A 55,058-nucleotide genomic window follows, 5' to 3' on the forward strand; every position below is an offset into this window, starting at 1 on the left:
TGCATGACGGCCCGCCCTACGCCAACGGCAACATCCATATCGGCCACGCGCTGAACAAGATCCTCAAGGACGTCATCACCCGCTCGTTCCAGATGCGCGGCTACGACTCGAACTATGTGCCCGGCTGGGACTGCCACGGCCTGCCGATCGAGTGGAAGATCGAGGAGCAGTACCGCGCCAAGGGCAAGAACAAGGACGAGGTGCCGGTCAACGAATTCCGCAAGGAATGCCGTGAGTTCGCCGCGGGTTGGATCACTGTGCAGGGGGCCGAGTTCCAGCGCCTCGGCGTCATCGGCGACTTCAAGAACCCCTATACGACGATGGCTTTCCATGCCGAGTCGCGGATCGCCGGCGAGCTTTTGAAATTCGCCATGTCGGGCCAGCTCTATCGCGGCTCCAAGCCGGTGATGTGGAGCGTGGTCGAGCGAACGGCGCTGGCCGAGGCCGAAATCGAGTACCACGACTATGAGAGCGACACGATCTGGGTGAAGTTTCCGGTCGCTAGCCTGGTTCGCCCCATCGACGATGGCGAGACCAAGCTGACCGAGGGCGCGCTCGATCTGCTGCAGGCTCATGTCGTCATCTGGACGACGACGCCGTGGACGATCCCCGGCAACCGTGCCGTCAACTATTCGCCGCGCATCAACTATGGCCTCTATGAGGTCACGGCAGCCGAGAACGCATTCGGCCCGCAGCCGGGTGAAAAACTGATCTTTGCCGACGCGCTGGCCGAAGACTCCTCGGCCAAGGCCAAGGTCACCTTGAATCGTCTCCGCAGCGTTTCGGCGCAAGAGCTTGGAAGCCTTACGCTTTCGCATCCGCTCAAGGGTTTTTGCGGCGGCTACGACTTTGCCGTTCCGATGCTCGCCGGCGACCACGTCACCGACGATGCCGGCACCGGCTTCGTCCACACCGCGCCCGGTCATGGCCGCGAGGACTTTGACGCCTGGATGGATGCGGCGGTGGATCTGCGCGCACGCGGCATCGATCCCGCCATCCCGTTCACCGTCGACGATGGCGGCTTCTTCACCAAGGACGCGCCGGGGTTCGGCCCCGACCGCGAGGGTGGACCGGCACGCGTCATCGATGACAATGGCAAGAAGGGCAACGCCAACCAGGCCGTCATCGACGAGCTGATCAAGCGCAACGCGCTGTTCGCGCGTGGCCGGCTGAAACACTCCTATCCGCATTCATGGCGGTCTAAAAAACCGATCATCTTCCGCAACACGCCGCAATGGTTCGTCTACATGGACAAGGACCTCGGCGATGGCTCGACGTTGCGCAGCCGGGCGCTCAAGGCCATCGACGACACCCGCTTCGTGCCCGCCGCAGGCCAGAACCGCATCCGCGCCATGATCGAGGAGCGCCCGGACTGGGTGCTGTCGCGCCAGCGCGCCTGGGGCGTGCCGATCGCCGTGTTCGCCGATGCCGACGGCAATGTGCTGAAGGACGAGGCGGTCAACCAGCGCATCATGGACGCCTTCGAGCAGGAAGGCGCCGACGCCTGGTTCGCGGCTGATGCCAAGGAGCGTTTCCTTGGCAATCACGACACTTCGAAGTGGAAGCAGGTGATGGATATCCTCGACGTCTGGTTCGATTCGGGCTCGACGCATGCCTTCACGCTGGAGGATCGTCCTGACCTGAAATGGCCGGCCGACGTCTATCTCGAAGGCTCCGACCAGCATCGCGGCTGGTTCCATTCGTCGCTGCTGGAGAGCTGCGGCACCAGGGGCAGGGCGCCTTACGACACCGTCGTCACCCATGGTTTCACCATGGACGAGGATGGCCGCAAGATGTCGAAGTCGCTGGGCAACACCGTGGTGCCGCAGGACGTCATCAAGCAGTCGGGCGCCGATATCCTGCGTCTGTGGGTGGTGACGACCGACTACTGGGAGGACCAGCGGCTCGGCAAGAACGTGCTGCAGACCAACATCGACGCCTACCGCAAACTGCGCAACACCATCCGCTGGATGCTGGGTACGCTTGCCCATGACGATGGCGAAGAGGTGCCGATGGAGAAAATGCCGGAGCTGGAGCGGCTGATGCTGCACCGGCTGGCCGAGCTCGATGAGGTCGTGCGTTCGGGCTACGACGCCTTTGAATTCAAGCGCATCACCCGCATGCTGCTCGATTTCATGGTGGTCGAGCTGTCGGCGTTCTATTTCGACATCCGCAAGGATGCGCTCTACTGCGACGCGCCGTCGAGCCTGAAGCGCAAGGCTTCGGTGCAGGTGGTGCGCCATCTCTTCGATTGCCTGGTGAAATGGCTGGCGCCGATGCTGCCTTTCACCACGGAGGAGGCCTGGCTTGACCGTCATCCCGACGCCGTCTCGGTGCATCTCGACCAGTTCCCGCAAATCCCGGCGGACTGGAAGAACGAGGCGCTGGCGGAAAAGTGGCGCCAGGTGCGGCAAGTGCGGCGCGTCGTCACCGGCGCGCTGGAGATCGCGCGCGCCCAGAAGGTGATCGGATCGTCGCTGGAAGCGGTGCCGGTCGTCACAATCAACGACGCAGCGCTCGAAGCGGCGATTTCAGATGTCGACATGGCCGAGATGGCGATCACCAGCGATCTGGTCATCGCTCATGGCGAGGCACCGGCTGGTGCCTTCGCGATCGACGACGTCAAGGGTGTCGCCGTGGTGGTCGAGAAGGCCGAGGATCGTGGCCTGTTAAAATGTGCACGCTCCTGGCGCTACACCGCCGATGTCGGCCAGGATCCGGAATTCCCGGATGTTTCGGCTAGGGATGCGGCGGTGCTGCATGAATTGAAGACGCTTGGCCGACTTTAACGGTTAGTCGGCTGGATCGGTGCACAAATGCCACGCCGGGCGGGCGAAAACCGCCCGCGCGTTGCCCTTAACGAGTGGTTGAGGTAAACACGCGAAACTCCGGAAGACAAATTGTCGCCGGATTTCCGTCGCAAGTGCTTGGACGATGGGGACCGGCCACAAGGCCGGCGGCAATCGAGAGGCTGTCTAGAGTGGGACTTTTTGGCATGACCGAGAGATATAACGCGCGCTTGGCGCTGCTGGCGCCGCTTGTCGCGTCGGGCCTCGCTTTGTCCGGCTGCATGGGCTCTCCGACCTACGGCACCGACAAGACCGCCGGCGAACAGCTGGCCGGCGATATTTCAGGTGCCTTTTCATTCGCGCCGAAGCGCAAGGAACAGATCGACTACAAGCCGCGTCCGACGCTTGTGAAGCCGGCGCCAGGCCAGAAGGAAGCGCTGCCGGCCCCGCAGGACAGCATCGAGACGGCGAGCGCCGAATGGCCCGAATCGCCCGAGCAGCGCCGCGCCCGCCTGCGCGCCGACGCCACCGCCCATCAGAACGACCCGGCTTACCAGTCGGAGATCGTCGACGACGTGCAGACCGATCCGGCCTCGGTGAAGAGGGCAATGGCAGAGTCAGGGTCGAGCCACCCGCCGGCATGGACACCGGCCGATTCCGACAAGGGCCGTGCCGCCGAGATCCAGCGCCGCCTTGCCGACAGCAAGCAGGGCGATCCGAACACCCGCAAATATCTGAGCGAGCCTCCAGTGCAGTATCGTGTTGCGGCCGGCACCGCACCGCAGAACGAGCTTGGCGAGGACGAGTACAAGAAGGAGCGCCGCCTCAAGAAAGAGGCGGAAGGCAAGAAGGGCAGCGGCTGGTTCGACTGGATGCCGTCCCTGTAAAAACCGCCTCTTTGTTGTTTCTTGCGAAGGGCGCCCGGTTCAACCGCGCCGTTCCAGGAAAAATCCTTTGAGCAACAGGGCCGCCTCGGTCTCGCCCATGCCTGGATAGATGTCGGGCGTGTGGTGGCAGGTTGGCGATGCGAAGAAGCGCACGCCATTGACCACCGCGCCTCCCTTGTCGTCGGCGGCACCGAAATAGAGCCGGCGCAGCCGGGCGAAAGAAATGGCGCCGGCGCACATGGCGCAAGGTTCCAGCGTCACATAGAGATCATGGCCGGTCAGCCGCTCGGCCGACAGTTTGCGGCAAGCTTCGCGGATGACCAGCATCTCGGCATGCGCCGTCGGGTCGGCAAGTTCGCGTGTGCGGTTGCCGGCGCTGGCGACAACACCAGCGCCATTGGCGATGACGGCGCCGACCGGCACTTCGCCTCGCAAGGCGGCAGCCTCGGCCTCCTTCAGCGCCAGCGCCATGAAATCGGGCCGCTTCACGCGATTTCCACTCCGATTATCTCCTCGCCACCTGACGGTGATCCTGTTATTGAGCGCAGGACCTCGAAAATCGGGACTCGGTTTTCGAAAATGATCATGCGCCACATCAAAAGTGCTACAGCGTTCGTTGCGCGCCCGAAAGGATGCGCCACGCTGTAGCAGCGCAAACGGATAAAGGCCACATGGACGACAACGACAAGAAATTCCGACCCAGGAAGGGTCCGGCCAAGAGTGGGCCGAAAGCCGCGGGACCGCGCAGCGGTGATGGCGCCGCCGGCAAGGGCGGCAAGCCGTCCTTTGGCGCCAAGAAGCCTTACGCACCGCGTGGCGATCGGCCGATGGCCGCCGATGGCGAGCGGCCGAAGCGCGATTTCAAGGGCGGCGACAAGCCTTTCAGCAAAGGCACGCGACCCGAAGGCAAGCCCTTTGAAAAGCGCGAGGGGCCGCGCAAGCCCTATGCGCCACGTGGCGACCGGCCAATGGCGGCCGAAGGCGAGCGCAAGCCGTATGAAAAGCGCGAAGGCCCGCGCAAGCCCTACGCACCGCGCGGCGACCGCCCGGTAGCGGCCGAAGGCGAGCGCAAGCCCTATGAAACAGGTGAGGGGCCACGCAAGCCCTATGCGCCGCGCGGCGACCGCCCGGTGGCGGCCGAAGGCGAGCGCAAGCCCTATGAAAAACGTGAGGGGCCACGCAAACCTTATGCACCGCGTGGCGACCGGCCGGTTGCGGCAGCAGAGGGCGGCGAAAAGCGCTTCGACCGTCCCAAGCGTGATTTTAGCGACCGCGCGCCGCGCGACGCCGGCGATCGACCGAAGCGTGACTTCGCTGACCGCCCCAAGCGCGATTTCAGCGACCGCCCCAAGCGCGACTTTGGCGATCGGCCGCAAGGCGCATCGGGCGGCAGCTTCAAGCCACGCCCGCGTCCCGCCGACGCTGCCGAAGAGGCAGGCGAACGCATCGCCAAGCGGCTGGCGCGCGCCGGCCTGGCCTCGCGCCGCGATGCCGAGGAACTGATCGCCGCCGGTCGCGTCAAGGTCAATGGCCGCGCCCTGACCTCGCCGGCCTTCAACGTGATGCCTGATGACATCATCCATCTCGACGGCATGGAAATCCCGCCGATCGAGCGCACGCGGCTGTTCCTGTTCCACAAGCCGGCCGGCGTCGTCACCACCAACCGCGATCCCGAGGGCCGCAAGACCGTCTTCGACGTGCTGCCGGCTGAATTGCCGCGGCTGATGACCATCGGCCGGCTCGACATCAACACCGAAGGCCTGCTGCTGCTCACCAATGATGGCGGCCTGTCGCGCGTGCTCGAACTGCCGGCCACCGGCTGGCTGCGCCGCTACCGGGTGCGCGTCCACGGCAAGGTCGAGGAAAGCGCGCTTGCGGGCCTGCGTGAAGGCATTGCCGTCGACGGCGTGTTCTACGGTGCCATCGAAGCGACGCTCGACCGTGAGCAAGGCACCAATGCCTGGCTGACGATCGGTCTGCGCGAGGGCAAGAACCGCGAAGTCAGGAACATCCTGGGTTCGCTCGGCCTCGACGTTACGCGGCTGATCCGCATCTCCTACGGGCCGTTCCAGCTCGATGACCTCGCCGAGGGCCATGTGCTGGAGATCAAGGGGCGCGTGCTGCGTGACCAACTCGGCGAGCGCCTGGTCGAGGAATCCGGCGCCAATTTCGACGCCGATGTCACCAAGCCGTTTTCCAACAAGCCGGTGCGGCGCACCGAAGTTCGCGAGCCGGAGCCGGAGCGGCCGAAATTCACCCGCGACGGTGAGCGCCGCCCGATCGGGGAGGGCGGTCTGATCAAGAACCGCAAACGCCGCGAAGGCAGCCGCGACGAGGCTCTGGGCAAACTGTCGACAAGTCCCGACAGAAGCGCGGAGAAGAGTTTTGGCGAACGCGGCCCGCGTCCCGAACGCAGCTTCGGCGACAAGCCGCGCGGCAATTTTGGCGACAAACCGCGCGGTGGCTTCGGTGACAAGCCACGCGGCGGTTTCGGCGACAAGCCTCGGGGTGGTGGCAAAAAGTCCGAGCGCGAGCAGCGGCCGATCGAGCCGCCCGGCCAGCGCAAGGCCAATGTCTGGATGGCACCGGGCGCGCGGCCGATCGGCAAGGGCAGGGCCGACGCAGACGCAGCCAAGGCCGCTGAAGCAAAGGCGCGAAAGGCATCGTTCAAGCCGACCTATGGCAAACCGGCCGGTGCCAAGCCGTTCGGCAAGCCGAGAGGCGAACGTCCGGGCGGGGCCGGCGGCGGTGAGCGTCCGCGCAATGGTCCCCGAGGCCCCAAAGCGAGATGAGAATCGTCGGTGGTGAGTTTCGCGGGCGTCCGCTGGCGACGCCCCGTTCGAGCGCCATCCGTCCGACGACCGATCGCACCCGCGAGGCGGTCTTCAACGTGCTGGCGCATCGCTTTGCCGCGCAGTTGGACGGTGCGCGCGTGCTCGACCTGTTCGCCGGCACCGGCGCGCTGGGGCTCGAAGCCCTGTCGCGCGGTGCCTCCTACGGGGTCTTCATCGAGGAATCGGCCGAAGGCCGTGGCCTGATCCGCGACAATGTCGAGGCCTTTGGGCTGACCGGCCGCACCAAGATCTTCCGTCGCGACGCCACGGGCCTCGGCGAGGCCGGCACGCTGGCGCCGTTCGGCCTCGTCTTCGCCGACCCGCCCTATGGCAAGGGTCTTGGCGAGCGCGCCTTGCAGTCGGCGAAAGCCGGCGGCTGGCTTCGCCCCGGCGCGCTGTGCGTGGTCGAAGAGGCGGCAGTGGCGCCGTTCGAGCCTGGTCCCGGCTTTTCGGTGCTGGACGAGCGCAACTATGGCGAGACCGTTATCCGCTTTGTCGAGGCGGTCTGATAGCCTGCATCCTTGGCCGGGCCTCATGGGCCGGCCTCTTTGCCGCCGCCTTTGCCGGCAACATGACCAACAATTCACTTTGCTTGTCGCCAGCACCTTGCCTATCGTCCGCCAAGAAACCGGAGCCATCGATGACATTTCAGGCTGAATGGCTGCGCGGAACGCTGTTGGCGACCTCTTTGGCTTTTGCGATAACCGGTCCGGTGCTGGCCGAGAGCCCCGTCTTGCCCAACACGGTTCCGGCCGAGTTCAAGGTCACGGATTTCCTGCTCGACAACGGCATGGAGGTGGTCGTCATTCCCGACCACCGTGCGCCGATCGTCACCCACATGGTCTGGTACAAGATCGGCAGCGCCGACGAGCCGCCCGGCAAATCCGGCATTGCGCATTTCTTCGAACATCTGATGTTCAAGGCGACGACCAACCATGCGGCCGGCGAGTTCGACCGCGCCATCTCCGATATCGGCGGCTCCAACAACGCCTTCACCTCTTACGACTACACCGCCTTCCACGAAACGGTGGCGCCGTCGGCGCTCGAGCTGATGATGAGCTTCGAGGCCGATCGCATGCGCAATCTCATTCTCACCGACGATGTGATCAAGACCGAGCGCGATGTCATCCTCGAGGAGCGCCGCTCGCGCATCGACAACAGCCCCGAGGCCGTGCTGGACGAGGAGGTCGATGCGACGCTGTGGCAGAACCAGCCCTATCGCATCCCGGTCATCGGCTGGATGCAGGAGATGCAGCAGCTGAACCGCGCCGACGCTGTTGCCTTCTATGACAAATATTACCGGCCCAACAACGCGGTGCTGATCGTCGCCGGCGATGTCGAACCGGACACGGTGCGGGCGCTGGCCGAAAAGACCTATGGCAAGGTGGCACGCGGCCCCGATCTGCCGCCGCGCATCCGTCCGGTCGAGCCGGAGCAGAACACCAAGCGCACGGTGACGCTCGCCGATGCCCGCGTCAGCGTGCCGAGCTTTTCCACCCAATGGGTGGTGCCGTCCTATCACACCGGCAAGCCGGGCGAGGCGGAAGCGCTCGACCTCTTGGCGGAGATCCTTGGCGGCGGCAATCGCAGCCGGCTCTACCAGGCGCTCGTCGTCCAGCAAGGTATCGCATCCAGCGCCGGCGCCTTTTTCCAGGGCACCATGCTCGACGACACCAACTTCACCGTCTATGGCGCGCCGCGCGGGGATGCCAAGATTTCCGACGTCGAAGCGGCGGTCGATGCCGAAGTGGTGCGCATCGTCAAGGACGGCGTCACGCCATCGGAGCTGGAGAAGGCCAAGGACCGCTATGTCAGGTCGATGATTTTTGCCCGCGACAAGCAGGATTCCATGGCCAACATTTACGGCTCGACGCTGGCCACCGGCGGCAATGTGCAGGACGTCCAGCAATGGACGGACCGCATCCGCAAGGTCACGACAGATGAGGTCAAGGCCGTCGCCGCGCGCTACCTGGTGCTCGCCCGGTCGACCACCGGCTATCTCTTGCCGCAGCAACAGGCGGGGAATTGATTTGATGAGCACGAACGCGGTACGCGCACCCCTCACCACCCTCTTCCTCTCCGTCCTCTTCCTCATCCTGCCGGCACTCACCGCGCGGGCCATGGAGATCCAGTCCGTCACCTCGCCGAAGGGCATCACCGCCTGGCTGGTCGAGGACTATTCCGTGCCGGTCGTCGCCATCCGCTTCGTCTTCGGCGGCGGCTCGACGCAGGATCCGGTCGGCAAGGAAGGGCTGGCCAATCTGATGACCGGCCTGTTCGACGAAGGCGCCGGCCCGCTTGACAGTGAAGACTTCCAGATCAAGCTCGACGATGCCGGCGCCGAGATGAGCTTCGACGAGAGCCGCGACGGCATCTACGGCTCGATGCGCATGCTGGCCGAGCAGCGCGACCAGGCCTTCGACCTGTTGCGGCTGGCGGTCAACGAGCCGCGTTTCGACCAGCTGCCGATCGACCGCATTCGCTCCCAGATCCTGTCCGGCATCATCGCCGGCGAGAATGATCCCGACACGGTGGCGCAGAACAAATGGGCGCGCGCCCTCTATGGCGATCATCCCTATTCCCGCTCCGACCAGGGCACCAAGGAAAGCATCGCCGCCATCACGCCCGATGATCTCAAAGCCTTGCACAAAGCGGTGTTCGCCCGCGGCGGCCTGCATGTTGCCGTCGTCGGCGCCATCGACGCGGAGACGCTGAAGAAGAAGCTCGACATGGTGTTCGGCGACCTGCCGCAAAACCAGGCGCTGAGGCCGGTGGCCGATATCGACCCGAAGCTGGCGCAGCATATCGAGGTCGACTACGACCTGCCGCAGACCTCCCTGCAGCTCGCTTTTCCCGGCGTGAAGCGCAAAGCGGCGGATTTCTTCCCCGCCGTGCTGATGAACGAGATCCTCGGCGGCGGCACCTTCACCTCGCGCCTGTTCCAGGAGGTGCGCGAGAAGCGCGGGCTGGCCTACAGCGTCAACTCCTCGCTCATCAACCAGGACCACGCCAGCGCGCTGATCGTCAGCACCGGCACCCGCTCCGACCGCGCGGCCGAGACGCTGGGCATCATCCGCGATGTGGTCAAGCGACTGGCCGAACAAGGCCCGACCGAGGCGGAACTGGCGGCGACCAAGAAATACATGATCGGCGCCTACGCCATCAACAATCTGGACTCCTCCAGCGCCATCGCCTCGACGCTGGTCGAACTGCAGCTCGACGATCTCGGCATCGACTACATGCAGCGCCGCGCCGGCTACATCAACGCGGTGACGCTCGACCAGGTCAAGGCGGCGGCGAAAAAGCTGCTGACGACCGAGCCGACCATCATGGTCATCGGCCCGAAATTGGCCGGAGCCGGCAAGGGATGAGCCCGACCTTCGGCATCGCCTTCGGCGGCGGCGGCGCGCGCGGGCTGGCGCATATCCATGTCATCGAGGCGCTGGACGAGCTGGGCATCAAGCCGGTGGCGATTGCCGGCTCGTCGATCGGCGCCATCATGGGCGCCGGTATGGCCGCCGGCATGACCGGCAAGGAGATCCACGACTACGCCCGCTCGATTCTTGGCCGCCGCGCCGAGGTGGCGAGCCGCATGTGGCGGGCGCGGCCGGGCACCATCGCCGAAGCCATGCAGGTCCGCGTCAGCCAGTTCAACGTCGAGCGCATCCTGAAAGCCTTTCTGCCCGAGGCCATTCCCGAAACCTTCGCCGAGCTGAAAATCCCGCTCAAGGTGACGGCGACCGACTATTTCGGCCACAAGCTCGCTGTCTTCGATGACGGCGAACTGCACTCGGCGCTGGCGGCGTCGGCGGCAATCCCCGCCGTGTTCCGCCCGGTGATGCGCGACGGCAGGCTGCTGATCGATGGCGGCATCTACAACCCGGTGCCGTTCGACCTGATCGAAAACGATGCCGACATCATTATCGGCGTCGACGTGGTCGGCGCGCCGGAAGAAGCCGACCGCAAGCAGCCGACCTCCGTCGACCTGATGTTCGGCGCCACGCAGCTGATGATGCAGTCGATCATCGCCAACAAGCTGAAGCAATGCCGCCCCGACATCCTGGTCCGCCCGGCAGTCTCGAGATACCGCGTCCTCGACTTCCTGAAGATCGACGCCTTGATGAACGAGACGGTGGATATCAAGGACGAGCTGAAGCGGCAGGTGGAGAGGGTGCTGGAGGCGAGGAGCGCCGCCGCCGTTAAAGGGAGGCGAGGAAAGCAGGTCGGGTGAGGATGCATCTTCCCGACGCGATCTGAAAGGCTCCAACCGATTTACGATTTCGCCACCGGCACATACTCCAGCGCCACAACACCGTTGCTGAACGGCGTCGCCGAAATCAGTTCGAGCGACACCGCCGCGCCGCCTGGGAACAGTGGCTTGCCCTGGCCGACGGTGCCGGGGTAGCTGAGCAGCCTGACGCGGTCGACCAGGCCATGGCGCAGCAATTCCTGCGCAACGCTCAGGCTGCCATGCACATAGATGTTGCCGCCGCTGCCTTGCTTCAGCGTCCTGACCGCATCCGGCAGCGGTCCCTTCAGCAATTCGGCCGGCTTCCAGTCGAGCGCCTTCAGGCTGGTCGAAGCGACATATTTCGGCAGCGCGTTGAACCGGTCGGCAAAATCTCCGGTTTCCGTTGGCCAGGAGCCGGCAAAGATCTCATAGGTCGTGCGCCCCAAAAGCATGGCGCCGCTGTCGGCAAGCTCCTCCTCCTTGAACCTGTTCATCTCGTCGTTCCAGATCACCCTGGGCAGCTTCTCGACCTCGGCAATGCCATCGACGCTGATGAATTCGGTGACGATAAGTTTTCGCATGGCGCGCTCCTTCTTTGGTCAAAGGACGGAATGCGCAGGCCTTTTGCGACACGTTTCATGAAAAATAGCACGGCGCCTTGTCGTTTTCGGTCAACGCCATAGACACGCATTGACCTCACTGGCCTGACGGCGCCACGCAATTGATGTGCAGTCGATCATCGCCAACAAGCTGAAACAATGCCGCCCTGACATCCTGGTTCGCCCGGCAGTGTCGAAATATCGCGTGCTTGATTCCTGAAGATCGACGCCTTGATGAACGAGACGTCTGACATCAATGGCGGGCTGAAGCGGCAGATGGAGAGTGCTGGAGGCGCGGCATGCGGTTTGACTCCAAGTGCAGCTGGAGGGTTGCATTCCTCCACAGTAACACTATCTAGTGCACTAGATACTAGTTCGCCAGTGAAGTCGGCTTGTCTCTTTGGGCTATGGTATGGCACCTCAAAAAAGCGCGTCACGTTTGGTTCGAATGCAAATCTCGTTCGCCCTGTACGGGGCGGCGGGCCGGATGGCACGCATGCACAAGCCGTTCCTCGATCCACTGGGCCTGACCTTTCCACAGTACCTTGTGATGCTGGAGCTCTATGCGTCCGCGCCCCGGTCCGTAGGTGATCTTGGAAACGCTTTGGGCATGGACACCGGCACGATCACCCCATTGCTCAAGCGGCTCGATACCTGCGGGATGGTGACGCGAATGCGAGATCCCGAGGACGAACGCCGGGTCCTTGTCGATCTCACACCTGCCGCTCACAGCATCAAAGACGAGGTCTGGAGCATCTCCGGCAAGATCAAGAGTGCCTGTCAAATGTCCGAGGACGAGATCATAGCGCTGCGAGACACTCTTCATGACTTCGCTCACCCTGCTAAAATTTGAAAACCAAAGGATGTAAAATGAAAATCGGAATCATTGGGGCCGGCAACATCGGCTCGCTGGTTGCAAAGAAGCTGGACGCCGCTGGCCACCAGGTGAAACTGGCGAACTCGCGTGGCCCCGAAAGTCTTGCGGACACAGTTGCCGGCACCGGCATCCAGGCCGTTGGGAGAGAGGCGGCAGTACTGGATGCCGATGTGGTCATCCTGTCAGTGCCCTTTGCCAAGAACCCAGACCTGGCAACGATTCTTGCCGGCGCCCCTGCTGGCGCAATCGTGGTGGACACCTCCAACTACTATCCAACCCGTGACAGCAAAATCTTCGAGGTTGATAGCGGCAAGCCGGAGACCGTTTGGGCCAGCGAGCAGGTGGGGCGCCCCCTTGTTAAGGCTTGGAACGCACTGCTAACGCAGACATTGGCAGAGGCCGGTTTGGAGGCCGGTGCTCCAGGTCGCATTGCCATCCCGATTTCGGGTGACGACGCCGCGGCCAAAGCACTTGTATCCGATCTCATCAGCGTCACTGGCTTCGATGCGGTGGATGCGGGTACTCTTGAGGAGTCCTGGCGACTGCAGCCGGGCACTCCCGCCTATTGCACTGAGTTGACCGCCCACGAACTCAAGACTGCGCTCACCGCCGCTGACAGGAAACGCGCTCCTTCGAACCGCGACGCCATCATGGCATCGTTCTCCAAGCCGGATGCAGAGTTCACCCGAGCTGGCGCAGTCGCAACCAATCGATCTCTCTCTGCCTGATTTAGATTGCGGCCGCCCGCGATAAGCGGGCGGCACGCAGCCTTCGCCAACTTACTGGGGCGCCTCTTTCACTAGGGCCATCGCCATGGACCCTCGCTCTCCACATGCCCTGAAAATTTCTGGAAGGGTTGATGCCTCACGAAACCGTGGCCCAGGGCGTCTTGTCGTCAACGACAATTTCGCCGTTATTCTTTCGATTTGCTAGCTGGAATATGCATCGATCGTCCTCATTGATGTTGCGCTTGCTTTTTCTTCATCGAGCGGAGGCCGAATTTGCTCCATTCGCCGCCAAATTCTGGCGCTCGGCCTGCGGCCGCGTTTTTCGTCTGAGCTGACCATCAGGCGCTGCAGACGTCGAAGTTTCGATCAGCCGGCTCAACCGCAGCCTTGAGCAGCATCTTGGCCGCGTCGCGCGTTGCAAGAGGTTCAACGCCCCCCCTCATGGCTTGTGCGTTCACGAGCGAGCCCTGGATGAGCGCTAGGATCTGGACGACCACGCTCTCTTGATTTTTCAACTTCAAGGGCTGGATGAGCGACACGACAAACTCATGTAAGTTATGGAAATATGCTGCGAGCGTTGCCTGCACCTCTGGCGTTTCCGCGTCCGGTCCGAACTCGGCCAGCCCTCGAACGAAAGGACAGCCGCGGAAAGTAGGCTCCTGAAAGGACGCGTTCAGTGTGTCGAAAATAGCCAGCACGCGATCCAGCGGCACCGGTCCGGCTTGTTCTGTCGCAGTCGCCAGCATGTCGAACCACAGCGCGCTTTTGTGGCGCAGATAGGTAGCGGCAAGATTGGCCTTCGAGGGGAAGTGCTTATAGAACGTCATCTTTGCGACGCCGCTCTCGGCGATGATGCGATCTATTCCCACCGTATGGATGCTGTTTCGGTAAAATAGTTCAGACGCTGTTTTCAGAATTCGCTCTCGCGGAGCCAAGGCGTGCAGCGACCGCGATTCCAGGTCGAGGTACTCACTCACATCCAAAGTTTTCATTCTCGCCTGCCGGGTGCGCGTTCGGTGTAGAAACAGAATAGTCTGTCTATTTTCTTTTGCAACGGACATACAGGTCTGTATATTCCTGCTTGCCCCGTTAGGTGGGCAAGCGAGAGGATCGAGAAAATGTGCAGCAAGGTTGTAGTTGTTACCGGCGCGAGCAGCGGTTTTGGAAAGCTCACCGCCTTGGAGCTCGCCAGGCGCGGGCACGTAGTGGTCGCGACCATGCGCGACATCGAAGGCAAAAACAGCCAGACGGGCAGTGAGCTAATCAACGCTGCAAAAGCCGAAGGGCATGAGCTCCAGGTCATTGAGATGGATGTGACGGACGAAGCGTCGGTCAACGCTGCGATCGATCGGGTCGTCGAGCAACACGGCAGGATTGATGCGCTCATCAACAACGCGGGCACGATGTTCGTCGGCGTGACCGAAGCCTACACGGTGGCAGACATCGAGCAGCAATTTGCGGTGAACTTTTTTGGGGCCGTAAGGGCCGACCGCGCCGTCCTACCCCATATGCGTGCTGCGGGCAGCGGCGTGCTGATCCATGTCACCTCGTTGATGGGGCGTGTCATCTTTCCGTTCTTTGGTGTCTATTCCGCGAGCAAGTTCGCGCTTGAAGCGCTTGCCGAGGCATATCGATATGAACTGTCCAGCTTCGGCGTAGACTCGGTGATCGTGGAACCCGGGCCATTTCCGAGCAATCTGCTTCCATCTAGCCCAGCGCCCTCGGACGAGCAGGTCTTGGCGACATATGGCGCAGTTGCGTTGGTCCCAGGCCAAATCAAAAACAACTCCGATCAGGGACTTGATCCTGCGAATCCACCCCGCCCTCAGTTGGTGGCTGACGCCATCGCACGGCTAGTCGAGGCTACGGAACGGCGCCCATTGCGCACCGTCGTCATGCCAGAGGGCATGGACTTCGGGGTGGAGGGACTGAATCAGGCCGTCGCTCCTATTCAAAACAACCTGCTTACTGCGCTCGGTATGTCAAACATGATCTGATAGCGGAACCGCCATCACGTCGCCGCCTATGACCTCAACGTCAGCTTCCGGCGCACGGGCGCCGAAAGCCGTCGGTCTGATTGCGGGCCTTCGATGCCTCGTCTCTAAGGGTCGCTCGCTGAGGAATAACCGCCTTCACCCTGAAGCTAAAAGCCAGCCCCCTCAGTCCTTCGCGCGCTCCACATAAGCCCCGTCCGCCGTCATCACGACCACGCGGGTGCCTGGCGCGATGTGGGGTGGCACCAGGGTGCGCACGCCGTTGGACAGCACGGCCGGCTTGTAGGAGGACGAGGCCGTCTGGCCCTTGGTGGTCGGCTCGGTTTCCACCACTTCGAAGGTGGCGCGCTGCGGCAGCACCAGGGAGATGGCGATGCCGTTGAACTGCGACACCTGCACGGCCATGCCTTCCAGCAGGTAAGGCGCCATGTCGCCGACCACGGCTTCCGACACCGCGACCTGGTCGTAGCTTTCCGGGTTCATGAAATGAAAGCCTTCGCCGTCGCGATAGAGGAAGGTGTGCTCGCGCTCTTCCACATAGGCGCGCTCAACCTGTTCGGTGGTGCGGTAGCGCTCCGAAACCTTTACCCCGTCGCCGATGCGGCGCATATCTAGCTGCGTCACCGGCGTGCCCTTGCCTGGGTGGATGTTTTCGGCAAAGAGGATCACATAAAGCTTGCCGTCCTTTTCGACGACGTTGCCTTTGCGGAGCGAACTGGCGATGACTTTCACCACGGTTTTATATCCTGCAAGAAGAGTTGACTGGCGTTTGCCGGCTTGTGCGGCGCTGGATGGGGGCCTACCGCATCTTGGCCGCCGCCGCCAGCCCCCTTCCAGCATGTTCCGAGCCGCATGACCGAAGCTTCGCCCTGGTGGACGCCGCATGTCCACGCCGACCGCCGCCCGCGGCTGATGCTGCGCAACGGCATCGCCGCCAGCCTGCGCGATTGGTTCGCCGCCCATGATTTCGTCGAGGTGCAGACGGCAGCGCTGCAGGTCTCGCCCGGCAACGAGGCGCATCTGACGGCCTTCGCCACGGAAGCGGTCGGGCCGGACGGTGCAAGGGCGCCGCTCTATCTCCACACCTCTCCGGAATTCGCCTGCAAGAAGCTGCTCGCCGCCGGTGAAGTCAGGATTTTCAGCTTCGGTCCGGTCTACCGCAACCGTGAGCGCGGGCCTTTGCACCATCCCGAATTCACCATGCTCGAATGGTACCGGGTGGGCGAGGCCTATGAGAGCCTGATGCAGGATTGCGCGGCCTTCCTGGCGCTGGCCGCGACAAGGGCAGGGGCTACTCTTTTCTCGTTTCGGGGCCGCGACTGCGATCCGTTTGCCGAGCCGGAACGGCTGACGGTGGCGGAGGCCTTCACTCGCTACGCCGGCATCGATCTGCTGGCAACGGTCGCCGCCGACGGCAGCACCGATCGCGACGCGCTGTATGCGGCGTTGACCCGGGCCGGCCTGCGCACTGCGCCCGACGATAGTTGGGCAGATTTGTTCAGCCGTGTGATGGTGGAAAAGATCGAGCCGTTGCTCGGGCAGGGGCAGGCGACCATCCTGTGCGAATATCCACTGGCCGAGGCGGCATTGGCGCGGCCGAGCCCGAGCGACCCGCGCGTCGCCGAGCGCTTCGAACTCTATTGCTGCGGCGTCGAACTCGCCAACGGGTTTGGCGAACTGACGGACGCCGACGAGCAGCGCCGGCGTTTCATCCTCGAGATGGATGAGAAAGAGCGCATCTATGGCGAGCGCTATCCGCTGGACGAGGATTTCCTCGCCGCCCTGGCCATCATGCCGCCTGCCAGCGGCATCGCGCTCGGGTTCGACCGGCTGGTGATGCTGGCCACCGGCGCGCAAAAGATCGAGGACGTGATCTGGACGCCTGTTGCCTAGGCGCGGAAAGATCTGGCCTATTCGATTCCAGGGATCAAGACTGGACCGTGACCCCGAACCAAGAGACCACATGATCGGTACGGGATTTCAAGGTCAATCGGGAAGATCCACAGTGGCTGCTTCTGAAACGGTCGAAATCGCCATAGTCGGCGCCGGAGTTGTCGGGCTGGCGACGGCACTTCGCCTTGTCGCGGACGGCCGCGAAGTCCTGCTCATCGATCCGAACGAGCCGGGCTCCGGCGCGTCGTTCGGCAATGCCGGGACGATCGCCGAATATGCCTGCATGCCGGTCGGCACTCCTGCGGTGCTGCGGGCGTTGCCAAAGCTGCTGCTTGATCCCGACAGCCCGTTTTCGCTGCGCTGGCCGGCACTGCTGCAGCTGGCGCCATGGCTCGTTCGGTTCATGCGGCAATCGCTGCCGGCGGCCACCCGGGCCAATGCACTGGCGCTCGCCGGACTGCTGACCGACGCCCTCCCGGCCTGGGAGGAAATGGCTGGGGAGGCCGATCTGGACGATCTGCTGCGCCGCAATGGCTGTCTTTACCTCTATCGCCGCGAGAGCGATTTTGCCGCTGGCGCCGGCGGCCGGGCAATGCGCGCTGGGTTTGACATCCACCAAGAGGTGCTGACTCCGGAAGAGGTGGCGGCACTTGAGCCGGGCCTGCCGGCGACAGCAGCGCATGGCGTGTATTTTCCCGATTCGATCAATGTCACCGATCCGGCAATGGTGATGCGGGGGTTGCTGGGCGCGGTGAGCGCCCGTGGTGCATCGGTGAAGCAGGCTGAGATCACCGGGCTGCAGGTCGAGGCTGGCGGTGTCCAGCTCAGCGGCCCCGGCGTTCGGATCAAGGCTGGCACGGTGGTGATCGCCGCCGGTGCACGGTCACGCGCACTGGCCGCGCAGGCCGGCGACAGGATTCCGCTCGAGACCGAGCGCGGCTATCATCTGGAATTCCAGACCGACGCGCCGCTGCTCAACCGGCCTGTCTGTCCCGTCGATCTTGGTTTCTACCTGACGCCGATGGCCGGCCGCTTGCGGGTCGCCGGCACCGTCGAACTCGGCGGCCTGGTCGCGCCGCCAAATCCGCGCCGGCTGGCGCTGCTTGACCGTGGCGCCAGGCAAATTTTTCCCGGGCTCGGCTCGCCTGCCTCGCAATGGCTCGGCTTCCGGCCGTCCCTGCCGGATTCCAGGCCGGTAATCGGCGCTTCGCGCGGCAGCTCCCGCGTAATTCATGCTTTCGGGCACGGCCATCTCGGCCTGACGCTGGCTCCGATCACCGCGCGGCTGGTCGCCGACTTGATCGGCGGACGCGGCGATCCGGCGCGGCTCGCACCTTTCGCGGCGGGCCGTTTCGGCCGTTGATCGACCGATGTCATCGATCTGAGCTAGTGCGCGAAAACCTGCTCCAGAGAGCGAAAGCCCTTGAATTCCAGGGCATTGCCCGAGGGGTCGCGGATGAACAGCGTCGCCTGTTCGCCGGGCTCGCCCTTGAAACGGACCATCGGCCGTTCCAGCCAGTCGATGTCGTCGCGCGCCTCCAGCCGGGTCGCCAGTCGCTGCCAGTCGTCCATCAAAAGCACGGCGCCGAAATGCGGGATCGGCACGACAATGCCGTCGACCTTGCCGTCGCTGGGGGCCTGTGCGGCCTGCGGACGCAGATGCGCCGACATCTGGTGGCCGTAAAGGTCGAAATCGACCCAGGTCGCTGAGGAACGGCCGATGGCGCAGCCCAGCACCTCGCCATAGAAAACGCGAGTTTCATCGAGATCACGGACCGGAAAGGCGAGATGGAAAGGCGTCATCGAAATGCTCCGTGCAGGCTGCGGACCGATTTTGCGTCACAGAGTTCGCGATTTGAACCGCCCACCCTGCATTTTGATTGAAGCCTATGCCATTGCACAAGCCGGACCGGAACAATAGATGGGTGGGCAACGGCCGCACACCGGCCGCACCAGCAGGATTTCAGGCATGACCGATATATCAGACGCAGCAAAATTGATCGACCGCGTCGCGGCTCTGGTCGAGGCTGCAAAAAAGGCCGGCGCCGATGCCGCCGACGCGGTGGCCGTGCGCGGCCGCTCGACTGGGGTGTCGGTGCGTCTCGGCAAGGTCGAGGCTACCGAAGCCTCCGAGAGCGAGGATGTCGCGCTGCGCGTTTTCGTCGGCGGCCGCGTGGCGAGTGTCTCGGCGACCGCGGCGTCCGACCCGAAAACACTGGCCGAGCGCGCTGTGGCGATGGCGAAAGTGTCGCCGCAGGATCCTTATCAGGGGCTGGCCGACCCGGCATTGCTGGCCAAACAGACGCGCGATCTCGATCTGTTCGACGCCACCGAAGTGTCGGCAGACCAGTTGAAGGAAGCCGCAATGGCGGCGGAAGCGGCAGCGCTTGCCGTCAAGGGCGTGACCAATTCGGCCGGCGCCAGCGCCGGTGCGGGGCTGGGTGGTCTGGTGCTGGCCACCTCGCACGGCTTCCTCGGCCACTATGTCGGCTCGCGGTTCTCGCGCTCGGCCAGCGTCATCGCCGGCGAGGGCACCGGCATGGAGCGCGACTATGAATTCTCCTCGCGCCAGCATTTTGCCGATCTCGACGCGCCCGAGGACATCGGCCGCAAGGCCGGCGAACGCGCCGTGCGCCGCATCGGCGCGCGCAAGGCGGCGACCGGGCCGGTCGACGTGGTATTCGACCCGCGCGTCGCGCGCGGCATAGCCGGCCATCTGGCCGGCGCCATCAACGGTGCCTCGGTGGCGCGCAAGACGTCCTTCCTGCGCGACATGATGGGCAAGCAGGTGGCCGCCTCCGCCATCACCGTCACCGACGAGCCGCTCAGGCTGCGTGGCCAGGCCTCGCGTCCGTTCGACGGCGAAGGCGTCGAGGGCGAAAAGTTGTTGATGGTCGAAAAGGGCGTGCTCAACCACTGGTTCCTGTCGACATCGGCCGCAAGAGAACTGGGCCTCGTCACCAACGGCCGCGGCGCGCGCGGCGGCTCTTCCGTGACGCCATCCTCCACCAATCTCGCCATCGAACCGGGCGAGCGGTCGCCGGAAGAGCTGATCAAATCGCTCAAGACCGGCTTCTACGTCACCGAAGTGTTCGGCCAGGGCGTCGACATGATCACCGGCGAATACAGCCGTGGCGCTTCGGGTTTCTGGATCGAGAATGGCGAGCTGGCCTATCCGGTCGCCGAGGTCACAATCGCCTCGAACCTGAAGACGATGTTCCTCAACATGGTGCCGGCCGATGACCTCGACCGTAATTTCGGCACCGCCGCCCCAACGCTCCTGATCGAAGGCATGACCCTTGCCGGAGCATGACCTGACCACTGCCGGGGCCATCTCCGGCGCCTCTGGGGACTTGCCGCTGCTGCGCGATGCCGCCCGCGAGGCGGGGGTCATCGCCATGCGCTACTTCGGCAACAGCCCACAAGTCTGGATGAAGGGCGGCACATCGCCGGTCAGCGAGGCCGACCATGCCGCCGACGCCTATCTGCGCGAAACATTGCTGGCGGCGCGGCCGGATTATGGTTGGCTGTCGGAAGAAACAGTTGACGATCCGGTCCGGCTTTCGGCACGCCGCACCTTCGTCGTCGACCCGATCGACGGCACGCGCGGTTTCCTGGAAGGCCAGCGTACCTGGTGTGTCAGCGTCGCCGTCGTCGAGCATGGCCGCACGTTGGCCGGCGTGCTGGAATGCCCGGCGATGGAGGAGACCTATTGGGCGCTGCCCGGTCAGGGCGCCTTCCGCAACGGCAAGCGCATTGCGGTTCGCCAGCTGGCAGACACGGCCGAGATTTCCGGGCTGAAGCAGTTGACCGACCTGATGCCGGCCGAATGGCAGGCGCGCCTGAAGCGGGCGCCCTACAGCCCTTCGCTCGCCTATCGGCTGGCCATGATTGCCAATGGCGCGCTGGATGCCACTTTCGTCAAGCCGAACGCGCATGACTGGGACATCGCCGCGGCCGATCTCATCTTGCGCGAGGCCGGCGGCCAGTTGCTCGACCAGCATGGCCGTGCTCCGCTCTATGCCGGCGAGGTGACTCGTCACGGCGCCCTTGCTGCCGGCAGCGGTGAATTGCTGGCCGTGCTCGCCGGCGTCATCGCCGGTCTGGACGCGTGAAAGCGTTTTCCCGGGCGAGATGAATTCATCTCGCCCTAAAGGTTCCAAAGTCGGCGGCTTTGGTCTAGACCTGTCACAAACTCACGATATGTGAAGGACCGACATGGCCGCGGAAGACGGAAAGAAACAGCTTTTGCATCTGGTGTTCGGTGGCGAACTGAAGAAGCTTGGCGGCACCGAATTCCGCGATCTCGACGGGCTCGACATCGTCGGCATCTATCCCGACTATCAATCCGCGCACACGGCGTGGAAAGCCAAGGCGCAAGCCAGCGTGGACAACGCCCACATGCGTTACTTCGTCGTTCATCTGCACCGGCTGCTGGACCCCGACAACAAGGCTGCCGGTTGACTTCGATGGAGCATGACCTGGCGAAAGGGCCAGCAAGCGATGCCGCGCCCACGGGCAGGGGACGCAGCCGCACGACCAAGGCCTTCTGGCGCAAGATTCGCCAACCGCTAGCGCAGTCGCGATTCGTCAAGAACGCCATTGCCAGCCTGTTCGCCCAGTTCGTGCGGTTCGTGCGCCTCACCAATCGCGTCGTCGAGGGCTCGGCGCGGTTTTCGGGCGGCGCCTATACCGAGTTCGAGCCTGGCATCATAGCCCTGTGGCACGGCCAGCATCTGCTGACGCCGGCCTATTATCCCAAGCGCAAGCCGCTGGTCGCCATGGTTTCGCGCAGCGCCGATGCCGAGCTCAACGCGCTGATGCTGGAAAAATTCGGCATCGAGGCAGTGCGCGGCTCCGGCGGGCGGGAAAATGCCAGGCACCTCGACAAGGGTGGGGCAAAAGCGCTTATCGCCCTGAAAAAGTCGCTCGCCGTCGGCAAGAACGTCGCCATGATCGCAGATATTCCGCACGGCACGCCGCGAGACGCAGGGCTTGGCATCGTTCTCCTGGCCCGCCTCTCGGGCCGGCCGCTTGTGCCCGTCGCCATCACCACCAGCCGCCGCAAGGTGCTGGAGAAGAGCTGGGACAAGACCACCATCAACCTGCCGTTCGGCCGTTCGTCGATCGTCATCGGCCAGCCGATCTTCGTGGCGGCCGGCGCCGATGACGCCGAAATGGAACGCAAGCGCCAGGAAGTGACGACCGCGCTCAATGCCGCGACTGCCGAGGCCTACCGTCTCGTGGATGCTCCGCGATGAGCGGCCGCTGGGCACGGGCCATGCTGTCGGCTTACCGGTTCGCGGGTGCGGCAGCCTATCCGCTGGTCGGGCCCTATGTTGCCTGGCGCACCTCGCGCGGCAAGGAAGACCGCTACCGCCGCCGCGAGCGCTATGGCGTCGCCGGCCGCGCGCGCCCCGACGGGCCGGTGATCTGGATACATGCCGCGAGCGTCGGTGAGACCATAGCCGTCGTGCCGCTGGTCGAAAGCATTCTCGACTACGGCGTCAACATCGTGCTGACGACCGGCACGGTCACCTCGGCGCAGGTCGCCGACGAGCGGCTCGGTGATCGGATCATCCATCAATACGTACCGCTCGATCTCAAGCCGGCGGTCAGCCGGTTCCTCGATCACTGGCAGCCGGACCTGGCGATCATCGCCGAATCCGAGATCTGGCCGATGACCATCCTCGAGCTTGGCGCGCGCCGCGTGCCGCAGGTGCTGGTCAATGGCAGGCTGTCCGACCGCTCGTTCAAGTCGTGGAAGAAACGGGCCAACATCGCCGAGGCGTTGTTCGAGAACCTGGCTCACGTCGTGGCGCAGTCGGATGTCGATGGCGAGCGGTTTCTGGCGCTCGGCGCGCGGCCGGTCACCGTGTCGGGCAATCTCAAGGTCGATACCTCGCCGCCGCCCGTCGACGAACGGGCGCTGGCGAAGCTGCGGCGGCAGATAGGCACGCGCCCGACCTGGGCGGCGATCTCGACCCATGACGGCGAGGAAGTGGTCGCGGCTGAAGTCCACGCGACGCTGCACAAGCGCCACCATGGCCTTCTGACGATCGTCGTTCCGCGTCATCCCGATCGCGGCGAGGCCCTTGCGGCGCAGATTTCCGGCTTGGGCCTGAAGGTCGCGCGGCGCAGCAAGGGCGACAGGATCGCCGCCGACACGGATATATTGCTCGGCGACACGATCGGCGAGATGGGGCTCTATCTCCGGCTGACAGAAATCGCCTTCGTCGGCCGCTCGCTGACCTCCGAGGGTGGCCAGAACCCGCTGGAGCCGGCCATGCTCGACACGGCGGTTCTCGCCGGGCGCAATGTTCAGAATTTTCGCGAGGCCTACCAGCGTCTCCTCGACAGCGGCGGCGCCAAGCTGGTGCGCGATCGCGACATGCTGGCCGGCGCCGTCAATTTCCTCCTGACCAACGAAGTGGCGCGCCACGAGATGATGGCGGCGGGTGTAGCGACCGTCGACGAGATGCGCGGCGCGCTGGCGCGCACGCTGAAATCGCTTGAGCCCTACATCCAGCCGCTGGTCGTCAAGTCGCGCCTGAAGGGCGCGAACGGGCGCTAGCGTGGCCTCCGAAGCACCACCATTCTGGTGGGAAGAGCCGGACTGGCGGGTCTTGGCGCTGTCGCCGCTATCGGCCATCTATGCCGCCGCCGCCGGCCGCGGCATGCGGCGGGCCAAGCGCGAGAAGATCGAAGCACCCGTTCTGTGCATCGGCAATTTCACGGTTGGCGGCACCGGCAAGACACCGGTGGCCATCGCGCTCGCCAAACAGGCCAAGCGCATGCGTCTCAAACCAGGCTTCCTGTCGCGCGGCCATGGCGGCTCCTTCGCCGAGCCGCATGTCGTCGATATCCATCACGACAGCGCCCGGCATGTCGGTGACGAACCGCTGCTGCTCGCCGAACACGCGCCGGTGGCGGTGACGCCGAACCGCGCCGCCGGCGCTCGGCTGCTGCTGGAACGGCATGGCTGCGATTTCCTGATCATGGATGATGGCTTCCAGAGCGCCCGCATCCACATCGATTATGCGCTGGTCGTCGTCGATGCGCGCTATGGGATCGGCAATGGCCGCGTCATTCCGGGCGGGCCGCTCAGGGCCAAAATCGTCGACCAGCTGGTCTTCACCAGCGGGCTGTTGAAAATGGGCGAGGGCACTGCCGCCGACGCCGTGGTCCGCCAGGCGGCACGCGCCGGCCGGCCAATCTTCGAGGCCCATATAGAGCCAAGCAGCAAGGCAGGGCTTGCCGGCAAGCGGTTCCTCGCCTTCGCCGGTATCGGCCATCCCGAGAAATTCTTCGACACGGTGCGCGAAGCCGGCGGCGAACTGGCATTGACGCGGCCGTTTCCGGACCATCATTTCTATGCCGAGGACGAACTTGCCGAGCTGGCGGCGACCGCACGCGCCGAAGGGCTGGTGCTCATCACCACCGCCAAGGACGCCGCCCGGCTACGCCACGGCGCCTCACAGGACTTTCTCGACCGGCTCGAGGTGCTGGAGATCGACACGGTCTTCGAACTCGACCACGTTCCCGAGCGCATCATCGACGAGACGCTCGATGCCTGGCGCCAGCGCAAGCTGAAAGGCTAAAGCAATTCTAGGAAAAGTGTGAAACGGTTTTCCCGGAAAAAGCGCATAGCGCTTTCCCTTGGGAATTGCGTCAAAACAAAGAGATAGAGCGGTTCGCCGTTCCGTGAAACGGTGAACTGCTCTAACCGCGCTTACGCAGCTCCGGATGCATCTCGATCTCGCGGCGCAGCGAGGCGGTGGCGCTGATGTAGGGCTCCTGCCTGGCGACGCTCCAGTATTTCAACTCGTCGAGCGGAATGCTTTCGCCTGTCACCGCGCAGCGCACGAACGCGCCGGGACTGGTAACCTGGAAGTCGCCATCCAGATAGCGGATGCGGGCTTCCTTGCCGCCGGGGCCTTCGAAACGGTTCATCATGCGGGGACGCCAGGGTTCATGAGGATTTCTCGCCATAAATTCCCGGCGAGGTCAAGCATGCGACAAGCCTGAGACAATGCTGAACGCTTATTGTGAAGCGGAAAAATGGTGTTGGCAGGCCGCAATGGACATTTCCTCCACTCGTCTTCCCGCGTTGCTCAGGGAAGTGATGACGCCGCAGGCAGTGCCCTCGGGGCAGGCTGATCCAGTCATGGCGGCACTGGTCAAGGCGCTGGTCCAACCGCCGGCACCGTCTCTGCTCGCACAACAGACAGCGCCAGCGCTGTTGACTTTGCCGGCCGCGCCAATGGCCGTCAAATCGCAGCAGATCGCATCGGCTGGCATCGTCGATGCCTATCTTGCCCAACTTGAGACGGGCGAAGAGGCGGCGTTGGCGACCATCGCGGCGAGAAAGGCAAAACCCGAAGCCGAAACACTGCGAGCCTTCTTGCCGCCTTCGACAACAGCCAATGACAATGCTCCTGCCAGGGTTGCGGGGCTGTCATTGCTGTCGCTTATCCCGCCGCAGGCTCCAGTCCCGCGCAATGCTGCCGCCCTGGGTACATTGGCGGGCAGGCACAGGCCGGCCAATCAATCCCACGGTGCGGCGCCGAACCCAGAGCAGTTGCTGGTGAAAATTGGCTTTGTTTCGATAATGGCCGGTTTGCTGGGAGCCGTGATCCTCGGGTTCGTTCTGTTGTTGCTTCGTTGAGCTTCGAATCGGCTGGTTCTCGATATATGCCCGGCGGAAGGCCTACCGCTCGGCTTCGATGAACGCCTCGATCTTTTCCGGCGCCAGCCCGGCCTCCGCCGCGATGCGGCGGGCGAGGTCGGCGGCTGCGGCACGCGGCCGCCCGATCGGCCGGTCGAGCCAGTAGGACACCGGATTGAGCGCGGTGCGCTCATCGACGGTGGTGATGCGGCCCGATTGCAATTGATGCCCGGTCAGGGGCGGGCGTGCCAGCGCGATGCCGAGCCCATAGGCGGCGGCGTCGAGCACCAGATTGTAGTCCTCGAAGCGACGGTCCTGCGGGCGCGGGCGGTAATCCATGCCTTGCGCGGCAAACCAGGCGCGCCAGGCCGAAGCGTCGGAGTCGTTGATCAGCGGATATTTGAGCAGCCGGGCAGGATCGCCGCGGCCGATCTCGCGGGCAAGCCCGGGTGACGCGACGGGGAAGACATGTTCCTCGAAAAGCTGCACCGAGACGCGGCCCGGAATGCCGCCGCGTCCACAGCGGATGGAGAGATCGATGCCCTCATCGGCAAGATCGGCCTGGCGGATGTCGACATCGAGCACGATGCGCAGCTTCGAGGGATTGTTTTCCAGAGCCGCCATGCGCGGCATCAGCCACAGTCCGCTGACCGAGGGGATCGAGGTCAGCCGCACCACGGCGGTGCCACGCGGCTCGACCCAGCGGTCGGAATGGGTCGATATCAGCGCAAAGGCTTCCGACGTGCGCAGATGCAGCCGGTTCCCCTCGATCGTCAGCGAGACGCCGCGCGCACCACGGTCGAAGACTTTCAATCCCAGCCAGTCCTCGAGCTTGGCGATCTGCCGGCTGACGGCGCCATGGGTGATATTGAGCTTTTCGGCGGCCGCCGAAAAGCTGCCTGTCCGCGCCGCCGCATCGAAGGCGCGCAGCGTCTCGAGCGGCACCATTGTGTCCGAGCTGTGATCCATAGTCACAGGTGATCCTCGATTTGGTCGTTTGTCAACTGGCCTGAAATGGCGTTTTCTGCCTCTCAGGACCGAAGAATACGAGGGCAGTGAGATGAGCGCGATGACGGGCACGTTGAATTCGACACAGCGGATGGACACCACGGCAGCCATTGCTGTCGCGCTGACGGTGGTCGGCTGGGCTTCTGCCTTTCCCGCCATCCGAGCCGGTCTCGCCGCCTTCGGACCGCTGGAATTGGGTGCATTGCGCTTTGCCATCGCCGCGGTGCCGGCGGCGATCTTCCTTGCCGTCAAGCGCCCGGCACTGCCCAGGCTCGACGAAGTGTGGCGCCTTGTCTTTGGCGGCGCCATCTTCGTCGCGCTCTATACCGTCATGCTCAATTTCGGCGAACTGACCGTCTCGGCCGGTGCCGCCGGCTTCATCATCAATGTCAGCCCGATCTTCACCGCCATCATGGCGATGGTCCTGCTGGGCGAGCGCTTTTCGGGCATGGCCTGGGCCGGCACGGTGATTTCCTTCGCCGGCATTGGCGTCATCGCCATGGCCGACGGGCATGGCCTGTCTTTCAACACCGGTGCTCTTCTGGTGCTTGGTTCGGCCTTGTGCTCGGCCGTCAACACTATCGTCCAGAAGCCGCTGTTTGCCCGCCATCATCCGTTGACCATTTCGGCTTCGAACATGGTGCTCGGCGCACTATGCTTGGCGCCCTTCCTGCCGTCGGCCTTTTCGCAGGCGGCGGTTGCCGACACGGCAGGCCCCGGCGCCGTCATCTTTCTTGGCATCGTGCCCAGCCTGATCGCCTATGCCGCCTGGGCGACCGCGCTGTCGCGTCTGCCCGCCGCACGTGCCTCCAACTTCCTCTATCTGGTCTCGCCGATGTCCGCGCTGATCGGCTTCTTCTGGCTGGGCGAAGTCCCGACGTTGCTCGGCATAATCGGCGGCGCGCTGGCGCTGGGCGGTGTCATCGTGGTGAATTTGAAGAGATGATTTGGTAAGTCGGAGCCATTCCCCGGGCGGGAGTTGCGCCTTTGCCTGCCTTGCTGGTCATCCGGAGATCCGGCCTGATCCATATTGCCGTTTCCCTCATTCGGAACGATCCCTCGGTCAAAGGCGTTTAGCCGGTGTTTATTCGACGGAGGTCCGAATGCCGGGTGCAACGACGCACCGACGCATGCAACTGGATGATCTATCCATTTTTTATCGCGAGGCAGGGCCGCCAGAAGCACCTGTCTTGCTGTTGCCGCACGGCTATCCCTGCTCTTCGTTCCAATTCCGCCGACTGATGCCGGCGCTCGCCGACCGCTGGCGAACGATTGCATTCGACTGGCCGGGCTTCGGATACAGTGGCACACCAGATCCGGCCGCCTTTGGCTATGATTTCGACGCCTATTCCGACGTGCTTTCCAAACTTGCCGGTGAATTCGGTCTCGAACGCTACGCCTTGTGGCTGCATGATTATGGCTCGCAGATAGGACTCCGGCATGCGATCTCGCATCCGGAGCGGATCAGCGCCCTGATCATCCAGAACGGCGACATCTACGAGGACGTGCTTGGCCCCAAATACGCCACGATCAAGGCTTGGTGGACCGACAAGACGCCCGACAGGCACCGTCCGCTCGAGGCCGCCGTGAGCGAGGATGGGTTCCGGGCCGAGTTCATCGGGGAAGTGGCTGACGACGTTGCCACGCGCGTGCCGCCCGATCTCTGGAGCCTTCACTGGCCATTGATGAACACGCCGGTTCGCCAGCAGATCGCCGTCGGTCTGATGGAGAAGCTGGAAGCCAATCTGACCTGGTTTCCGCGCTACCAGGCTTATTTGCGTGAATACCACCCGCCCACGCTGATCCTTTGGGGGCCAGAGGACGGCTATATGCCCGCGGCGTCGGCACGGGCCTATCATCGCGATCTGCCCGATGCGGAACTGCATCTGATCGAAGGGGCGGGTCACTGGCTGCTCGAGACACATTTCGACGACGCGATGCCGCTGGTCCGCGAGTTCCTGGCTCGTGTTCACGCCTGATCCCACCCGGCGTCGCTTGCTGCGCTCAGTTGCTGTCCCCTGTCTGAAGGAGAACCTCATGCCGACCAAACCGACCATCGCGCGCATCTGGCGCGGTCGCACCCGCCGCGACGTCGCCGACGCCTATGAGCCATACCTGCGTGCCGAGGGTATTCCGCCCCTCGAGAAGACGGCGCTTGGCGTCCAATTGCTGCGCGAAGACCGCGATGCCGAGACGTGGTTCACAACCATCTCGTACTGGGCCGACATGCAAGCGATGACGGCCTTTACCAGAGGCGAACCGACCAAAGTCCATCATCTGGACCGCGATGCCGAGTTCCTGATCGAGCTGCCGGAGCGGATCGACATCCACCGGATACTTGTCGATCGTCAGGGACTGCGCTGAGCGGCGAATCTGGTGGTTCGCAATCTCGCCTTCTTCGCGGTGATGTCGCTGATCTGGGGGCTGACCTGGGCGGCGATCAAGCTCGGTCTCAATGACGTGCCTCCGCTACTGCTGGCGGCGGCACGCTATTTGCTGACCGCCGCGCTTCTGGCAACAGCGGTGCGTGGAGCCGGCGCGGCATTCGCCCACGGGCGAACGGGGCGGACGGTGGTCTCGGCATTGCTGGTCAATACCGGCACCTACGGTCTGCTTTTCTGGGGAATGCAGCACGTGCCCTCGGGATTGTCGGGGCTGGTCAACCTGGCGCTGATCCCGATCCTGCTGTTCGCGATTGCCGCATTCACCGGCGAGGAGCGACCGACCTGGCGCCACGCTTCCGCGCTCGCTATCGGCAGCATCGGGCTGGTTGGGCTGTTCTGGACGCGGCTTGGCGCGGGAAGCGGTTCGAGCGGCATCGGGCTCGCTGCGATCGTCGTTGCGACCGCCTGTTATTGCTTCGGCAGCGTGGTTTCGCGCCCGCTGGTGGGCGCGGTCAAACCACTGGCGCTGACAATGGTCCAGGCTGCGATCGGCGGTGTTGCACTGCTTGCGCTGTCGCTCGTGCTGGAGCCGATCTCGGGTGAGACGCTCGAGGCGCTGCACACGCCGGCCGCCATCGGCAGTCTGCTGTTCCTGTCGCTGTTTGGCACGATCGTCGCCTATACGCTCTATCTCGTGCTGATGCGTGATTGGGGCACCGTCCGTGCCGGGCTCTACGCCTTCGTTTCGCCGATCGTCGCTTTGGCGGCAGGAGCCTGGCTTTTCGGCGAGGCGGTCGGCTGGGCTGAAATCGCCGGTGCGATCCTCCTGCTGGCGGCGGCTGCGATCGCGCTGCTCAGGCCGCCAGGCGAAAATCGCGGGTGACGGCATTGTCGGCCGGCCTGGGACCTTCTTGATGTGCCGGCATCGAGCAGCGAAGCGATGGCCCGCAATCCGTCCGCAGCTATCGCCGCCCGAAAAGCCGCTCGATATCCGCCAGCTTGAGTTCGATATAGGTTGGCCGGCCGTGGTTGCAGGTGCCCGAGCCGGGCGTCGCCTCCATCTGCCGCAGCAGGGCATTCATCTCCTCGGCCTTGAGCAGGCGGCCGGAGCGCACAGAGCCGTGGCAGGCCATGGTCGCGGCTATTTTGTCCAGCCGCTCCTTCAGCGTGTCGACCGTGTCGTTGTCGGCGATCTCGTCGGCGAGGTCGCGCACCAATTGCCCGACATTGGTCTCGCCCAGCATCGACGGCGTCTCGCGCACGGCGACGGCGCCGGGGCCGAAGCGTTCGATGCCGAGACCGAAGCGGGCCAGCGTTTCCGAATGCAGCGCAAGCCGCTCGGCATCCTCCTCCGGCAGGTCGATGATCTCGGGCAGAAGCAGCATCTGCGAGGGCACCGGGCGCGAGTGCAGCGCATTCTTCAGCGCCTCGTAGACCAGCCGTTCATGCGCCGCATGCTGGTCGACGATGATGAGCGAATCCCTGGTCTGGGCGACAATGTAGTTCTCATGCACCTGGGCGCGCGCCGCGCCCAGCACCGCGCCGAGCAGGGTCTCGGCCGCTTCATCCTGCCCTGCGCGTGCATCGGCGCTGGCAAGCGAACCGGCATCGAAAGCCGCTTGCTCGTTTTCACGCAAGCCGCGCTGCTCGAAGCCCGCACCCTCGAAACCCATATCGAGCGGCCGCTGCGACGACCGGACGGGATCGAAGCCGGACGGACCCGACGCGCGGTAGGCCGCGTCGTAGCTGCGGTGGCCGTTTGCCGGTCCGCCGTGGCCGTAGGATGCGGCCCCTGGCCGGAACGCCGCCATCATGCCGGCGGCCCCCGTGGTGGCGGCGCGGACGCCGGCATCGGCCAGTGCCTGTCGGATTGCCCCGACGATCAGTCCGCGCACAAGGCCGGGATCGCGGAAGCGCACATCGGCCTTGGCTGGATGGACATTGACGTCGACGATGGCCGGGTCGAGCGTCAGGAACAGCACCGTCACCGCATGGCGGTCGCGCGGCAGGACGTCGGCGTAGGCACCGCGTATGGCGCCGGCGATCAGTTTGTCGCGCACCGGGCGGCCGTTCACATAGGCATATTGCTGCAGCGCGTTGGCGCGGGTGAAGGACGGGATCGACACGTGGCCGGTCAGATGCACGCCTTCGCGCATCGCGTCGAGGGCAATGGAATTGTCCGGAAAGTCGGCGCCCATCACCTGGGCGACACGGCGCAGGCTGCCTGCGGCGTTGTCATCCGCCGCCGGCAATTCCAGCGTCGAGCGGTCCGAGCCGGCCAGCGTGAAGCGCACGGCGGGGAAGGCGATGGCGATGCGCTTGACCACATCGCTGGTGGCCGAGCTTTCGGCGCGCTCGCCCTTCATGAACTTTAATCGGGCCGGCGTTGCGAAGAACAGGTCGCGCACCTCGACCGTGGTGCCGCGATTGGCCGCCGCCGGCCTGACAGGCAGGACGCGGCCACCCTCGATGCCGATCTCGGCAGCGCTGTCACTTGCTGCCGTGCGCGAGCGGATCGACAGTCGCGATACCGAGCCGATCGACGGCAGCGCTTCGCCGCGGAAGCCCAGCGAGCGGATGTCGTTGATATCCTCGGTGAGCTTGGAGGTGCAGTGTCGTGCGATCGCCAGCGCCAGCTCCCGTTCGGGAATGCCGGAGCCGTCATCGGTGACGCGGATCAGGTTCAGCCCACCGCCGGCTGTGACGATCTCGACGCGCGAAGCACCGGCATCGAGCGCATTCTCGACCAGTTCCTTGACCACGCTCGCCGGACGCTCGATGACTTCGCCGGCGGCGATCTGGTTGATCATCGTTTCGGAAAGCTGGCGGATGGGCATGGCGCCACTATAGGCGGATTCGACGCCGATGAGGAAGCATTCGATGTCGGCGGAATAGCGATGATGCTGGCGGGACAGCACCCCCCTCTGGCCTGCCGCCCATCTCCCCCGCAAGGAGGGAGATCGGATGTCGCCACGGCTTTCGCCAATCTGCAGCGCTGCAGGAAGGGTGGCGAGGTTGGAACTGCCAATCTCCCCACTTGCGGGGGAGATGTCCGGCAGGACAGAGGGGGGTGCTGTCCCGCCGACTTCCAAGGGATTGGGAGGCACTGCCCCTCACGCCTGAGCCGCCAGCCAGTCTCGCACCTTGCGGGCGTTGTCGCTGAGTTCCCGGTTCTTCGGCCAGACGACATAGAACGCCTTGCCGGTCTTCAGCACATGATCCGTCACCGGCACCAGCAAGCCCGACGCCAGCAACCGCTCGGCGAGGTGCCGCCAGCCGAGCGCAATGCCTTGGCCTTCCATGACGCCCTGGATCACCAGGCCGTAGTCATTGATGCGCAGGCCGCGCGCGGTATCGCTGAGATTGGCGCCCGCCGACTGGAACCATTCGTCCCAGCTGGCCGCCTCGCGATACGGCTCCTCCAGATGGATGAGGCGGTGCGTGGCCAGTTCGGCAGCGGATTTGGGCAGGCCGAACTTTGCCGCATAGCTGGTGCCGGCGACGGGAAATATCTCCTCGTCCGCCAGCGGCAACGAGTGATAGTCCGGCCAGTCCCGCGGCGCGCCGCCGCGCACGCCGAGCGGAATACCTTCGGCGATGATGTCGAGGTCGCGGTCGGCGGTCTGGATACGCAGGTCGATGCCCGGCAGTTCGTCGCGGAACTGCTGCAGGCGCGGCATCATCCAGAACGAACCGAAGGCGGTCGAGGCGGCCAGCGTGACATGACCGCCGGTCGCCTGCAGGCGTAGATCCTCCGCCGATTTGCGGATATGCGAAAGCCCAAGCGAGACATCGGCATGGAAGCGCTCGCCGGCCTCGGTCAGGAGAACCTGGCGGTGGCGGCGCTGGAACAGCTTGGCGCCAAGCTGCTCTTCCAGCCCGCGCACGGCATAGGAGACGGCGGCCTGCGTCATGCCGAGCTCGCGGCCGGCGGCGGTGAAGCTCGAAAGCCGCCCGGCCGCCTCGAAGACGATCAGGCTGCCGGCCGAGGGCAGGAGGTGGCGCAGGCTTCGCATAAGCTGAGCTTATACAAGAGATCAGGATTTTCCAGCGTCACATCACCATTTTGTCGCGCTAGGCTCCTTCATGAGTGGAATGGAGTTGCCATGAACGCACCGGCCCCTGAAGTGACCGAACATGCCAACCGCCGCAGTGGCGGTCGCCTGGGGCGCAAGGCGCTGCGCGGAGCCCCTGTAACGTCGTTCCCGACCCTGGTCCGCCAGATCCCCGTCTACCAGATGGTCCCCGATGAGGCGGTCGAACTGATCCACGAGGAGTCGCTCTTGATCCTCGAAGAGGTGGGATGCGAATTCCGCGACGACGAGGCTATCGCGCTGTGGAAGGCGGCGGGCGCGGATGTTTCGGAAACTCGTGTGCGGATCGACCGGGCCCTGCTGATGGAACTGGTATCGAAGGTCCCGTCGGAGTTCACGCTCAATGCGAGGAATCCGCAGCGTACGGTGCGGGTGGGCGGCAACAATACCATCTTCGTGCCGATGTATGGCGCGCCCTATGTGCGTGACCTCGACAACAACAGGCGCTACGGCACGCTGGCCGACCTCAACAATTTCCACAAGCTCGCCTACATGGCGCCGGCGCTGCATTCATCGAGTTCGGTCATTTGCGAGCCGATGGAAATCGCGGTACCGAAGCGTCACCTCCACATCATCCATTCCGCGCTTAAGCATTCCGACAAGCCGTTCATGGGCATCGTCACGTCCAAGGAGCGGGCGGAAGACACGATGGCGATGGCGGGAATCGTGTTCGGCGAGGAGTATGTCCGCGACAATCCGGTCCTGGTGTCGATCACCAACTGCAATTCGCCGCTGGTGTGGGACGCCACCATGCTGGACGCGATGAAGGTCTATGCGCGAAGCAACCAGCCGCTGATCCTCGCACCCTTCGCACTGTGCGGCGCCTCGACTTCGGCGTCCGCCGTGGGCGCGGTTGCGCAGGTCAATGCGGAAGCGCTGGCGGGCGTCGCCTTCACGCAACTGCTGCGCCCAGGGTCGCCGCAGATCTACGGGCAGTTCATGGTCACGGTGGACATGAAGACCGGCGCTCCGATGGGCGGCACGCCCGAGGCGGCGCAGATGATGTATCTGATGGGAGCCTTGGCGCGGAAATACCGGCTGCCGTGGCGCACGTCCGGCTTTCATGTCGGGTCGAAGCTCAACGACGCCCAGGCGGGTTACGAGGCGAACATGCTGATGCATGCCGCCATCCTCGCCGGCGCCAACTATATCTGGCACTCCGCCGGGTGGCTCGAGGCCGGCCTGACCTGCGGCTATTCGAAATTCGCCACCGACTGCGAACAGCTCATCGGCTGGTACAAATATGCCGGCGGTCTGCCGTTCGACGATTTCAAGGAAGCGATGGCGGCCATCCGCGAGGTCGGACCGCAAGGCCATTTCCTCGGCACTCAGCATACGCTCGAACATTTCGAGTCCGCCTTCTTCATGCCCTCGATCATGGACTTCAATTCGTTCGAACAGTGGAAGGCAGAGGGGGCGAAGGACCACGACACGCGCGGTCGCGAGAAGGCGCGCAATATGCTGGCGGATTACGAGGAGCCGAAGCTCGACGAAGGCATCGCCGATGGCCTGATGGATTTCATCGCGCGGCGCGAGGAGAGGCTGCCGGACAGCGTCAGTTGACGCGAAGAACCAAGATCAAAGGGAACCAGACGGGAGGAAAAAATGGCATTCTTCAGAAGCAGTGGTGATCGCGTGCCGAGCGCTATCGAGGCAATGGCGATCGAAGCACGCGCGGGTCGTGTCGACCGGCGCGAGTTCCTGGCGCTGGCAAGCGCCTTCGGCGCATCGACGGCGCTTGCCTACGGCATGATCGGCCTTGCCGTGCCGGATCGGGCCTTGGCCGAAGAGCCGAAGAAAGGCGGAACGCTGCGCGTCTCGATGTCGGTGAAGGGGCAGAAGGATCCGCGCACCTACGACTGGGTTGAGCTGGCGAACATTTCGCGCTGCTGGCTGGAGCCGCTTGTCCGCTACACCAGGCAGTTCACCTTCGAGCCGGTCCTGCTCGAAAGCTGGGATATCAATGACGACGCCACCGAATATGTGCTGCATGTGCGCAAGGGCATCACATGGAACAACGGCGATGCCTTCAACGCCGATGACGTCGCTCACAATCTGACGCGCTGGTGCGAGAAGAATGTCGCCGGCAATTCCATGGCCGCCCGTGTCGGCGCGCTGATCGACACAAAGACCGGCAAGGCCAGGGATGGTGCGATCACCAAGGTCGACGACAACACGGTCAAGCTGAAGCTAAGCGAACCAGACATTTCACTGATCCCGAATTTCACCGACTATCCGGCGCTCGTCGTCCATCGCAGCTTCGATGCCGATGGTGCCGATCCGATCAAGAAGCCGATCGGCACGGGACCGTTCGAACTGGTCTCCTACGATGTCGGCCAGAAGGCGGTCGTCAAGCGTCGTGAGAATGGCAAATGGTGGGGTGGTGAAGCGCCGCTCGACAGCGTCGAGTTCATCGACTACGGCACCGATTTCAACGCCACCGTTAACGCGTTCGAATCGGGTGAGATCGACCTCAATTTCGAGTCGCCCGCCGACTTCATCGACATTCTCGACAAGATGGATCTGGTGAAATCGGAGGTGGCGACGGCGACGACGCTGGTTGCGCGCACCAACATTACCCACAAGCCCTATGACGACAAGCGGGTGCGCAACGCCCTGCAAATGGCCGTCGACAACAATGCGGTCCTCCAACTTGGTTACGCCGGGCGAGGCACCCCTGGTGAAAACCACCACGTTGCCCCGATCCATCCGGAATACTATCCGCTGCCCAAGAAGACACGCGACGCCGCCGGCGCCAAGAAGCTGATGGCGGAAGCCGGACAGGCTGACTTCGAGCATGAGCTGATCACCATCGAGGACGATTGGCAGAAGAATACCGGCGACGCCATTGCCGGCCAGCTGCGCGATGCCGGGATTAAGGTGAAGCGCACGGTGCTGCCGGGTTCGACCTTCTGGAACGACTGGACGAAATATCCCTATTCGATGACGATCTGGTACATGCGCCCGCTTGGCGTCCAGGTGCTGGCGCTCGGCTATCGCACCGGCGAGGCCTGGAATGAATCGGCATATTCCAACCCCGATTTCGACGCCAAGCTCAAGCAGGCGCTATCGCTCATCGACGTGGAGAAACGACGCGAGGTCATGAAGGATGTCGAGCAGATCCTGCAGGATTCGGGCGTCATTATTCAGCCGTTCTGGCAGAAGCTCTACAGCCATCAGAACAAGAAGGTGAAGAACTATGGTGTCCACCAGACATTCGAGATGGACCTTCAGAATGTCTGGCTGGACGGCTGAAACAAGGCGCTGCAGGACTTCATGAGCCGCAAAAAAGCCGATATGCAGGATACGTGGTATTGATAGGCTCAAGCCATCAAAAGCCGGAGATTCTGCATGAGACTGACAGTGCTCGTTGCCGCCCTTTCGATAGCCCTTCCGGCCGGCGCCGTCGCCGGACCGGCGTCCGACGCGGTGAAGTTCTTCTATGTCCCGGCGGTCAAGTTCGAGGCCGACGAACAATATCGGGACCGGTTCACCGAACCGGTGACGAAACTGTTCGAGCTGAACGACCAGGCAACGAAGAAGAACCCGGACCAGGTCGCCTGCATCGATTTCGATCCTGGTCTCGACGCCCAGGATTTCGATCAGAAAACCGTCTCGAAAACGCTGAAACTGTCTGAGAAGCTGGATGGCGATAACGCACAGGTCACGGCATCCTTCAGCTTGTTTTCGGAAGGCGACGATTCCAAACGTGAAATGCTCTGGTCGCTCAAGAAGATCGACGGCAAGTGGAAGATATCGGATATCGCTTCCAAGACCAGCGACTGGACGCTCAGCGCGCTGGAATGCATGGCCGGCCAGGCGCCGGAGTGAAGCGATGGCCCATCGCCGGTTCCTGGCGCTGTCGGGTGTGTGCCTGCTGGCGGCTCTGAGCGGCGCCACCGCGCAAGGCCTGTTGGGTGCGCCGCCGGCAAACGCCCCGGCCGGCACCCAGCCGGGCGACAGCGGGGCACCGCCCGCAAATACGCCGGGCGGAGCGGCGGAACCGGTCACGCCGCCGGTTGGATGGTCGCCGGCCGAAGCCGCGCCGGCCGCACCGATCCAGCCGGGCTCGCCGACCGCTGTGGTGCGGCCGTTTTACGATCAGGTCGGGCTGGAGATCGATCCAGCCGAGCGAAGCCATTTCATCGATCCGGCCAAAACCGTGCTCGACAAGAGCGACGCCTTGCGCAAATCCGGGCAGGGCGAGTGCCTCGACCCCAACATGGCGCTCGACAATGCCGATTACGACAAGGCCGAGATCGACAAGAGCCTGAAGACGCTCGAGGCGATCAACGGCGACCAGGCCAAGGTCATCGTCGCCTTCATCATATCGGGCAACCCGCACCGGCTGGAATGGAAATTCAAGAGGGTCGACGGCGACTGGAAGATATCGGACCTGCTGTCGGTGACCGGCGAATGGGCACTCAGCCAATATCAGTGCGAATGATGGGCGAGCTCAACCCCGCCCGCGATAGGGCGCCACCCCGGTGTCGGGCAGCCAGGCGCCTTCGGGCGGAGCGCCGGTTTGCCAGAACACATCGATCGGAATGCCGCCGCGTGGATACCAATAGCCGCCTATGCGCAACCACAGCGGCTTGGTTGCCGCCACGATGCGGCGGCCGATCATGACGGTGCAGTCTTCATGGAAGGCGCCATGGTTGCGAAACGAGGTCATGAACAGCTTGAGCGACTTCGATTCCACCAGAGCCGCATCGGGTGCGTAGTCGATGACGATATGGGCGAAGTCCGGCTGGCCGGTGACTGGGCACAGCGAGGTGAATTCCGGGCAGGTGAAGCGCACGATCGCCGGCGGGCCGTCGCCGCGCGAAAACGGTACGGTCTCCAGGACCGCTGCTTCGGGGCTTTGTGGCGTCTCGACGTGCGCGCCGAGCTGGGTGAGGGTTTTGGTGTCGATCATGGGCCCAATCCTTGTCGCATGCGCCCGCAGTTGCTTGCGGGACGACATGCTTGAAAACGAATTTTGCCGCTCATTAGCACAATTTGAAACCGCAGGAAGACGATGACCAGCAACGATCCGCTTCTCCAGCCCTACCAGCTCAAACATTTGACGCTGAAGAACCGGGTCATGTCGACCAGCCATGAGCCGGCCTATTCCGAGGACGGCATGCCGAAACAGCGCTACCGGCTCTACCATGCAGAGAAGGCCAAGGGCGGCATGGCGCTGACCATGACCGCCGGCTCGGCGATCGTCTCGCGCGACAGCCCGGCCGCCTTCGGCAATCTGCATGTCTATGACGACAGGATCGTGCCGTGGCTGGCCGAGCTCGCCGACGCCTGCCACGAGCACGACTGCAAGGTGATGATCCAGATCACCCATCTCGGCCGCCGTACCGGCTGGAACAAGGCCGACTGGCTGCCGGTGCTCTCGGCCTCGCCGGTGCGTGAGCCGGCGCATCGCGCATTCCCGAAGACGATCGAGGACTGGGACATCGAGCGCATCGTCGCCGACTATGCTTCGGCCGCCCAGCGCTGCGAGGCCGGCGGCCTCGACGGCATCGAGTTCGAATCCTACGGCCATCTCATGGACGGCTTCTGGTCGCCGGCCACCAACCATCGCGACGATGAATTCGGCGGCTCGCTGGACAACCGCCTGCGCTTTACCAACATGGTGCTCGATGCCGTGCGGGCGGCCGTCGGCGACAAATTCGTCGTCGGCATCCGCATGGTCGCCGACGAAGATTTCGAAAAAGGCCTGTCGAAGGCGGAGGGGATCGAAATCGCCAGGCGGCTGGCGGGCTCCGGCAAGGTCGATTTCCTCAACATCATTCGTGGCTCGATCGAGAGCGATGCGGCGCTGACCAAGGTCATCCCGGTAACCGGCATGCGCTCTTCGCCGCATCTCGATTTCGCCGGAGAGGTGAGGGCGGCGACGAAATTCCCGACCTTCCACGCGGCGCGCATATCCGACGTGGCCACCGCACGCCACGCCATCGCCACCGGCAAGCTCGACATGGTCGGCATGACCCGCGCCCATATCGCCGATCCGCACATCATCAAAAAGGTGATGGAGGGGCGCGAGCATGAGATCCGCCCGTGCGTGGGCGCCACCTATTGTCTCGACCGCATCTATGAGGGCGGCGAAGCGCTTTGCGTCCACAATGCCGCGACCGGCCGCGAGGCCGAAATCCCGCATATCATCGTCAAGACCGAAGGACCGAAGCAGAAAATCGTCGTCGTCGGGGCCGGCGCCGGCGGGCTGGAGGTTGCGCGGGTCGCGGCCGAGCGCGGCCACAAGGTGATGGTGCTTGAAGCATCGAGCCAGGCCGGCGGGCAGGTGCGATTGGCGACGCAGAACCCGCGCCGCAAGGAGCTGATCGGTATCATCGACTGGCGGCTGGCCGAACTCGATCGGCTCGGCGTCGAGATCCGCTACGACACCTGGGCGGAAAAAGACGATGTCCTGGCGCTGTCACCCGATGTGGTGGTGGTCGCTACCGGCGGTCTGCCGCAGAACCCGCCGCTGACGGCCGGCGACAACCTTGTCACCTCGAGTTGGGACATCATGGCCGGCAGCGTCAAGCCGGCCGAAAATGTGCTGCTCTATGACGACAATGGCGGCCATCAGGGCATGGGCGCCGCCGAACTGATCGCCAATGCCGGCTCGAAACTCGAGCTTGTATCGCCGGAGCGTTTCTTTGCCCCGGAAATGGGCGGCATGAACCATGTGCCCTATATCAGGGCCTTTCAGGAAAAGGGCGTCACCATCACCATCAACACGCGGCTGCGTTCGGTGCGGCGCGAGGGCAATCAACTGATCGCAGAGCTGGCTTCGGATTTCGCCGATGGCTGGCGCGGCGAGCGCAGGGTCGACCAAGTGGTGGTCGAGCACGGTACGCTGCCGCTCGACGATCTCTACCTATCGCTGAAGCCTCTGTCGAAGAATGGCGGTGCGGTCGACTACGAACGGCTGGTGAGCGGTGGCGACATCTTTCCCAAGCGCAATCCAGAAGGCGGCTTCGTGCTGTTCCGCATCGGCGACGCGGTCGCCTCGCGCAACATCCATGCCGCCATCTATGATGGCATCAGGTTCGGCTTGCGGATCTGAATTTAGCTATCGCGAGGATCGGTGGCGCGCGGTCGGACCTGCGTACGAGAGCCCGTATACTTCGGTCTGGCCGCGCGCCCGCACGTCATTGGCTCGTCGCCAGACAACGTACGATTCTGCGAGCTTGTGCTGCGTGGCGGCGCTCAAAACATTCTGGCGGTGGCCATGCACAGCACGGTCAGCACCAGCAGCCCCCCTGCGATGCGCTCGCCTCTTGTCATCTTCGCGCGCAACTGGCTTTCCGTTGCCGCATCGGCACCGGCAAGCTGCCTGCTGGCTGAGCCCACCAGCGCGCCTTGCACGCCGGCGGCGATCAGGGCGGTCACGATGCCCAGCGCCAGCACCTTCTCCATCGAGCCGAAAACGCCCTCGTGAAAGAAATACCAGAGCAGTATGCCGGTCAGGAAAACCAGACCGGCAGCGCCCATTTGCGGCCGGAAGAACCGTTCCGCCCGGATGTCCGGGTCACGGCCGACCGCGATCGTCGTACCCGCCCAGAATACACCTGCCATGACATGAAGGCCGATAACGACGATGTAGACATATTGCATGACCGGATTTCCTCTTTAGCCCGCCATCTCTCGGTAATTAGATATCAAATGGTTAGATGTCAATGTATAAGTCGCGCCAGTTCCATCCGTGCATGACACCGTCTAGTGTCCTGCAATGACACCCTTCGAACGCCCGCCAGTCGGCATGAATCTCGGACGAACCGCCAAGCTGGTTGCCCAGGCCTTCGACGCTGCCCTGGTCGAGGCCGGTGGCACGCTGCCGGTCTGGCTCACGCTGCTGTCGGTCAAGTCGAGCAAGCTTGCCAATCAGCGTGAACTCGCCGGCATGATCGGCATCCAAGGCGCGACGTTGACCCACCATCTCAACGCGATGGAGGCGCAGGGCCTGCTGACGCGCCGCCGTGATCCCATCAACCGCCGGGTTCATCTGGTCGAACTGACCGCGGCCGGAGAAGCGATGTTCGAGACATTGCGTAAGGCCGCGCTTTCCTTTGACAAGCGGCTGCGGGTCGGACTGTCCGACGAGCGGCTGGCGGAGTTCGCGCAGGTGCTGGCCGTGTTGCGGGCGAATGTGGGATGATCTTGGTGGGATCGACGGGCCTTGTTTGATCCGAGTTGCTCTGCTATATGACCACTCTAGTCATTTTGGAGCAAGCTATGCGCGAGATTCAGTTGAAGGATGCCAAGGCAACACTTTCAGCGGTGGTCGATCAAGCCGTCGCCGGGACGCCTGCCGTCATCACTCGTCACGGGCGCAAGCAGGCTGTCATTCTGTCTTTCGAAGACTATGAAAGGCTCTCGCGCGTGCCAAGTTTTGGACAATTGTTGGCGGCCTTCCCTGGTGACCTTGGCGATATTCCGCCTCGTTCCCGCAAACCGGCTCGCAAGGTCGCGTTGTAACGCGGTCGATGTTTCTGCTGGATACCAATATCATCTCAGCAATGGCGCCGTCCAAGAAAGCGGATCGGCATGCATTGGCGACTTGGCTCGACCAGGCGAGCAACCATCTGTTCCTGTCCGTTGTCACCGCATCCGAAGTTGCCGCTGGAATAGCGAAGGCCGAACGTGAGGGTGCGACAACAAAGGCGAACTCGCTGCGCGGCTGGTGGCAAGCGGTTCAGCACCTTTATGGAGAAAGAGTGCTTCCCTTCGATTTGCGCGCCGCGCATGCTGCGGGACTAATCCTGGATCGGGCGAGGGCGCACCGGCCTGGATTTGAAGACATAGCGATCGCTGCCACAGCCGAGGTCCATGGTTTAACGATACTGACGGACAACGAGCGTCATTTCGCGCCACTTGGTGTGCCAATGCTCAATCCGCTGAAGAGCTTGCCGTCTTTGCCGGCTCAGTCGTCGTAGCCCTGGATTGTCCCAAAAGTGTAATGGCGCAGCTTCAGCGCGGCGATCAAATTGGTCAGCTTCGTCTTGCCGTCGAAGCCGTCCTGGAACATCTCGTCATGCATCAGCAGGATCAGCTTGCCGGGCTTGACGAAGCGGCCATAGCCGAACAGGTGATCGATCTCGCTGACCAGATGATCGACGCTCTGCACCGGCTCGCCGTTGTCCTTGTGCACCCATTCATGGTCCCAGCCGTAGAGATAGAAGCCTGAGGCCGCGACAAACTCGTAATCGGGCTCTTCACGCCCCTCCTGGGCGAGGCCAAGCGAAGTGTCGTTCTTCGACATGGAGGGCAGCCTGAACACGTCGCGCCCCGGCAGTCTTGCATGCACCAGGGGCTTCAACCCGAGCACCGCGTTTGCCCGTACCATGTCGGCGACGACACCTTCGGTGTCGCCGTAAAAATGCCGGTAGTGATTGTAGGCATGGCTGTAGCTGTGGTTGCCGAGCGTCACCAGAGGAAGCTGCCTGGCACGCTGGACGAGCGCTCTGTTGGCGGCGCTAGCCTGTGCGTGCATGCCGACCATGAATAGGGTTGCAGGAACCTGCTCGGCTTCCAGCACATCGAGGATGTTGCTTGTGCCGTTCAGCGGCCCATCGTCGAAGGTAAGATAGATTATGCGATCGGCCCCTTGGGCGGGAACCGCAAAAATCAAAAGCGCCGCCAGCACAAACCGAAACGGTGTCATCGGCCCCGATATCCGGTTGCGATCACGACAAGGCCGCCATGTCCACAACGGCTTGTCAAGGCGAGCCGGTGCATGTCGCCCAAAAGTGCGCAGCGGTTTTGGGATAACGACATGCACAAACAAAAAGGCAAACCTATGCCAGGCTTCCTTGCAGCACCGTCAGCTTGGCCTTCTTGGGCATGCGGGCGGTCAGCCATTCCAGCGCCTTGTCGTGCGGCATCGGGAAGGCGATGGAGTAGCCCTGCACCTGGTCGCAGCCGATCGCCATCAGCGAATTGAGCTCGGCCTCGGTTTCGGCGCCCTCTGCGACGATCGAGATGCCAAGGCCACGCGCCAGCTCGGTGATGGCGCGGACGATCTTCGAGTTGTCGCCATTCTCATGGATGTTCTGGACGAAGCGGCGATCGATCTTCAGCCGGTCGATCTCGTTCGGGTTGACATGGCTGAGCGAAGCATAGCCGGTGCCGAAATCATCGAGTTCAAGATGGACGCCGGCTGCCCGGATGTGCCGCAGCTTGGCCGCGATGCCCGTCTTTTCGTCATCGAGGATGACGGATTCGACGATTTCCAGCGACAGTTTCTGCGGCGGCAGCCCGGCCTTTTCCAGCGTCTCGAACAAGAACGCATCGAAGTCGTGCTCGCGCAGCTCGGTGCCGGAAACATTGACGGCAAGCCGTCCGAAGGCAATGCCGGCGCGATTCCATTCGGCCGCCTCGTTGATCGCCTTGGTGATGACGATGCGACCGATCTCGGGCATGAAGCCGCATTTCTCGGCGACCGGAATGAACTCGCCGGGCGGGATCATGCCGCGCTCCGCATGGTTCCAGCGCACCAGCGCCTCGATGCCGCTGATCGTGCCGTTGGTCAGCGAAACCTGCGGCTGGAAATAGACCTGGAACGCCCGCTCCGCGATGGCGACCTTGATGTCGTGCTCGAGCTGCTTGCGATAGTCGAGTTCGCGGCGCAACTCCTCGGAGAAGAACGAGAAGTTGCCGCCGCCAAGCTTCTTGGCTGAGTACAGCGCCAGATCGGCGTGCACCAGCAGGTCCTGGGCATTGTCGGCGTCGATCGGGTAGACGGCGATGCCGGCGCTGGCGCCTGGGAGAATGGTCGTGCCCTGGAAGACGATCGGCTCGTTGATGTGTGCCAGGATGCGCCGCGCCAGCATATTGATGTCTTCGGTGCCGCCGGCGCCGCCGAGGATCATGACGAACTCGTCGCCGCCCAGGCGCACGCACAGATCCGACGCCCGGCAGGAATCGCGCATGCGCTGTGCCGTGACGACCAGCACATAGTCGCCGGCGGCGTGGCCGAGCGTATCGTTGATCTGCTTGAATCGGTCGAGATCGAGCTGGACGACGGCAAGGCGTTCGCGACGCCGGTGCGTGCCCTTGATCAGCGTGTCGAAATGATCGGTCAGGAACGTGCGGTTGTGCAGGCCGGTGAGGCCGTCATGCACCGCGATGAAGGCCATGGAATTGCGCGCGTCGATCAATTCATGCGTCTTGCGCAGGATGGCGTTCGACATCGGCCTGAAGATGAACAGCGCCACCAGTATGATGACGCCGATTGTGGCGTAGAACAGCGTGCGGTGGAGAGCGAGCAGCTTCTCGGAGCGGTCGTCGGCGTCGGCAGTGATGCGCTGGCCAAGCGCGGCATAGCCCGACAAGGTCGCGTTGGCGACAGACGCGTCGAGATTGACGCGTTCGCCGCCGCCCTTGTAACCGCCATTGCCGCTGAATTGCGATTCATAGGCCGAGATCAGGCGTTCGCCATTGGCGATCAGCCCGACCGAGAAATAGTCGAGGTGGAAGGGCTTGGCGAAAAGGACGCTTTCGATCGACTTCGGGTCGAGCTTGGCCGGCGATTGCGGATCGGCTCCCGTCTGATCGAGCAGCAGGTCGTAGTTCGTCTCGAACTCCGCCGTTGCCTGCTTGAGCGCGCTGACCAGCGCCGGTTGCTTGTCGCGTGAACCGGCACCCGTTGCGCTGGCAAGGAAGACGATGCGCTGCGACAGCGTCTTTTGCGTGCTGACGATGTCGAGCAAGGTGTGGTTGTGCTGCTGGGTGGCCATCATCTGCTGCAGCAGGATGAAGGAGGCTATCACCATGGCCGCAATGATCAGCAGGGCCAGCCAATAGCCAGCCTTGATCAGCAGTATGAGCTTGCCTGAAACGGTTTGCACCGGCTGCTGCGACATTTTCGGGGGCGGCCCTCTCGCCTACGGATTCTTGCCTAAAGATTCTTGTATGAGCACCATTGAACTGCAAACGTTAACAGGACCGGAAATCGACGGCTGCCCGGCGAGGGGCGGCTGTCGAAAGATCGCGAAATGGTTATCGGCTCGTTTAGCGCCAGACCTGCATTTGAGCGTCATCGGCCAGAACCCTTTGTCGTGGTGTCGTTCCTGGGCCGCATGATGATCGACACCGGGGCCGCATCGTGCTGCTTGCCACCGGTCGGTCGTTTTTGCGATGGATTTTTCGCGCGGACGAGACGACAGTCAGCCCACATCAAACGAGGCCGACCATGACCGCAGCATTCCTCTCCCACATCGACAGCGAGCTCGCGGGGCTCAAATCGGCAGGCCTCTACAAGTCGGAGCGGGTGATCACTTCGACGCAGTCGGCCGAGATCGAGGTCGGCGGCGACAAGGTGCTGAATTTCTGTGCCAACAACTATCTCGGCCTCGCCGATAGCGCCGATTTGCGCAATGCTGCCAAGCAGGCGCTCGATCGCTATGGCTACGGCATGGCATCGGTGCGCTTTATCTGCGGTACGCAGGAAGAGCACAAGCAGCTCGAATCCACGATTTCCTCTTTCCTCGGCATGGAAGACACCATCCTCTACGGCTCCTGTTTCGATGCCAATGGCGGCCTGTTCGAGACGCTGCTGGGCGAGGAAGACGCCATTATCTCGGATGCCTTGAATCATGCCTCGATCATCGATGGCGTGCGGCTGTCGAAGGCCAAGCGTTTCCGCTACGCCAACAACGACATGGCCGATCTCGAGGCGCGCCTGAAGGAAGCCAAGGACTGCCGCTTCCGGCTGATCGCCACCGATGGGGTGTTTTCGATGGATGGCATCATCGCCAATCTCCGGGGTGTCTGCGATCTCGCCGAGCAATACGACGCCATGGTGATGGTCGACGACAGCCATGCCGTCGGCTTCGTCGGCCAGAACGGCCGCGGCTCGGCCGAGCATTGCGGCGTCGAGGGCAGGGTCGATATCATCACCGGGACGCTCGGCAAGGCACTCGGCGGCGCGTCCGGCGGTTACACCTCGGGCAAGAGGCAGGTGGTCGACTGGCTGCGCCAGCGCTCACGGCCCTATCTCTTCTCCAACACGCTAATGCCGGCGATCGCCGGCGCTTCGATCAAAGTGTTCGAGTTGATCAAAGACGGCGATGGGCTGCGCGACAAACTCTACGACAATGCGGCGCGCTTCCGGTCGCAGATGGGCAAACTCGGCTTCACGCTGGCCGGAGCCGATCATCCGATCATTCCGGTGATGCTGGGTGATGCCAGCCTGGCGCAGGAGATGGCGGCGCGCATGCTGAAGCGCGGCATCTACGTCATCGGCTTTTCCTTCCCGGTGGTGCCGAAAGGGCAAGCCCGCATCCGCACGCAGATGTCGGCGGCCCATTCCAGCGCGGATATCGATCGGGCAGTGGAAGCGTTTGCCGCCGTCGGGCGCGAACTCGGGGTCATTTCCTGAAAGGCCGGAATCGAAAAGCGATTCCGGATCAAGAGATTCAAGGGACAAAAGCATGTCGAACATGATGAAGGCGCTGGTGAAGGCCAAGGCCGAGCCAGGCATCTGGATGGAAGAGGTGCCGGTACCGGAGATCGGTCCCAACGACGTGCTGATCAAGATCAAGAAGACGGCGATCTGCGGCACCGACGTGCATATCTACAATTGGGACCAGTGGGCGCAAAAGACGGTGCCGGTGCCGATGGTCACCGGCCATGAATTCGTCGGCACCGTTGCCGATTTCGGCGCTGCGGTCACCGAATACAAGGTTGGCCAGCGCGTGTCGGGCGAAGGCCACATCGTCTGCGGTCATTGCCGCAACTGCCGGGCGGGCAGGGGACATCTGTGCCGCAACACGCTCGGCGTCGGGGTCAACCGTCCGGGCGCCTTCGGCGAGTATCTGGCGATCCCGCAGCACAATGTCGTGCCGATCCCCGATGATGTGCCCGACGAGATCGCCGCCATCTTCGATCCCTTGGGCAATGCCGTCCACACCGCGTTGTCCTTTGATCTGGTCGGCGAGGACGTGCTGGTCACGGGCGCTGGGCCGATCGGCATCATGGGCGCGCTCGTCGCCCAATGCGTCGGCGCGCGCAAAGTGGTCATCACCGACATCAACCCGGTGCGGCTGGCGCTGGCCAAGAAACTCGGCGTCCAGCACGTCGTCGACGCCTCGAAGGAAAAGCTGCGCGACGTCATGCCGGCGCTTGGCATGACCGAAGGCTTTGACGTCGGCCTCGAAATGTCGGGCGCCGCCCCCGCCTTCCGCGACATGATCGACACCATGAACAATGGCGGCAAGATCGCCATTCTGGGCATCGCGCCGACCGGCTTCGAGATCGACTGGAACAAGGTCATCTTCAAGATGCTGCATCTCAAGGGCATCTACGGCCGCGAGATGTTCGAAACCTGGTACAAGATGATCGCGCTTGTGCAGGGCCCGCTGGATGTCTCCGGCCTCATCACGCACCGCATCGGCATCGACGACTTTCAGGCCGGCTTCGATGCGATGCGCAGCGGCAGTTCCGGCAAGGTGGTGATGGACTGGTAGATGCCGCCGCCCTACCGCAGAATTCTGTTTTTCATCAGCCATTTCACGGAGCGGGGCCACGCGTGGTTCGCACCCATGCGAAGATCGGTAAACCCCTCCGAAACATGTCTCCCGGTTTCGGCGTCAAGGATGCGAATGAACATAGTATGTTCTGTTCGGTTGACGCGCGTTACGACGCCAAGCAAGGCAAGCGACGCGCCGTGCTCCTTGGCAATCGGGCCTTCACAACCAGCGCAGTTGCGCAATCCGTGCGGCGCAGCAGCCTGTGTATCCCTCGCCGGCACATCAATTACTGTAAAACGCCCAGACTTGGAGAGCATGTCCCTCGCAACTTGTGCCGATTCCGACAGATAGCGCCTGTCATATTCATCCGGGGGAATTATTCCCGCCCCGGCGCTCTTATCCTCCAATTCGAAAGGGAACACTTCAATCGACATCGGCTTTGTCTGCTGGGCCTGCGCAAATGTGCAGGTGCCTACAAGCAGCGTCACCAGGACACTTAATGTGCGAATGCTCATCGTAGTCCTCCCGTCGGTGTGATGGGCATTATACGCGGCCTGACAACGCAAATCACGATCAAATCGAAGGCAATGCTATGTTTTGGGTGTGGTGGGAGCTCCGACGCAGTCTCGCTCGAACTCAGTCGTTCAGAGTGATTGGCTTGATCTTGGACTAGCTCGGGACCAGGCTGGTCTCCAATGCAGCCAGTCCGCTGGTGATCGCCGCGCGCTCTTCAGCACTTAGTCTTGCCAGCAAATCCCGTTCGAACGCCTTCGCCAGCGGCACCATCTCACGATAGGCGGCAAGCCCCGTTCCGGTCAGCGTCAAATGTTCGATACGGCGGTCTTTTTCGTCCGGTTTTCGCGTCAGCCAGCGACGCCGTTCGAGTTCGGCGACAGCGCGCGAAACCTTTGTCTTGTGCATGGCCGACTGTTCGCCCAGCGCCGTCGCCGTCATCGTGCCACGCTGTCCGAGCCCGGCCAGCGTGCGCCATTCGGGACGCGTGAGGCCGTGACGATCCTTGTATATCCTCGAGAATTCCCGGCTGACGGCCTCGGCAAGCCGGTGCAGCCGGTAGGGCAGGAAATTTTCCAGATTGAGAATTTCAGGCGCGTCGGACGCTTCGATCACCATTTTTCAAAGCCGCCATTGATGGTTACATTTTCAATGGTTACAAATGAAACCAGTTTGGTCAATTGACATCCATTTTGGGAGGAAGCAATGGCCTTTTTCTATATGCCGGGCTTCGGCAACGACTTCGAAACCGAGACGCTGCCCGGCTCGCTGCCGCAGGGACGGAATTCGCCGCAGCGGCCGGCCTACGGTCTTTACGCCGAACAGCTTTCCGGCTCTCCCTTCACTGCGCCGCGCGGCACCAATGAGCGCTCCTGGCTGTACCGCATCCGACCGAGCGTCAAGCACACTGGGCGTTTCAAGGCGGCCAGCTATCCCTTGTGGAAGACCGCTCCCCATGTCGGCGATCATGAACTGGCGCTTGGCCAGTATCGCTGGAATCCGGTGCCGATGCCGAAGGAGCCTACCGATTTTATCAAGGGCATGCGCAGCATCACCACATCAGGCGATGTGCTCGGGCAGACCGGCATGGCAGCCCATGTCTATGTCGCCAACCGCTCGATGGCGGACGATCATTTCTTCAACGCCGACGGCGAGTTGCTGGTCGTGCCGCAGGTCGGCGCCTTGCGCTTCGTCACCGAGATGGGCGTCATAGAGCTTCGGCCCGGCGAGATCGCCGTGCTGCCACGCGGTCTGGTCTTCAAGGTCGAGCTGGTCGACAAGGAAGTGCGCGGCTATGTCTGCGAAAACTACGGTGCCAAGCTGACGCTGCCCGACCGTGGCCCGATCGGCGCCAATTGCCTGGCCAATCCGCGCGATTTCAAGACGCCTTGCGCCTGGTTCGAGGAGAAGGAAACGCCTTGCCGGCTGACGGTGAAATGGTGCGGCAATTTCCATGTCACCGAGATCGGCCATTCGCCGCTCGACGTCGTTGCCTGGCACGGCAACTACGCGCCCTACAAATATGATCTGGCGACCTTTTCGCCGGTCGGAGCGCTGCTGTTCGACCATCCCGACCCGTCCATCTTCACGGTGCTGACCGCACCGAGCGGCGAGGAGGGTACCGCCAATATCGACTTCGTCATCTTCCCGCCGCGCTGGCTGGTGGCCGAAGATACGTTCCGGCCGCCCTGGTATCACCGCAACATCATGAGCGAGTTCATGGGCCTGATCCATGGCCAGTACGACGCCAAGGAAGAAGGCTTTGTGCCCGGCGGCATCAGCCTGCACAATCTGATGCTGGCCCATGGGCCGGATGCGCCTGGCTTCGAAAAGGCCTCGCGCGCGGACCTGAAACCGGTCAAGCTCGACAACACCATGGCGTTCATGTTCGAGACCCGATTTCCGCAGATGCTGACCCGCTACGGCGCCGAACTCGAAACCCGGCAGGACAATTACATCGACTGCTGGGCGGATCTGAAGAAGCGTTTCAACGGCACGCCCGAGGGCGACTGGCCTTGAGCACCGAGCCAATGCCGGATCGGCTGGTGCTTCTTGGCTCGAAGGGCGGCCCGGCACTGCGGCCGGGTGGCCCATGGCCAAGTTCGTCGCTGCTGCAGATCGGCGGCCGCAGCATCGTCGTCGACTGCGGACTTGGCGTCACGCGTGGTCTGGTCAACGCGGGTGTCAGCCTGAAGGGACTCGACCTGATCTTCATCACGCATCTGCACTCCGACCATGTGCTGGAACTGGGGCCGCTGATCCACACCGCCTGGACGGCGGGTCTGGCGGCGCCGGTCCACGTGTTCGGTCCGCCCGGCACGGATCATTATTGGCAGCGCTTTTGCCAGGCGATGGAGTTCGATATCGAAATCCGCATCGTCGACGAGGGCCGGCCGGATATTCGAGACCTGGTTTCGATCGTCGAATTCGGCGAAGGCCAGGTGCTCGAGCAGGGCGGCTTGACGGTTTCGGCGCTGCGCGTCGAGCATCCGCCGGTGACCGACTGTTTTGCCCTGCGCTTCGAACACGGCGGGAAAAGCGTGGTGTTCTCCGCTGACACGGCCTTCTATCCGCCGCTCGCGGAGTTCGCCCGGAGTGCGCATATCCTGGTCCATGAAGCCATGCTGGAGGAAGGCATCGAGCGGCTGGTGGCCAGGACCGGCAATGGCGCGCGGCTGAAAGGCCACCTGCTCGCCAGCCACAGCTTTGCCGAAGAGGCCGGCAGCATCGCCAGCGATGCCGGCGTGAAGAGGTTGGTGCTCAACCACCTCATTCCGGCCGACGATCCCGGGATCGGCGAGGCCGACTGGACTGACGCTGTCAGGAAAACATGGGCCGGCGACTTGACGATCGCCCGCGACGGCCTTGTTGTGGGCTTAAGCAGCGAGAAAGCTGCACAAGGAGAGGAAACTGCATGAAGCTTGCCACATTGAAGGACGGGACGCGCGACGGAAAACTCGTCGTCGTCTCGCGCGACTTGACACGCTTCACCGACGCCTCGTTCCTGGTGCGCACGCTGCAGGCGGCGCTCGACGACTGGCGCCGCATCGCCCCGCATCTCGCGACAATAGCGGAATCGCTTGAGAACAATGCGGTGCCGGCGGAGCGCTTCCACGAGCATGACGCCCACTCGCCGCTGCCGCGCGCCTATCAATGGGCCGACGGCTCGGCTTACGTGAATCATGTCGAACTGGTGCGCAAAGCGCGCGGCGCCGAGATGCCGGCAAGCTTCTGGACCGACCCGCTGATCTACCAGGGCGGCTCGGACGCCTTCATTCCGCCACGTGACCCGATCCGCATGGCTGACGAAGGCTTCGGCATCGACATGGAGGGCGAGGTCGCCGTCATTGTCGACGACGTGCCGATGGGCGCCACTCTCGAAGAAGCGCGCGCTGCGATCCGGCTGGTCATGCTGGTCAATGACGTCACGCTGCGCGCGCTCACCGGACCGGAACTGGCGAAGGGGTTTGGTTTTTTCCAGTCAAAGCCGTCCTCGGCGTTTTCGCCGGTCGCGGTGACGCCGGACGAACTGGGTGACGCCTGGGACGGCGGCAAGGTCAGCCTGCCGCTGCTTGCCGATCTCAACGGCAAGCCGTTCGGCCGCGCCAATGCCGGTGTCGACATGACCTTCGACTTTCCGGCGCTGATCGTTCACGCGGCAAGGACACGGCCATTAGCCGCCGGCACGATCATCGGTTCCGGCACCGTCTCCAACAAGCTCGACGGCGGGCCGGGCAAGCCTGTCTCGGCCGGCGGCGCCGGCTATTCCTGCATCGCCGAATTGCGCATGATCGAGACCATTGTGTCAGGCGAACCCAAAACGCCGTTCCTGCGCTTCGGCGACACGGTGCGCATCGAGATGAAGAACAAGACCGGGCATTCGATATTCGGCGCCATCGAGCAGAAGGTCGAGAAATACGAGAGGTAAGGGCATGACCGGGGTCTATCTGCTGGCCGGTGTCTGGGCACTCGCTATACTGGCGGTCTTCATCCAGGCGATCCGGCTGAGTTACCGCATCGAGGCGCGCTCGCCTGACCTGACCAACCGCGGCGGCTTTCCGCGCAAGGCGATGATGTTCCACACCATCACCAACATGAAAGTCGCGCGGGATGAGGAGACGCAAGCCATGCGTCGGCGCATGAACGGGCTGCTGCTGATCGTTCTTGCCGGATTCGCGATCATGGGGGCAGGCTTGCATCTGGTGCGGGCAGGGGGATGATCTCGTGAACCTGCTCGACCATCTGCGCCGTATGGCCGGCAACAATCTGTGGTCGAACGACCGGCTCTACCGCGCGGTGCTGTCCCTCCAGCCCGGTGAGTTCGAGGCCGAACGCACCAGCTTCTTTCCGTCGATCAAGGCAACGCTCAACCACATCCTTGCGGTCGATCTTCTCTATCTCGATTTTCTCGAAGAGGGTGGTCTCGGTGCTGCCGCCCATGACGACTTCGTGCCCCTCGACGAGCCGGCGGCGTTGTTTGCCGCGCAGGTCGCAGCCGACCGGCGGCTGATCGCCTTTTGCGATAGGCTGTCGGCCGACGATCTCGATCGCCGCGTCATCACCGACCGGCGCGAGGACGGCATGATCCCCGAGCGCATCGGCGATATCCTCGCCCATGTCTTTCTGCACGACATCCATCACCGCGGCCAGGTGCACGCAATGCTTTCGGGCACGTCGGTCAAGCCGCCGCAATTGGATGAATTTCTGCTCTGTTATGATGCGAAGCTGAGGGAGAGAGAGGTCGAGCGGTTGGGTTTGTGAGAGCGACTTGTCTCGCTAATCATCCCAGAGCGACATCATAACGGGCAAAACACGGGTCGGATGTAAGGATTGCTAGGTTCTCCATTTGCGCCTGCGCGATCAGCAGTCTGTCGAATGGATCACCATGATGGTGGGGTAGGCTGCTGACGGCGTTCGCATGCTGCAAAGTGACGGCAAGTGGCTGAAATTGCATTCTGGGAAGCAGCGTTGGCAGATCGTCCGGCGCGTTGAGTTTTCCGATTGAGCGTTTGATGGCAATTTCCCAGACGCTTGCCGCGCTCGCGAACACCACCGCTTCCGAAGCCAAGATAGCGCGGTGGTGCTGGCTGAGACGTGGATCGTCTGAAATCGACCACAGGATGATATGCGTGTCGGCGAGAAACGGGCCGACCGTCATTTCACGTACTCGTCCCATTCGGGACCGAGTTCATCAAAATCGTCCGCAATCCAAATCTTGCCCTTCAAGGCGCCAATACGCGGCAGTGGTTCGGCCGCTGCCGGCGGTACGATGCGCGCGGCCACCTTGCCGTGGCGTGTGAGAACGATCTCCTCGCCGGCTTCCGCGCGGCTGACGAGTTCCGACAATTTGGCCTTGGCCTCGGCGATGGAAACATTCATAGCGCGATCCTTATGACCATAATTTAGGTCATAATTGGTCGCGCCGCAAGAAGCCCGGTTCGAATCTACCTACTCCGCAGCCTGAACCTTGATCACCCCGCGCTTGATCTGGTCCTGCTCGATGGATTCGAACAGCGCGCGGAAGTTGCCCTCGCCAAAACCTTCGTCGCCCTTGCGCTGGATGAACTCGAAAAAGATCGGGCCGATCACGGTCTTCGAAAAGATCTGCAGCAGGATCTTGGTCGTGCCGCCGTCGACGACGCCTTCGCCGTCGATCAGGATACCGTGCTTCTTCATCCGCTCGATCGGTTCGTCATGGCCATTCACGCGGTCATACGACATGTCGTAGTAGGTCTCCGGAGGGCCGGGCATGAACTTCAGGCCGTTCTCGGCCAACCTGTCGGTGGCGGCGTAGATCTCGTCGGTGCCGACAGCGATGTGCTGGATGCCCTCGCCATTGTACTTCTTCAGATACTCGGCGATCTGGCTGGTCTCGTCCTTGGACTCGTTGAGCGGAATGCGGATCTTGCCGCAGGGCGAGGTGATGGCGCGGCTGACCAGGCCGGTGATCTTGCCGTCGATGTCGAAGAAATGGATCTGCTTGAAGCCGAACAGATTGCGGTAGAAATCCCACCATGTGTCCATCTGGCCGCGGTAGACATTGTGGGTCAGGTGATCGAGATAGTAGAAGCCGACGCCTTGCGGCCGCGGGTCGCGCTCGCCCAGCCACTCGAACTCGGCATCATACGCCGAACCCTTCCTGCCATAGGTCTCGATGAAATAGAGCAGCGAGCCGCCAATGCCGACGATTGCCGGCACGTCGAGCGCCTTGTCGGCGCCTTCGTAAGCCGTGGCGCCCTTGGCAACGGCGTGATCGAAAGCGTGCTTGGCATCGACAACCCGCCAGGCCATCGAGGCAGCACAAGGCCCATGCCTGTCGACGAACTTCATCGCGTGCGAGCCAGGCTCGGCATTGACGACATAGTTGATGTCGCCCTGGCGCCAGACCGTGATGTCCTTGGTGCGGTGCTTGGCCACCGCGACATAGCCCATGCGGCTGAACAATTCGGGGAGCTTCCGCGGCTCCGTATGCGCGAATTCGACAAACTCGAAGCCGTCGGTGCCGGCCGGGTTGTCCTTGCTGATCTTGGCGGGCGGGGCGTCGTGCGGGAAGGGACCCATCATATTCCTCCGAAAGCTGGCCTGGCCTGAAAAGGCCATTTGACACGATCATAACGCGGAGGAGGCGCACGGTGCTTGCATTCAAACGCTTGAAATGATGATGTCATGCGTGAAGCGTGCATGATATGAGAAAAAGCCATGGATGAGACGCGGATTGATCAGTTCGACCGCAAGATAATGGCGCTTTTGCAGGGCGATGCGCGGCTGACCAACAACGATCTTTCGGAGCGGGTGAACCTGTCGGCGTCGCAATGCTCGCGCCGCCGCCAGCGGCTCGAGGAGGATGGCTTTATCAAGGGCTATCGGGCGGTGCTCGACCGCGACAAACTCGGTTTTTCGCTGGTCAACGTCATCTCGGTCACACTCGCCACGCACAATCACGACAATGCGCGGCGCTTCGGTGAACTGGTGGCGCGGCTGCCCGAGGTGCAGGAAGCGCACGCGCTGACCGGCGAGATGGATTATATATTGAAAGTGGTGACGCCCGACCTGAAGTCGCTGTCGGAATTCGTCAACGGCGTACTCTT

Annotated in this window: 57 protein-coding genes and 1 pseudogene (2 of these 58 only partly in view); 40 read left to right on the plus strand and 18 right to left on the minus strand. The window is 63.2% G+C overall.

The genetic code is table 11. From position 1 onward, the window contains the following. Together ileS and NKK51_RS16240 are read left to right on the plus strand one after the other, a co-directional pair. On the plus strand, window positions 1–2,789 hold the 3' portion of the coding sequence (gene ileS, locus NKK51_RS16235; protein WP_352553905.1) for an isoleucine--tRNA ligase. The gene continues 175 nt to the left of window position 1, outside the view; the window shows 2,789 of its 2,964 coding nt (coding positions 176–2,964); the start codon falls outside the window, past its left edge; the stop codon is at window positions 2,787–2,789. Window positions 2,790–2,995: 206 nt separating this feature from the next. Further along, entirely contained in the window at window positions 2,996–3,676 is a 681-nt protein-coding gene (locus NKK51_RS16240) for a hypothetical protein (protein WP_023813543.1), read from the plus strand. Window positions 3,677–3,715: 39 nt separating this feature from the next. Here NKK51_RS16240 and NKK51_RS16245 read toward each other — a convergent pair whose 3' ends face one another. After that, a complete protein-coding gene (locus NKK51_RS16245; RefSeq protein WP_127289016.1) occupies window positions 3,716–4,165 on the minus strand; it encodes a nucleoside deaminase in 450 nt (149 codons plus the stop codon). Window positions 4,166–4,347: 182 nt separating this feature from the next. Between NKK51_RS16245 and NKK51_RS16250 the strand changes: the two genes are divergently transcribed. The 5 genes from NKK51_RS16250 (at window position 4,348) to NKK51_RS16270 (ending at window position 10,741) form a co-directional block, all read left to right on the plus strand. Then, window positions 4,348–6,468: a pseudouridine synthase gene (locus NKK51_RS16250; RefSeq protein ID WP_352553907.1), complete on the plus strand. Its 2,121-nt coding sequence runs from the start codon at window positions 4,348–4,350 to the stop codon at window positions 6,466–6,468. Next, window positions 6,465–7,019: a 16S rRNA (guanine(966)-N(2))-methyltransferase RsmD gene (gene rsmD, locus NKK51_RS16255; RefSeq protein WP_023813546.1), complete on the plus strand. Its 555-nt coding sequence runs from the start codon at window positions 6,465–6,467 to the stop codon at window positions 7,017–7,019. Before NKK51_RS16250 ends, rsmD begins: the two co-directional genes overlap by 4 nt. A 131-nt stretch (window positions 7,020–7,150) precedes the next feature. Further along, window positions 7,151–8,539 (plus strand): M16 family metallopeptidase, encoded by a 1,389-nt coding sequence (locus NKK51_RS16260; RefSeq protein ID WP_352553909.1) that lies wholly within the window; start codon window positions 7,151–7,153, stop codon window positions 8,537–8,539. Window positions 8,540–8,543: 4 nt separating this feature from the next. Beyond that, entirely contained in the window at window positions 8,544–9,881 is a 1,338-nt protein-coding gene (locus NKK51_RS16265; RefSeq protein ID WP_352553911.1) for a M16 family metallopeptidase, read from the plus strand. Next, complete coding sequence (locus NKK51_RS16270; protein WP_352553913.1) at window positions 9,878–10,741, plus strand: patatin-like phospholipase family protein; 864 nt, start codon at window positions 9,878–9,880, stop codon at window positions 10,739–10,741. The genes NKK51_RS16265 and NKK51_RS16270 overlap by 4 nt, the downstream gene beginning before the upstream one ends. Window positions 10,742–10,782: 41 nt before the next feature. Here NKK51_RS16270 and NKK51_RS16275 read toward each other — a convergent pair whose 3' ends face one another. After that, on the minus strand, window positions 10,783–11,322 hold the full coding sequence (locus tag NKK51_RS16275) for a dihydrofolate reductase family protein (RefSeq protein ID WP_352553914.1): 540 nt from the start codon (window positions 11,320–11,322) through the stop codon (window positions 10,783–10,785). A 128-nt stretch (window positions 11,323–11,450) separates the two neighbouring features. Between NKK51_RS16275 and NKK51_RS16280 the strand changes: the two are divergent. The 3 genes and pseudogenes from NKK51_RS16280 to NKK51_RS16290 all read left to right on the plus strand — a co-directional run. Beyond that, window positions 11,451–11,628 (plus strand): annotated as a pseudogene (locus tag NKK51_RS16280) (patatin-like phospholipase family protein); the annotation flags it as partial. Between the two features lie 208 nt (window positions 11,629–11,836). Then, the gene (locus NKK51_RS16285; protein WP_352553916.1) at window positions 11,837–12,193 is read left to right on the plus strand and encodes a MarR family winged helix-turn-helix transcriptional regulator; all 357 of its coding nucleotides are present in this window, start codon (window positions 11,837–11,839) and stop codon (window positions 12,191–12,193) included. A 17-nt stretch (window positions 12,194–12,210) separates the two neighbouring features. Further along, window positions 12,211–12,945 carry an NADPH-dependent F420 reductase gene (locus NKK51_RS16290; RefSeq protein ID WP_352553918.1) on the plus strand — a complete coding sequence of 245 codons (735 nt, stop codon included), beginning with the start codon at window positions 12,211–12,213 and terminating at the stop codon, window positions 12,943–12,945. 338 nt (window positions 12,946–13,283) lie between these two features. Here NKK51_RS16290 and NKK51_RS16295 read toward each other — a convergent pair whose 3' ends face one another. Continuing rightward, entirely contained in the window at window positions 13,284–13,937 is a 654-nt protein-coding gene (locus tag NKK51_RS16295) for a TetR/AcrR family transcriptional regulator (protein WP_352553920.1), read from the minus strand. Window positions 13,938–14,063: 126 nt separating this feature from the next. On the opposite strand from NKK51_RS16295, the gene NKK51_RS16300 reads away from it, so the two are divergent. Further along, window positions 14,064–14,942, plus strand: coding sequence for an SDR family oxidoreductase (locus tag NKK51_RS16300; RefSeq protein WP_352553922.1), 879 nt, complete (start codon window positions 14,064–14,066; stop codon window positions 14,940–14,942). A gap of 162 nt (window positions 14,943–15,104) precedes the next feature. Here the strand turns inward: NKK51_RS16300 and efp are convergent, their stop codons facing one another. Continuing rightward, window positions 15,105–15,674: an elongation factor P gene (efp, locus tag NKK51_RS16305; RefSeq protein WP_127289004.1), complete on the minus strand. Its 570-nt coding sequence runs from the start codon at window positions 15,672–15,674 to the stop codon at window positions 15,105–15,107. 117 nt (window positions 15,675–15,791) lie between these two features. On the opposite strand from efp, the gene epmA reads away from it, so the two are divergent. Together epmA and NKK51_RS16315 are read left to right on the plus strand one after the other, a co-directional pair. After that, entirely contained in the window at window positions 15,792–16,832 is a 1,041-nt protein-coding gene (epmA, locus tag NKK51_RS16310) for an EF-P lysine aminoacylase EpmA (RefSeq protein WP_352553924.1), read from the plus strand. 112 nt (window positions 16,833–16,944) lie between these two features. After that, window positions 16,945–18,195 (plus strand): NAD(P)/FAD-dependent oxidoreductase, encoded by a 1,251-nt coding sequence (locus NKK51_RS16315; protein ID WP_352553926.1) that lies wholly within the window; start codon window positions 16,945–16,947, stop codon window positions 18,193–18,195. 23 nt (window positions 18,196–18,218) lie between these two features. Here the strand turns inward: NKK51_RS16315 and NKK51_RS16320 are convergent, their stop codons facing one another. Further along, entirely contained in the window at window positions 18,219–18,635 is a 417-nt protein-coding gene (locus NKK51_RS16320) for a VOC family protein (protein ID WP_013532348.1), read from the minus strand. Window positions 18,636–18,801: 166 nt separating this feature from the next. Between NKK51_RS16320 and NKK51_RS16325 the strand changes: the two genes are divergently transcribed. The 6 genes from NKK51_RS16325 to lpxK all read left to right on the plus strand — a co-directional run bounded on the left by NKK51_RS16325 (window position 18,802) and on the right by lpxK (window position 24,433). Further along, a complete protein-coding gene (locus NKK51_RS16325; protein WP_352553928.1) occupies window positions 18,802–20,145 on the plus strand; it encodes a TldD/PmbA family protein in 1,344 nt (447 codons plus the stop codon). Beyond that, complete coding sequence (locus tag NKK51_RS16330; protein ID WP_023813558.1) at window positions 20,132–20,947, plus strand: 3'(2'),5'-bisphosphate nucleotidase CysQ; 816 nt, start codon at window positions 20,132–20,134, stop codon at window positions 20,945–20,947. Before NKK51_RS16325 ends, NKK51_RS16330 begins: the two co-directional genes overlap by 14 nt. A 103-nt stretch (window positions 20,948–21,050) precedes the next feature. Continuing rightward, window positions 21,051–21,296, plus strand: coding sequence for a DUF4170 domain-containing protein (locus NKK51_RS16335; RefSeq protein WP_013532345.1), 246 nt, complete (start codon window positions 21,051–21,053; stop codon window positions 21,294–21,296). Between the two features lie 5 nt (window positions 21,297–21,301). After that, a complete protein-coding gene (locus NKK51_RS16340) occupies window positions 21,302–22,093 on the plus strand; it encodes a lysophospholipid acyltransferase family protein (RefSeq protein ID WP_013532344.1) in 792 nt (263 codons plus the stop codon). Beyond that, a complete protein-coding gene (waaA, locus tag NKK51_RS16345) occupies window positions 22,090–23,406 on the plus strand; it encodes a lipid IV(A) 3-deoxy-D-manno-octulosonic acid transferase (RefSeq protein ID WP_352553930.1) in 1,317 nt (438 codons plus the stop codon). Before NKK51_RS16340 ends, waaA begins: the two co-directional genes overlap by 4 nt. A 1-nt stretch (window position 23,407) precedes the next feature. Continuing rightward, the gene (lpxK, locus tag NKK51_RS16350; protein WP_023813560.1) at window positions 23,408–24,433 is read left to right on the plus strand and encodes a tetraacyldisaccharide 4'-kinase; all 1,026 of its coding nucleotides are present in this window, start codon (window positions 23,408–23,410) and stop codon (window positions 24,431–24,433) included. A 121-nt stretch (window positions 24,434–24,554) separates the two neighbouring features. Here the strand turns inward: lpxK and NKK51_RS16355 are convergent, their stop codons facing one another. Continuing rightward, complete coding sequence (locus tag NKK51_RS16355) at window positions 24,555–24,788, minus strand: DUF2093 domain-containing protein (protein WP_031213688.1); 234 nt, start codon at window positions 24,786–24,788, stop codon at window positions 24,555–24,557. 76 nt (window positions 24,789–24,864) lie between these two features. Here NKK51_RS16355 and NKK51_RS16360 point away from each other — a divergent pair, with 76 nt between their 5' ends. Then, a complete protein-coding gene (locus NKK51_RS16360; protein ID WP_245273293.1) occupies window positions 24,865–25,500 on the plus strand; it encodes a hypothetical protein in 636 nt (211 codons plus the stop codon). A 42-nt stretch (window positions 25,501–25,542) separates the two neighbouring features. Here the strand turns inward: NKK51_RS16360 and NKK51_RS16365 are convergent, their stop codons facing one another. Further along, the gene (locus NKK51_RS16365; protein ID WP_023813563.1) at window positions 25,543–26,469 is read right to left on the minus strand and encodes a LysR family transcriptional regulator; all 927 of its coding nucleotides are present in this window, start codon (window positions 26,467–26,469) and stop codon (window positions 25,543–25,545) included. A 91-nt stretch (window positions 26,470–26,560) separates the two neighbouring features. Here NKK51_RS16365 and NKK51_RS16370 point away from each other — a divergent pair, with 91 nt between their 5' ends. From NKK51_RS16370 to NKK51_RS16385, 4 genes are all read left to right on the plus strand, one after another. Beyond that, window positions 26,561–27,454 (plus strand): DMT family transporter, encoded by an 894-nt coding sequence (locus tag NKK51_RS16370; protein WP_352553933.1) that lies wholly within the window; start codon window positions 26,561–26,563, stop codon window positions 27,452–27,454. A 157-nt stretch (window positions 27,455–27,611) separates the two neighbouring features. Then, window positions 27,612–28,487 (plus strand): alpha/beta fold hydrolase, encoded by an 876-nt coding sequence (locus tag NKK51_RS16375; RefSeq protein ID WP_023813565.1) that lies wholly within the window; start codon window positions 27,612–27,614, stop codon window positions 28,485–28,487. Window positions 28,488–28,545: 58 nt separating this feature from the next. Then, window positions 28,546–28,872 (plus strand): antibiotic biosynthesis monooxygenase family protein, encoded by a 327-nt coding sequence (locus NKK51_RS16380; RefSeq protein ID WP_023813566.1) that lies wholly within the window; start codon window positions 28,546–28,548, stop codon window positions 28,870–28,872. A 12-nt stretch (window positions 28,873–28,884) separates the two neighbouring features. Then, complete coding sequence (locus tag NKK51_RS16385) at window positions 28,885–29,775, plus strand: DMT family transporter (protein WP_127288980.1); 891 nt, start codon at window positions 28,885–28,887, stop codon at window positions 29,773–29,775. Between the two features lie 79 nt (window positions 29,776–29,854). Here NKK51_RS16385 and mutL read toward each other — a convergent pair whose 3' ends face one another. Both mutL and NKK51_RS16395 read right to left on the minus strand, forming a co-directional pair. Beyond that, complete coding sequence (gene mutL / locus NKK51_RS16390; protein WP_352554001.1) at window positions 29,855–31,729, minus strand: DNA mismatch repair endonuclease MutL; 1,875 nt, start codon at window positions 31,727–31,729, stop codon at window positions 29,855–29,857. A gap of 276 nt (window positions 31,730–32,005) precedes the next feature. Continuing rightward, window positions 32,006–32,908 carry a LysR substrate-binding domain-containing protein gene (locus tag NKK51_RS16395; RefSeq protein ID WP_127288978.1) on the minus strand — a complete coding sequence of 301 codons (903 nt, stop codon included), beginning with the start codon at window positions 32,906–32,908 and terminating at the stop codon, window positions 32,006–32,008. 90 nt (window positions 32,909–32,998) lie between these two features. Between NKK51_RS16395 and NKK51_RS16400 the strand changes: the two genes are divergently transcribed. The 4 genes from NKK51_RS16400 to NKK51_RS16415 all read left to right on the plus strand — a co-directional run bounded on the left by NKK51_RS16400 (window position 32,999) and on the right by NKK51_RS16415 (window position 37,433). Further along, the gene (locus NKK51_RS16400) at window positions 32,999–34,549 is read left to right on the plus strand and encodes a trimethylamine methyltransferase family protein (RefSeq protein WP_128305066.1); all 1,551 of its coding nucleotides are present in this window, start codon (window positions 32,999–33,001) and stop codon (window positions 34,547–34,549) included. A 42-nt stretch (window positions 34,550–34,591) separates the two neighbouring features. Next, window positions 34,592–36,241 (plus strand): ABC transporter substrate-binding protein, encoded by a 1,650-nt coding sequence (locus NKK51_RS16405; RefSeq protein ID WP_352553935.1) that lies wholly within the window; start codon window positions 34,592–34,594, stop codon window positions 36,239–36,241. Window positions 36,242–36,337: 96 nt separating this feature from the next. Next, on the plus strand, window positions 36,338–36,817 hold the full coding sequence (locus NKK51_RS16410; protein WP_352553937.1) for a DUF3828 domain-containing protein: 480 nt from the start codon (window positions 36,338–36,340) through the stop codon (window positions 36,815–36,817). Between the two features lie 4 nt (window positions 36,818–36,821). Next, a complete protein-coding gene (locus NKK51_RS16415; protein ID WP_352553939.1) occupies window positions 36,822–37,433 on the plus strand; it encodes a hypothetical protein in 612 nt (203 codons plus the stop codon). Window positions 37,434–37,442: 9 nt separating this feature from the next. Here NKK51_RS16415 and queF read toward each other — a convergent pair whose 3' ends face one another. After that, entirely contained in the window at window positions 37,443–37,904 is a 462-nt protein-coding gene (gene queF, locus NKK51_RS16420; protein ID WP_010915503.1) for a preQ(1) synthase, read from the minus strand. A 102-nt stretch (window positions 37,905–38,006) separates the two neighbouring features. Here queF and NKK51_RS16425 point away from each other — a divergent pair, with 102 nt between their 5' ends. Next, window positions 38,007–40,052: an oxidoreductase gene (locus tag NKK51_RS16425; protein ID WP_352553941.1), complete on the plus strand. Its 2,046-nt coding sequence runs from the start codon at window positions 38,007–38,009 to the stop codon at window positions 40,050–40,052. Between the two features lie 143 nt (window positions 40,053–40,195). On the opposite strand, the gene NKK51_RS16430 is transcribed toward NKK51_RS16425, so the two are convergent. Then, on the minus strand, window positions 40,196–40,603 hold the full coding sequence (locus NKK51_RS16430; protein WP_127258021.1) for a hypothetical protein: 408 nt from the start codon (window positions 40,601–40,603) through the stop codon (window positions 40,196–40,198). 115 nt (window positions 40,604–40,718) lie between these two features. On the opposite strand from NKK51_RS16430, the gene NKK51_RS16435 reads away from it, so the two are divergent. From NKK51_RS16435 to NKK51_RS16445, 3 genes are all read left to right on the plus strand, one after another. After that, window positions 40,719–41,144, plus strand: coding sequence for a MarR family winged helix-turn-helix transcriptional regulator (locus NKK51_RS16435; RefSeq protein WP_023813575.1), 426 nt, complete (start codon window positions 40,719–40,721; stop codon window positions 41,142–41,144). 77 nt (window positions 41,145–41,221) lie between these two features. Then, complete coding sequence (locus NKK51_RS16440; protein WP_023813576.1) at window positions 41,222–41,464, plus strand: type II toxin-antitoxin system Phd/YefM family antitoxin; 243 nt, start codon at window positions 41,222–41,224, stop codon at window positions 41,462–41,464. An 8-nt stretch (window positions 41,465–41,472) separates the two neighbouring features. Next, complete coding sequence (locus NKK51_RS16445; protein WP_023813577.1) at window positions 41,473–41,922, plus strand: type II toxin-antitoxin system VapC family toxin; 450 nt, start codon at window positions 41,473–41,475, stop codon at window positions 41,920–41,922. Here NKK51_RS16445 and NKK51_RS16450 read toward each other — a convergent pair. Both NKK51_RS16450 and NKK51_RS16455 read right to left on the minus strand, forming a co-directional pair. Beyond that, window positions 41,910–42,650 carry a polysaccharide deacetylase family protein gene (locus NKK51_RS16450; RefSeq protein WP_352553943.1) on the minus strand — a complete coding sequence of 247 codons (741 nt, stop codon included), beginning with the start codon at window positions 42,648–42,650 and terminating at the stop codon, window positions 41,910–41,912. The two genes, NKK51_RS16445 and NKK51_RS16450, sit on opposite strands and share 13 nt — an antisense overlap. 133 nt (window positions 42,651–42,783) lie before the next feature. Then, window positions 42,784–44,850, minus strand: coding sequence for a putative bifunctional diguanylate cyclase/phosphodiesterase (locus NKK51_RS16455; RefSeq protein WP_128305075.1), 2,067 nt, complete (start codon window positions 44,848–44,850; stop codon window positions 42,784–42,786). 329 nt (window positions 44,851–45,179) lie between these two features. Between NKK51_RS16455 and NKK51_RS16460 the strand changes: the two genes are divergently transcribed. Together NKK51_RS16460 and tdh are read left to right on the plus strand one after the other, a co-directional pair. After that, the gene (locus NKK51_RS16460; RefSeq protein ID WP_352553945.1) at window positions 45,180–46,367 is read left to right on the plus strand and encodes a glycine C-acetyltransferase; all 1,188 of its coding nucleotides are present in this window, start codon (window positions 45,180–45,182) and stop codon (window positions 46,365–46,367) included. Between the two features lie 52 nt (window positions 46,368–46,419). Then, complete coding sequence (gene tdh, locus NKK51_RS16465) at window positions 46,420–47,454, plus strand: L-threonine 3-dehydrogenase (protein WP_013532321.1); 1,035 nt, start codon at window positions 46,420–46,422, stop codon at window positions 47,452–47,454. Window positions 47,455–47,465: 11 nt separating this feature from the next. Here the strand turns inward: tdh and NKK51_RS16470 are convergent, their stop codons facing one another. After that, entirely contained in the window at window positions 47,466–47,972 is a 507-nt protein-coding gene (locus tag NKK51_RS16470) for a DUF2380 domain-containing protein (protein WP_352553947.1), read from the minus strand. A gap of 154 nt (window positions 47,973–48,126) precedes the next feature. Then, on the minus strand, window positions 48,127–48,588 hold the full coding sequence (locus NKK51_RS16475; RefSeq protein WP_352553949.1) for a MarR family winged helix-turn-helix transcriptional regulator: 462 nt from the start codon (window positions 48,586–48,588) through the stop codon (window positions 48,127–48,129). Between the two features lie 87 nt (window positions 48,589–48,675). On the opposite strand from NKK51_RS16475, the gene hmgA reads away from it, so the two are divergent. Genes hmgA through NKK51_RS16500 form a run of 5 tightly spaced genes read left to right on the plus strand, consistent with a single transcriptional unit; the run spans window position 48,676 to window position 52,731 of the window. Next, window positions 48,676–49,989 carry a homogentisate 1,2-dioxygenase gene (gene hmgA / locus NKK51_RS16480; RefSeq protein ID WP_352553950.1) on the plus strand — a complete coding sequence of 438 codons (1,314 nt, stop codon included), beginning with the start codon at window positions 48,676–48,678 and terminating at the stop codon, window positions 49,987–49,989. An 11-nt stretch (window positions 49,990–50,000) separates the two neighbouring features. Further along, complete coding sequence (locus NKK51_RS16485; protein ID WP_352554002.1) at window positions 50,001–50,888, plus strand: MBL fold metallo-hydrolase; 888 nt, start codon at window positions 50,001–50,003, stop codon at window positions 50,886–50,888. Further along, window positions 50,885–51,898, plus strand: coding sequence for a fumarylacetoacetate hydrolase family protein (locus NKK51_RS16490; protein ID WP_352553952.1), 1,014 nt, complete (start codon window positions 50,885–50,887; stop codon window positions 51,896–51,898). The genes NKK51_RS16485 and NKK51_RS16490 overlap by 4 nt, the downstream gene beginning before the upstream one ends. A gap of 4 nt (window positions 51,899–51,902) precedes the next feature. Continuing rightward, complete coding sequence (locus NKK51_RS16495; protein ID WP_023813586.1) at window positions 51,903–52,190, plus strand: hypothetical protein; 288 nt, start codon at window positions 51,903–51,905, stop codon at window positions 52,188–52,190. 4 nt (window positions 52,191–52,194) lie between these two features. After that, window positions 52,195–52,731: a DinB family protein gene (locus NKK51_RS16500; RefSeq protein ID WP_127288940.1), complete on the plus strand. Its 537-nt coding sequence runs from the start codon at window positions 52,195–52,197 to the stop codon at window positions 52,729–52,731. A 19-nt stretch (window positions 52,732–52,750) separates the two neighbouring features. Here NKK51_RS16500 and NKK51_RS16505 read toward each other — a convergent pair whose 3' ends face one another. The 3 genes from NKK51_RS16505 to hppD all read right to left on the minus strand — a co-directional run bounded on the left by NKK51_RS16505 (window position 52,751) and on the right by hppD (window position 54,531). Continuing rightward, window positions 52,751–53,128, minus strand: a complete 378-nt coding sequence (locus NKK51_RS16505; protein WP_352553954.1) for a type II toxin-antitoxin system VapC family toxin — start codon at window positions 53,126–53,128, stop codon at window positions 52,751–52,753. After that, window positions 53,125–53,349 (minus strand): type II toxin-antitoxin system Phd/YefM family antitoxin, encoded by a 225-nt coding sequence (locus NKK51_RS16510; protein ID WP_023813589.1) that lies wholly within the window; start codon window positions 53,347–53,349, stop codon window positions 53,125–53,127. The genes NKK51_RS16505 and NKK51_RS16510 overlap by 4 nt, the downstream gene beginning before the upstream one ends. Before the next feature lie 69 nt (window positions 53,350–53,418). After that, window positions 53,419–54,531: a 4-hydroxyphenylpyruvate dioxygenase gene (hppD, locus tag NKK51_RS16515; protein WP_352554003.1), complete on the minus strand. Its 1,113-nt coding sequence runs from the start codon at window positions 54,529–54,531 to the stop codon at window positions 53,419–53,421. A gap of 138 nt (window positions 54,532–54,669) precedes the next feature. On the opposite strand from hppD, the gene NKK51_RS16520 reads away from it, so the two are divergent. Beyond that, on the plus strand, window positions 54,670–55,058 hold the 5' portion of the coding sequence (locus NKK51_RS16520) for an Lrp/AsnC family transcriptional regulator (protein WP_023813591.1). Its footprint extends 79 nt past the window's final position; the window shows 389 of its 468 coding nt (coding positions 1–389); it begins with the start codon at window positions 54,670–54,672; its stop codon lies off the right edge, out of view.

Source organism: Mesorhizobium sp. M0011 (assembly GCF_040324155.1).
Lineage (GTDB): Bacteria > Pseudomonadota > Alphaproteobacteria > Rhizobiales > Rhizobiaceae > Mesorhizobium.

Coding starts and splice junctions, on each gene's coding strand:
- NKK51_RS16240 (WP_023813543.1), top strand. CDS start 2,996: ATGACCGAGAGATATAACGCGCGCTTGGCGCTGCTGGCGCCGCTTGTC.
- NKK51_RS16250 (WP_352553907.1), top strand. CDS start 4,348: ATGGACGACAACGACAAGAAATTCCGACCCAGGAAGGGTCCGGCCAAG.
- rsmD (WP_023813546.1), top strand. CDS start 6,465: ATGAGAATCGTCGGTGGTGAGTTTCGCGGGCGTCCGCTGGCGACGCCC.
- NKK51_RS16260 (WP_352553909.1), top strand. CDS start 7,151: ATGACATTTCAGGCTGAATGGCTGCGCGGAACGCTGTTGGCGACCTCT.
- NKK51_RS16265 (WP_352553911.1), top strand. CDS start 8,544: ATGAGCACGAACGCGGTACGCGCACCCCTCACCACCCTCTTCCTCTCC.
- NKK51_RS16270 (WP_352553913.1), top strand. CDS start 9,878: ATGAGCCCGACCTTCGGCATCGCCTTCGGCGGCGGCGGCGCGCGCGGG.
- NKK51_RS16275 (WP_352553914.1), bottom strand. CDS start 11,322: ATGCGAAAACTTATCGTCACCGAATTCATCAGCGTCGATGGCATTGCC.
- NKK51_RS16285 (WP_352553916.1), top strand. CDS start 11,837: ATGCACAAGCCGTTCCTCGATCCACTGGGCCTGACCTTTCCACAGTAC.
- NKK51_RS16290 (WP_352553918.1), top strand. CDS start 12,211: ATGAAAATCGGAATCATTGGGGCCGGCAACATCGGCTCGCTGGTTGCA.
- NKK51_RS16295 (WP_352553920.1), bottom strand. CDS start 13,937: ATGAAAACTTTGGATGTGAGTGAGTACCTCGACCTGGAATCGCGGTCG.
- NKK51_RS16300 (WP_352553922.1), top strand. CDS start 14,064: ATGTGCAGCAAGGTTGTAGTTGTTACCGGCGCGAGCAGCGGTTTTGGA.
- epmA (WP_352553924.1), top strand. CDS start 15,792: ATGACCGAAGCTTCGCCCTGGTGGACGCCGCATGTCCACGCCGACCGC.
- NKK51_RS16320 (WP_013532348.1), bottom strand. CDS start 18,635: ATGACGCCTTTCCATCTCGCCTTTCCGGTCCGTGATCTCGATGAAACT.
- NKK51_RS16325 (WP_352553928.1), top strand. CDS start 18,802: ATGACCGATATATCAGACGCAGCAAAATTGATCGACCGCGTCGCGGCT.
- NKK51_RS16335 (WP_013532345.1), top strand. CDS start 21,051: ATGGCCGCGGAAGACGGAAAGAAACAGCTTTTGCATCTGGTGTTCGGT.
- NKK51_RS16340 (WP_013532344.1), top strand. CDS start 21,302: ATGGAGCATGACCTGGCGAAAGGGCCAGCAAGCGATGCCGCGCCCACG.
- waaA (WP_352553930.1), top strand. CDS start 22,090: ATGAGCGGCCGCTGGGCACGGGCCATGCTGTCGGCTTACCGGTTCGCG.
- NKK51_RS16355 (WP_031213688.1), bottom strand. CDS start 24,788: ATGATGAACCGTTTCGAAGGCCCCGGCGGCAAGGAAGCCCGCATCCGC.
- NKK51_RS16360 (WP_245273293.1), top strand. CDS start 24,865: ATGCTGAACGCTTATTGTGAAGCGGAAAAATGGTGTTGGCAGGCCGCA.
- NKK51_RS16365 (WP_023813563.1), bottom strand. CDS start 26,469: ATGGATCACAGCTCGGACACAATGGTGCCGCTCGAGACGCTGCGCGCC.
- NKK51_RS16370 (WP_352553933.1), top strand. CDS start 26,561: ATGAGCGCGATGACGGGCACGTTGAATTCGACACAGCGGATGGACACC.
- NKK51_RS16375 (WP_023813565.1), top strand. CDS start 27,612: ATGCCGGGTGCAACGACGCACCGACGCATGCAACTGGATGATCTATCC.
- NKK51_RS16380 (WP_023813566.1), top strand. CDS start 28,546: ATGCCGACCAAACCGACCATCGCGCGCATCTGGCGCGGTCGCACCCGC.
- mutL (WP_352554001.1), bottom strand. CDS start 31,729: ATGCCCATCCGCCAGCTTTCCGAAACGATGATCAACCAGATCGCCGCC.
- NKK51_RS16395 (WP_127288978.1), bottom strand. CDS start 32,908: ATGCGAAGCCTGCGCCACCTCCTGCCCTCGGCCGGCAGCCTGATCGTC.
- NKK51_RS16400 (WP_128305066.1), top strand. CDS start 32,999: ATGAACGCACCGGCCCCTGAAGTGACCGAACATGCCAACCGCCGCAGT.
- NKK51_RS16405 (WP_352553935.1), top strand. CDS start 34,592: ATGGCATTCTTCAGAAGCAGTGGTGATCGCGTGCCGAGCGCTATCGAG.
- NKK51_RS16410 (WP_352553937.1), top strand. CDS start 36,338: ATGAGACTGACAGTGCTCGTTGCCGCCCTTTCGATAGCCCTTCCGGCC.
- NKK51_RS16415 (WP_352553939.1), top strand. CDS start 36,822: ATGGCCCATCGCCGGTTCCTGGCGCTGTCGGGTGTGTGCCTGCTGGCG.
- queF (WP_010915503.1), bottom strand. CDS start 37,904: ATGATCGACACCAAAACCCTCACCCAGCTCGGCGCGCACGTCGAGACG.
- NKK51_RS16425 (WP_352553941.1), top strand. CDS start 38,007: ATGACCAGCAACGATCCGCTTCTCCAGCCCTACCAGCTCAAACATTTG.
- NKK51_RS16430 (WP_127258021.1), bottom strand. CDS start 40,603: ATGCAATATGTCTACATCGTCGTTATCGGCCTTCATGTCATGGCAGGT.
- NKK51_RS16435 (WP_023813575.1), top strand. CDS start 40,719: ATGACACCCTTCGAACGCCCGCCAGTCGGCATGAATCTCGGACGAACC.
- NKK51_RS16440 (WP_023813576.1), top strand. CDS start 41,222: ATGCGCGAGATTCAGTTGAAGGATGCCAAGGCAACACTTTCAGCGGTG.
- NKK51_RS16445 (WP_023813577.1), top strand. CDS start 41,473: ATGTTTCTGCTGGATACCAATATCATCTCAGCAATGGCGCCGTCCAAG.
- NKK51_RS16450 (WP_352553943.1), bottom strand. CDS start 42,650: ATGACACCGTTTCGGTTTGTGCTGGCGGCGCTTTTGATTTTTGCGGTT.
- NKK51_RS16455 (WP_128305075.1), bottom strand. CDS start 44,850: ATGTCGCAGCAGCCGGTGCAAACCGTTTCAGGCAAGCTCATACTGCTG.
- NKK51_RS16460 (WP_352553945.1), top strand. CDS start 45,180: ATGACCGCAGCATTCCTCTCCCACATCGACAGCGAGCTCGCGGGGCTC.
- tdh (WP_013532321.1), top strand. CDS start 46,420: ATGTCGAACATGATGAAGGCGCTGGTGAAGGCCAAGGCCGAGCCAGGC.
- NKK51_RS16470 (WP_352553947.1), bottom strand. CDS start 47,972: ATGAGCATTCGCACATTAAGTGTCCTGGTGACGCTGCTTGTAGGCACC.
- NKK51_RS16475 (WP_352553949.1), bottom strand. CDS start 48,588: ATGGTGATCGAAGCGTCCGACGCGCCTGAAATTCTCAATCTGGAAAAT.
- hmgA (WP_352553950.1), top strand. CDS start 48,676: ATGGCCTTTTTCTATATGCCGGGCTTCGGCAACGACTTCGAAACCGAG.
- NKK51_RS16485 (WP_352554002.1), top strand. CDS start 50,001: ATGCCGGATCGGCTGGTGCTTCTTGGCTCGAAGGGCGGCCCGGCACTG.
- NKK51_RS16490 (WP_352553952.1), top strand. CDS start 50,885: ATGAAGCTTGCCACATTGAAGGACGGGACGCGCGACGGAAAACTCGTC.
- NKK51_RS16495 (WP_023813586.1), top strand. CDS start 51,903: ATGACCGGGGTCTATCTGCTGGCCGGTGTCTGGGCACTCGCTATACTG.
- NKK51_RS16505 (WP_352553954.1), bottom strand. CDS start 53,128: ATGACGGTCGGCCCGTTTCTCGCCGACACGCATATCATCCTGTGGTCG.
- NKK51_RS16510 (WP_023813589.1), bottom strand. CDS start 53,349: ATGAATGTTTCCATCGCCGAGGCCAAGGCCAAATTGTCGGAACTCGTC.
- hppD (WP_352554003.1), bottom strand. CDS start 54,531: ATGGGTCCCTTCCCGCACGACGCCCCGCCCGCCAAGATCAGCAAGGAC.